General features: G+C 63.1%; 54 protein-coding genes and 1 tRNA gene (2 of these 55 running past the window's edge). 30 read left to right on the top strand and 25 right to left on the bottom strand.

The genetic code is table 11. The annotated features are described in order from the left end of the window. The 4 genes in view from lepA to KSAC_RS11225 are tightly spaced (at most 34 nt apart) and all read right to left on the bottom strand, a layout consistent with a single transcriptional unit that may run on beyond the window. Nucleotides 1–637, bottom strand: partial view of a translation elongation factor 4 gene (lepA, locus tag KSAC_RS11215; RefSeq protein WP_102325214.1) — the beginning only. The gene continues 1,169 nt to the left of window position 1, outside the view; the window shows 637 of its 1,806 coding nt (coding positions 1–637); the start codon lies at nucleotides 635–637; its stop codon lies off the left edge, out of view. Between the two features lie 31 nt (nucleotides 638–668). Then, nucleotides 669–836 (bottom strand): hypothetical protein, encoded by a 168-nt coding sequence (locus tag KSAC_RS17320; protein WP_165927319.1) that lies wholly within the window; start codon nucleotides 834–836, stop codon nucleotides 669–671. A 34-nt stretch (nucleotides 837–870) separates the two neighbouring features. Next, a complete protein-coding gene (locus KSAC_RS11220) occupies nucleotides 871–1,542 on the bottom strand; it encodes a helix-turn-helix transcriptional regulator (RefSeq protein WP_110548055.1) in 672 nt (223 codons plus the stop codon). Next, the gene (locus tag KSAC_RS11225; RefSeq protein ID WP_102325317.1) at nucleotides 1,539–1,757 is read right to left on the bottom strand and encodes a hypothetical protein; all 219 of its coding nucleotides are present in this window, start codon (nucleotides 1,755–1,757) and stop codon (nucleotides 1,539–1,541) included. Before KSAC_RS11225 ends, KSAC_RS11220 begins: the two co-directional genes overlap by 4 nt. 316 nt (nucleotides 1,758–2,073) lie before the next feature. On the opposite strand from KSAC_RS11225, the gene KSAC_RS11230 reads away from it, so the two are divergent. Next, entirely contained in the window at nucleotides 2,074–2,592 is a 519-nt protein-coding gene (locus KSAC_RS11230; RefSeq protein ID WP_102325216.1) for a hypothetical protein, read from the top strand. A 63-nt stretch (nucleotides 2,593–2,655) separates the two neighbouring features. On the opposite strand, the gene KSAC_RS11235 is transcribed toward KSAC_RS11230, so the two are convergent. The 6 genes from KSAC_RS11235 to KSAC_RS11260 all read right to left on the bottom strand — a co-directional run bounded on the left by KSAC_RS11235 (nucleotide 2,656) and on the right by KSAC_RS11260 (nucleotide 9,856). Then, nucleotides 2,656–3,414 (bottom strand): hypothetical protein, encoded by a 759-nt coding sequence (locus KSAC_RS11235; RefSeq protein ID WP_132306253.1) that lies wholly within the window; start codon nucleotides 3,412–3,414, stop codon nucleotides 2,656–2,658. A gap of 97 nt (nucleotides 3,415–3,511) precedes the next feature. Then, entirely contained in the window at nucleotides 3,512–5,263 is a 1,752-nt protein-coding gene (locus tag KSAC_RS11240) for a DEAD/DEAH box helicase (RefSeq protein ID WP_132305437.1), read from the bottom strand. Nucleotides 5,264–5,427: 164 nt separating this feature from the next. Then, nucleotides 5,428–6,414, bottom strand: coding sequence for a zinc-dependent alcohol dehydrogenase family protein (locus tag KSAC_RS11245; RefSeq protein ID WP_102325218.1), 987 nt, complete (start codon nucleotides 6,412–6,414; stop codon nucleotides 5,428–5,430). 103 nt (nucleotides 6,415–6,517) lie between these two features. Continuing rightward, a complete protein-coding gene (locus tag KSAC_RS11250; protein ID WP_162900396.1) occupies nucleotides 6,518–7,672 on the bottom strand; it encodes a GNAT family N-acetyltransferase in 1,155 nt (384 codons plus the stop codon). An 81-nt stretch (nucleotides 7,673–7,753) separates the two neighbouring features. Beyond that, nucleotides 7,754–8,221: a RidA family protein gene (locus KSAC_RS11255; RefSeq protein WP_102325219.1), complete on the bottom strand. Its 468-nt coding sequence runs from the start codon at nucleotides 8,219–8,221 to the stop codon at nucleotides 7,754–7,756. A gap of 39 nt (nucleotides 8,222–8,260) precedes the next feature. Beyond that, the gene (locus KSAC_RS11260; RefSeq protein WP_102325220.1) at nucleotides 8,261–9,856 is read right to left on the bottom strand and encodes a TSCPD domain-containing protein; all 1,596 of its coding nucleotides are present in this window, start codon (nucleotides 9,854–9,856) and stop codon (nucleotides 8,261–8,263) included. Nucleotides 9,857–10,177: 321 nt separating this feature from the next. Between KSAC_RS11260 and KSAC_RS11265 the strand changes: the two genes are divergently transcribed. From KSAC_RS11265 to KSAC_RS11295, 7 genes are all read left to right on the top strand, one after another. Then, nucleotides 10,178–10,546 (top strand): NADH-ubiquinone oxidoreductase subunit NDUFA12 family protein, encoded by a 369-nt coding sequence (locus KSAC_RS11265; protein ID WP_102325221.1) that lies wholly within the window; start codon nucleotides 10,178–10,180, stop codon nucleotides 10,544–10,546. Nucleotides 10,547–10,605: 59 nt separating this feature from the next. Further along, on the top strand, nucleotides 10,606–11,142 hold the full coding sequence (gene mlaD, locus KSAC_RS11270) for an outer membrane lipid asymmetry maintenance protein MlaD (protein WP_102325222.1): 537 nt from the start codon (nucleotides 10,606–10,608) through the stop codon (nucleotides 11,140–11,142). Then, nucleotides 11,139–11,369, top strand: coding sequence for a hypothetical protein (locus KSAC_RS11275; protein ID WP_110548059.1), 231 nt, complete (start codon nucleotides 11,139–11,141; stop codon nucleotides 11,367–11,369). Before mlaD ends, KSAC_RS11275 begins: the two co-directional genes overlap by 4 nt. Beyond that, nucleotides 11,366–12,025, top strand: a complete 660-nt coding sequence (locus KSAC_RS11280; RefSeq protein ID WP_132305439.1) for a DUF2155 domain-containing protein — start codon at nucleotides 11,366–11,368, stop codon at nucleotides 12,023–12,025. Before KSAC_RS11275 ends, KSAC_RS11280 begins: the two co-directional genes overlap by 4 nt. 94 nt (nucleotides 12,026–12,119) lie before the next feature. Further along, nucleotides 12,120–12,875, top strand: a complete 756-nt coding sequence (otsB, locus tag KSAC_RS11285) for a trehalose-phosphatase (protein WP_132305441.1) — start codon at nucleotides 12,120–12,122, stop codon at nucleotides 12,873–12,875. After that, nucleotides 12,863–14,215: an alpha,alpha-trehalose-phosphate synthase (UDP-forming) gene (locus KSAC_RS11290; protein WP_132305443.1), complete on the top strand. Its 1,353-nt coding sequence runs from the start codon at nucleotides 12,863–12,865 to the stop codon at nucleotides 14,213–14,215. Before otsB ends, KSAC_RS11290 begins: the two co-directional genes overlap by 13 nt. Before the next feature lie 6 nt (nucleotides 14,216–14,221). Next, entirely contained in the window at nucleotides 14,222–14,737 is a 516-nt protein-coding gene (locus tag KSAC_RS11295) for a disulfide bond formation protein B (protein WP_102325227.1), read from the top strand. Here KSAC_RS11295 and KSAC_RS11300 read toward each other — a convergent pair. Continuing rightward, the gene (locus tag KSAC_RS11300) at nucleotides 14,694–14,870 is read right to left on the bottom strand and encodes a DUF1328 domain-containing protein (protein WP_102325228.1); all 177 of its coding nucleotides are present in this window, start codon (nucleotides 14,868–14,870) and stop codon (nucleotides 14,694–14,696) included. The genes KSAC_RS11295 and KSAC_RS11300 overlap by 44 nt on opposite strands. 125 nt (nucleotides 14,871–14,995) lie before the next feature. Between KSAC_RS11300 and KSAC_RS11305 the strand changes: the two genes are divergently transcribed. From KSAC_RS11305 to KSAC_RS11315, 3 genes are all read left to right on the top strand, one after another. Then, complete coding sequence (locus KSAC_RS11305) at nucleotides 14,996–17,056, top strand: NAD(+) synthase (RefSeq protein ID WP_132305445.1); 2,061 nt, start codon at nucleotides 14,996–14,998, stop codon at nucleotides 17,054–17,056. A 160-nt stretch (nucleotides 17,057–17,216) separates the two neighbouring features. Continuing rightward, nucleotides 17,217–18,656, top strand: a complete 1,440-nt coding sequence (locus KSAC_RS11310; protein WP_132305447.1) for a calcium-binding protein — start codon at nucleotides 17,217–17,219, stop codon at nucleotides 18,654–18,656. A 353-nt stretch (nucleotides 18,657–19,009) separates the two neighbouring features. Then, entirely contained in the window at nucleotides 19,010–19,279 is a 270-nt protein-coding gene (locus tag KSAC_RS11315; protein WP_102325230.1) for an HU family DNA-binding protein, read from the top strand. A gap of 57 nt (nucleotides 19,280–19,336) precedes the next feature. On the opposite strand, the gene KSAC_RS11320 is transcribed toward KSAC_RS11315, so the two are convergent. Genes KSAC_RS11320 through KSAC_RS11330 form a run of 3 tightly spaced genes read right to left on the bottom strand, consistent with a single transcriptional unit; the run spans nucleotide 19,337 to nucleotide 22,067 of the window. Then, entirely contained in the window at nucleotides 19,337–19,921 is a 585-nt protein-coding gene (locus KSAC_RS11320; RefSeq protein ID WP_102325231.1) for a LutC/YkgG family protein, read from the bottom strand. Further along, the gene (locus KSAC_RS11325; protein ID WP_132305449.1) at nucleotides 19,918–21,327 is read right to left on the bottom strand and encodes a lactate utilization protein B; all 1,410 of its coding nucleotides are present in this window, start codon (nucleotides 21,325–21,327) and stop codon (nucleotides 19,918–19,920) included. The genes KSAC_RS11320 and KSAC_RS11325 overlap by 4 nt, the downstream gene beginning before the upstream one ends. After that, nucleotides 21,324–22,067 carry a (Fe-S)-binding protein gene (locus KSAC_RS11330; protein WP_102325233.1) on the bottom strand — a complete coding sequence of 248 codons (744 nt, stop codon included), beginning with the start codon at nucleotides 22,065–22,067 and terminating at the stop codon, nucleotides 21,324–21,326. The genes KSAC_RS11325 and KSAC_RS11330 overlap by 4 nt, the downstream gene beginning before the upstream one ends. Before the next feature lie 106 nt (nucleotides 22,068–22,173). Here KSAC_RS11330 and KSAC_RS11335 point away from each other — a divergent pair, with 106 nt between their 5' ends. Further along, nucleotides 22,174–23,118 (top strand): LysR family transcriptional regulator, encoded by a 945-nt coding sequence (locus KSAC_RS11335; RefSeq protein WP_102325234.1) that lies wholly within the window; start codon nucleotides 22,174–22,176, stop codon nucleotides 23,116–23,118. A 9-nt stretch (nucleotides 23,119–23,127) separates the two neighbouring features. Here KSAC_RS11335 and KSAC_RS11340 read toward each other — a convergent pair whose 3' ends face one another. Both KSAC_RS11340 and KSAC_RS11345 read right to left on the bottom strand, forming a co-directional pair. Further along, nucleotides 23,128–24,189 carry a zinc-binding metallopeptidase family protein gene (locus KSAC_RS11340; RefSeq protein ID WP_132305451.1) on the bottom strand — a complete coding sequence of 354 codons (1,062 nt, stop codon included), beginning with the start codon at nucleotides 24,187–24,189 and terminating at the stop codon, nucleotides 23,128–23,130. Then, nucleotides 24,186–25,103, bottom strand: a complete 918-nt coding sequence (locus KSAC_RS11345; RefSeq protein ID WP_132305453.1) for a transglutaminase family protein — start codon at nucleotides 25,101–25,103, stop codon at nucleotides 24,186–24,188. Before KSAC_RS11345 ends, KSAC_RS11340 begins: the two co-directional genes overlap by 4 nt. A gap of 289 nt (nucleotides 25,104–25,392) precedes the next feature. Between KSAC_RS11345 and KSAC_RS11350 the strand changes: the two genes are divergently transcribed. Continuing rightward, nucleotides 25,393–26,859, top strand: coding sequence for a circularly permuted type 2 ATP-grasp protein (locus tag KSAC_RS11350; protein WP_102325237.1), 1,467 nt, complete (start codon nucleotides 25,393–25,395; stop codon nucleotides 26,857–26,859). Continuing rightward, nucleotides 26,856–27,890 carry an alpha-E domain-containing protein gene (locus KSAC_RS11355; protein WP_243705211.1) on the top strand — a complete coding sequence of 345 codons (1,035 nt, stop codon included), beginning with the start codon at nucleotides 26,856–26,858 and terminating at the stop codon, nucleotides 27,888–27,890. Before KSAC_RS11350 ends, KSAC_RS11355 begins: the two co-directional genes overlap by 4 nt. 101 nt (nucleotides 27,891–27,991) lie before the next feature. On the opposite strand, the gene KSAC_RS11360 is transcribed toward KSAC_RS11355, so the two are convergent. The 5 genes from KSAC_RS11360 to KSAC_RS11380 form a co-directional block, all read right to left on the bottom strand. Next, nucleotides 27,992–28,066, bottom strand: a tRNA-Gln gene (locus KSAC_RS11360). A gap of 91 nt (nucleotides 28,067–28,157) precedes the next feature. Further along, a complete protein-coding gene (locus tag KSAC_RS11365) occupies nucleotides 28,158–28,799 on the bottom strand; it encodes a TetR family transcriptional regulator (RefSeq protein WP_132305455.1) in 642 nt (213 codons plus the stop codon). Between the two features lie 57 nt (nucleotides 28,800–28,856). After that, nucleotides 28,857–29,693, bottom strand: coding sequence for a pyrroline-5-carboxylate reductase (gene proC / locus KSAC_RS11370; RefSeq protein ID WP_132306255.1), 837 nt, complete (start codon nucleotides 29,691–29,693; stop codon nucleotides 28,857–28,859). Continuing rightward, nucleotides 29,693–30,196, bottom strand: coding sequence for a type III secretion system chaperone family protein (locus KSAC_RS11375; protein WP_102325241.1), 504 nt, complete (start codon nucleotides 30,194–30,196; stop codon nucleotides 29,693–29,695). Before KSAC_RS11375 ends, proC begins: the two co-directional genes overlap by 1 nt. A gap of 151 nt (nucleotides 30,197–30,347) precedes the next feature. Then, nucleotides 30,348–30,644 (bottom strand): accessory factor UbiK family protein, encoded by a 297-nt coding sequence (locus KSAC_RS11380; RefSeq protein ID WP_102325242.1) that lies wholly within the window; start codon nucleotides 30,642–30,644, stop codon nucleotides 30,348–30,350. 163 nt (nucleotides 30,645–30,807) lie between these two features. Between KSAC_RS11380 and rfaD the strand changes: the two genes are divergently transcribed. From rfaD to KSAC_RS11450, 14 genes are all read left to right on the top strand, one after another. Then, nucleotides 30,808–31,788: an ADP-glyceromanno-heptose 6-epimerase gene (rfaD, locus tag KSAC_RS11385; RefSeq protein WP_132305457.1), complete on the top strand. Its 981-nt coding sequence runs from the start codon at nucleotides 30,808–30,810 to the stop codon at nucleotides 31,786–31,788. Between the two features lie 53 nt (nucleotides 31,789–31,841). Continuing rightward, the gene (gene lgt / locus KSAC_RS11390) at nucleotides 31,842–32,702 is read left to right on the top strand and encodes a prolipoprotein diacylglyceryl transferase (RefSeq protein WP_102325244.1); all 861 of its coding nucleotides are present in this window, start codon (nucleotides 31,842–31,844) and stop codon (nucleotides 32,700–32,702) included. Next, nucleotides 32,699–33,742 (top strand): class I SAM-dependent methyltransferase, encoded by a 1,044-nt coding sequence (locus KSAC_RS11395; protein ID WP_132305459.1) that lies wholly within the window; start codon nucleotides 32,699–32,701, stop codon nucleotides 33,740–33,742. Before lgt ends, KSAC_RS11395 begins: the two co-directional genes overlap by 4 nt. Next, complete coding sequence (pgeF, locus tag KSAC_RS11400) at nucleotides 33,739–34,536, top strand: peptidoglycan editing factor PgeF (RefSeq protein WP_408884729.1); 798 nt, start codon at nucleotides 33,739–33,741, stop codon at nucleotides 34,534–34,536. Before KSAC_RS11395 ends, pgeF begins: the two co-directional genes overlap by 4 nt. Before the next feature lie 40 nt (nucleotides 34,537–34,576). After that, the gene (locus tag KSAC_RS17325; protein WP_243705212.1) at nucleotides 34,577–36,025 is read left to right on the top strand and encodes a hypothetical protein; all 1,449 of its coding nucleotides are present in this window, start codon (nucleotides 34,577–34,579) and stop codon (nucleotides 36,023–36,025) included. Nucleotides 36,026–36,124: 99 nt separating this feature from the next. Beyond that, complete coding sequence (locus KSAC_RS11410) at nucleotides 36,125–37,114, top strand: ribose-phosphate pyrophosphokinase (RefSeq protein ID WP_110548071.1); 990 nt, start codon at nucleotides 36,125–36,127, stop codon at nucleotides 37,112–37,114. 68 nt (nucleotides 37,115–37,182) lie between these two features. Then, nucleotides 37,183–37,773 carry a histidine phosphatase family protein gene (locus tag KSAC_RS11415; protein ID WP_102325249.1) on the top strand — a complete coding sequence of 197 codons (591 nt, stop codon included), beginning with the start codon at nucleotides 37,183–37,185 and terminating at the stop codon, nucleotides 37,771–37,773. A 114-nt stretch (nucleotides 37,774–37,887) separates the two neighbouring features. Then, the gene (locus KSAC_RS11420) at nucleotides 37,888–38,499 is read left to right on the top strand and encodes a 50S ribosomal protein L25/general stress protein Ctc (RefSeq protein ID WP_102325250.1); all 612 of its coding nucleotides are present in this window, start codon (nucleotides 37,888–37,890) and stop codon (nucleotides 38,497–38,499) included. 33 nt (nucleotides 38,500–38,532) lie between these two features. After that, entirely contained in the window at nucleotides 38,533–39,105 is a 573-nt protein-coding gene (pth, locus tag KSAC_RS11425; RefSeq protein ID WP_102325251.1) for an aminoacyl-tRNA hydrolase, read from the top strand. 6 nt (nucleotides 39,106–39,111) lie between these two features. Then, nucleotides 39,112–40,206 (top strand): redox-regulated ATPase YchF, encoded by a 1,095-nt coding sequence (ychF, locus tag KSAC_RS11430; protein WP_132305463.1) that lies wholly within the window; start codon nucleotides 39,112–39,114, stop codon nucleotides 40,204–40,206. A 48-nt stretch (nucleotides 40,207–40,254) separates the two neighbouring features. Beyond that, nucleotides 40,255–41,538: a glutamate-5-semialdehyde dehydrogenase gene (locus KSAC_RS11435; RefSeq protein ID WP_132305465.1), complete on the top strand. Its 1,284-nt coding sequence runs from the start codon at nucleotides 40,255–40,257 to the stop codon at nucleotides 41,536–41,538. Between the two features lie 56 nt (nucleotides 41,539–41,594). Further along, nucleotides 41,595–42,188, top strand: a complete 594-nt coding sequence (locus tag KSAC_RS11440) for a nicotinate-nucleotide adenylyltransferase (RefSeq protein ID WP_118963561.1) — start codon at nucleotides 41,595–41,597, stop codon at nucleotides 42,186–42,188. Nucleotides 42,189–42,301: 113 nt separating this feature from the next. Further along, nucleotides 42,302–42,733, top strand: coding sequence for a ribosome silencing factor (rsfS, locus tag KSAC_RS11445; RefSeq protein WP_102325254.1), 432 nt, complete (start codon nucleotides 42,302–42,304; stop codon nucleotides 42,731–42,733). Between the two features lie 3 nt (nucleotides 42,734–42,736). Beyond that, nucleotides 42,737–43,198, top strand: a complete 462-nt coding sequence (locus KSAC_RS11450; RefSeq protein WP_102325255.1) for a 23S rRNA (pseudouridine(1915)-N(3))-methyltransferase RlmH — start codon at nucleotides 42,737–42,739, stop codon at nucleotides 43,196–43,198. A gap of 25 nt (nucleotides 43,199–43,223) precedes the next feature. Here the strand turns inward: KSAC_RS11450 and KSAC_RS11455 are convergent, their stop codons facing one another. From KSAC_RS11455 to KSAC_RS11470, 4 genes are all read right to left on the bottom strand, one after another. Continuing rightward, entirely contained in the window at nucleotides 43,224–43,961 is a 738-nt protein-coding gene (locus tag KSAC_RS11455; protein ID WP_174234082.1) for a CHAP domain-containing protein, read from the bottom strand. Between the two features lie 320 nt (nucleotides 43,962–44,281). Then, the gene (locus tag KSAC_RS11460) at nucleotides 44,282–44,632 is read right to left on the bottom strand and encodes a RidA family protein (RefSeq protein WP_102325256.1); all 351 of its coding nucleotides are present in this window, start codon (nucleotides 44,630–44,632) and stop codon (nucleotides 44,282–44,284) included. Nucleotides 44,633–44,711: 79 nt separating this feature from the next. After that, nucleotides 44,712–45,347 carry a nucleotidyltransferase family protein gene (locus tag KSAC_RS11465; protein ID WP_132305467.1) on the bottom strand — a complete coding sequence of 212 codons (636 nt, stop codon included), beginning with the start codon at nucleotides 45,345–45,347 and terminating at the stop codon, nucleotides 44,712–44,714. Next, nucleotides 45,344–46,429, bottom strand: a complete 1,086-nt coding sequence (locus KSAC_RS11470) for an XdhC family protein (protein ID WP_132305469.1) — start codon at nucleotides 46,427–46,429, stop codon at nucleotides 45,344–45,346. The genes KSAC_RS11465 and KSAC_RS11470 overlap by 4 nt, the downstream gene beginning before the upstream one ends. Nucleotides 46,430–46,561: 132 nt before the next feature. Here KSAC_RS11470 and KSAC_RS11475 point away from each other — a divergent pair, with 132 nt between their 5' ends. Beyond that, on the top strand, nucleotides 46,562–46,942 hold the full coding sequence (locus KSAC_RS11475) for a host attachment protein (protein ID WP_102325259.1): 381 nt from the start codon (nucleotides 46,562–46,564) through the stop codon (nucleotides 46,940–46,942). A gap of 55 nt (nucleotides 46,943–46,997) precedes the next feature. Beyond that, a protein-coding gene (locus KSAC_RS11480) for an MBL fold metallo-hydrolase (RefSeq protein ID WP_102325260.1) crosses the window boundary here: on the top strand, nucleotides 46,998–47,039 show its 5' end (the start). It continues 618 nt past the right edge of the window; only the first 42 of its 660 coding nucleotides appear in the window; the start codon lies at nucleotides 46,998–47,000; its stop codon lies off the right edge, out of view.

Raw genomic sequence — 47,039 nt, forward strand, 5'->3', positions numbered from 1 at the left:
TGATGACGCCCAGATACGGGTCGTACCAGCTATCGACCAGCAGGGCCTGCAGCGGCGCGCTGGCATCGCCCTTGGGCGGTGGCAGGCGCTTGACCAGCGCTTCCAGCACGGCTTCGATATTCAGGCCGGTCTTGGCCGAGACCTCGACAGCGTCATCGGCGGGAATGCCGATCACTTCCTCGATCTGCTCCTTGACCCGGTCGCAGTCGGCGGCAGGCAGGTCAACCTTGTTGAGGACCGGCACGATTTCATGATTGGCGTCGATGGCCTGATACACATTGGCCAGTGTCTGCGCCTCCACCCCCTGCGAGGCATCGACCACCAGCAGCGACCCCTCGCACGCGGCCAGCGAGCGGCTGACCTCATACGCGAAGTCAACATGGCCCGGCGTGTCCATAAGGTTCAGCACATAGGTCTTGCCGTCCTGCGCCGGATAGGACAGGCGTACGGTCTGCGCCTTGATGGTGATGCCACGTTCACGTTCCAGATCCATGTTGTCCAGAACCTGATTGGTCATTTCCCGCTGTGTCAGCGCACCGCATGCCTGGATCAGGCGGTCGGCCAGGGTGGATTTCCCATGGTCGATATGCGCGATGATCGAGAAATTGCGGATAAGGGAGAGGGGCGTGTCGGTCATGGGCGAGACATAGTGTAAAATTGCGGGAAAGTCAGCCGCTACCTGTTCCGGTAATGCGGAAAATATCACAGGCACCGGCAGACGCGCCGCCCCGGTTCCACGGGGTGGCCGGATCGGGCGCCGCAGTGCTTCGGGCCTGCTGGCTGCGGGCCTTGTGCCATGAGTTCCCGCATCCCGATTCCCCGTTTCCCTGCGGCATCCGCAGTTGCCGGTCGCTCTTTTCTGAAACCGCCCTACATGCACGCCATGGTGATGCGGTGGACACGGGTTGTCCCGTCCAGAACGATTTCCTCGCCCATCATTGCGGCCAGTCCCTGAATGCGCACCAGTTCGTGAAGGGGGGCCGTGGCAGGCATGTCATGCCACCGTTCGGTAACCATGCCGCAGCATGGTGCCCCCTGCGGCGTATGCAGAAGCACACGGTCGGAAACGCGGATCGCGGCGGTGGGGGAAATGATGAGTGTGCCACCTTTGCGGAAGATCGGCTCCATGGAATCGCAGTCCAGATGCACGGCATAGGAATGATGGTCCGCCGTGCCATGAAAATCCCATTTTTCCCATATATCACCTTCCGGCAGGCCGGTTTCGTCAAACAGTTCAGGATGGGCCAGTTGGGAAAACGAGACGATTTTCAGGTGTGAATGATGGGCCTTGCCCCCCGCTTCCAGATCATTCTGCCCCAGAAGCAGGCGGCTGAATCCCTCAAACGAAATGCCCGTGGCCGACAGGATGCGCGCCAGGCTTTCCGTACCGGGCCAGCGCGGGCGACCTGCCGGCGTGATGCGTTTGGAAGGGTTGAACGTGGTGCTGTCCAGACCCGCCGCGCGGGCCAGGCCGGAGGGGGTCAGCCCGCGTTCGGCGGCCAGCCGGTCTATGGCGCGCCAGATATCGGCATGGCTGATCATGTTGGCAGTTTCAGTATTTCGGTCCGGTGCCGGGCCTGCCCCTGTTCCGTCAGGGTGAAGCGCTGCCCATCGTTCAACCGGGCCAGTCCCATACGTTCCAGCCGACGCAGGCAGGGTTCATCGCGCTGGTCCTGCGGACGGCCGTCAGGTCCGCTCAGTTTCAGCCGGTGCAGGGCGGAACGGCAGCAGGTCTCAAGATAGGGTTCATTCCACATGGGCAGGGACCGACAACGGGGCGGATGGTCACGCCGCCATGTCATGGGGCGGGTAACCTGGGATTTACACATGGTCAGGTAGGGTTCCGGGCGTGTCAATTACCGGGAAAGCTCAGGGCTGTCCATTATGGGAGACGGTATATAGACCGGTATCGTCTGCGCCTGTGTGGAGGGTGGCATGTGCTGTGTGCTCTACGTTTTCAGGAATGGATTATCATATTCTTTCAGAAAGAAAGTGCATTGTCATATTTCTGACCACGATATGGTGCATCTTTTGGCGATGTTCATGTAGTAATCAATTTTCAAGGCTGTGTTTATGAGAATTCGGGAATATATTCTTGCCCTGTCCATCGCGGGCGTCACATTTGGCGGCTCTGTCGGTGCGATGGCGGCGGATTGTGGCAGCGGACAGAACACTTCCAAATGGGATGTGCTGGGCCGCGCGGCGCAGGCTGAGAACTGCGCCAACAATCGCGTTCAGTCCTACAACAACTCCGTCAACCAGAGCGTGCAGGATCGTGAGCAGGCGCTGAAGAACGGCCAGCAGAACCTGCGTCAGGGCTATGACGACAAGGTCAACAGCCTGCGCGACAATACGGTGGGCAAATGGCAGAAGGCCCGCGATAGCGAGGCACAGAACCTGACGGATGAACGCAGTCGCGTTGATCAGAAGATCCAGAACGGTCGCGACCGTCTGGATGCGATTCGCAATGCGCCGAAAAACCGGCTGGATTCCCTGCGCAATGCAGGCAGCGAGGAAAAACAGCGCTGGAATACGCTGAAGAACCAGACAGGTTCGGATGTGAACAACTTCCTGGGCGGTAACGGCCAGTAACCACGAAGGCCCATGCCATGGCGGCATGGGCCTTCTGTTTTCGGGGGGCTGAAATCCCTCGCGTTACCGGGCGGTGATGGTCAGCCGGTAGGGCTGGGCCTTCTGCACCGTAGCGCCGGGGCGCAGCGTCACCTGCACCAGATACAGATCGTCCTGCGGCACCGTCCATGACAGTTTGTTGGCCACCGGTTCGATATGGGGGTCCATCACGCGCAGGCTCAGATCGTCATGATGCGATTTCAGCCGGGCCGTCACCTGTTCCCCCCGATGCAGCCCAAGACGGTATACGCAGGTTGCGCCGTGTTCCAGTGTGGCACGCCATTCCAGCTTTGCACCCTGCGCCAGATCCTGTGGTTGGTTGCACAGCGGTGGGGCCATGTTCTGGTTTTCCAGCAATGTGCGCACATCAGCCGGTTTGGTAACGGGGGTCGTGCCCGTCGTGTAAAGCGAAAGCTGGCCGGGGTTGAGAATGCCCGCGGTCATGTCGCGGCCCGAGCGGTCCAGCACCAGCCATGCGATACTGCTGCCCCCTTCATGGGGCTTGTTTCCCGTCATGAACAGGACATCACCCGCGGCGGTCAGGGGGCCTGCGACCTGCATGTTCTGGATGAAGCTGCCATACTGCGCGCCCAGTTCCTGCTTCAGGATATCAGCCAGCGGACCAGTGCCCAGCAGGTTGCTGTCGGCGGCGTAATGTCCGGTCGCAGCAGCAAGTTCCTGCTCCAGCGCCGTATCGGGGGCCGCATGTGCCGGTCTGTTGGTGACGGCGCACAGGGCGAGGAGGGAAGTCAGGGAAAGAAGGGAACGACGGATATCCAGCACGGGCAAACCTGTTTCCTGAGTCTGTAAAAAACATGCCCGACATGAAATGCCGGGCATGAATGAAACGCTCAGTTGTGGATGTGGTTGCCCGCAACCTTCAGGTGCGCGGACGCTTGCGTGAGGAAGCGCCACTGCGCGGCGGGCCACCAAAGCCACCGGGACGGCCGCCGCCACCGGGCTTGCGGGCGAACGGACGGCCACCACGCGGCGGACCGCTCCGGCGCGCCGGGCCACCTGCGGGGGCCGTGGCGTCGGTGATCTGCACTTCGTCATTTTCGATCGAGGCAATGCAGGAACGGAACTTGTCCGTCGATTCCGGCGTGATCTCGAACAGGGTCTGGGTATCGTTGATGCGGATGGCGCCAATATCCGCCTTGCGCACACCACCAAGGCGGCAGATCAGGGGGATCAGCCACTTCGGGTCGGCCTTGTCCTGACGGCCGACACTCATGGCGAACCATGCGCCGGGTTCACGGCTCTCATAATTTTCACGCGGCGGACGGGCGGCACCTTCACGGACGGGGCGCGGTGCTTCGGGCGTGATGTGGCGCACGTTTTCCGCTGCCGGAAGCCGGGCGCGATACATCTGCAGCAGGGCGGCGGCAAGCCGCTCCTTGCTGCGGCCTTCGACAAGCTGGCCCACCAGTTCCGCATCCGCTTCGCTCACATCCTGCTCCAGGGCGGGATCGGCCAGCAGGCGCCTGGCGTCATTGGCGCGGATTTCTGCAGCCGTGGGCACGCCGGACCATGTGGCGGTGATCTTTGCACCCTGCATCAGCCGCTCGGCACGGCGGCGCTGTGACATGGGAACCATCAGCACGCATACGCCCTTGCGGCCCGCACGGCCCGTACGGCCCGAACGGTGCAGCAGCGTGGCCGGATCGGTCGGCAGGGTCGCATGGACCACCAGCGCCAGCGCCGGGATGTCGATGCCACGGGCCGCGACGTCGGTTGCAACGCAGACATTGGCCTGACCCTTGCGCAGGCTGTCGATGGCGCGGGTACGCTCGTTCTGCCCCAGCTCACCCGACAGGGCGACGGAGGAGAAGCCGCGTTCCACCAGTGCTGCCTGCATATGGCGGACCATTTCACGCGTGGCGCAGAAGACCATGGTGGTCTGGCTGTCGGTATAACGCAGCACGTTGACCACGGCGGGGATCAGTTCCCGCGCGTCGGCCACGATGGCGCGATATTCGATATCGGCATGCTGCTTGGCGCCCGACAGGGTGTCGATACGCACCGCGTCGTTCTGGTAACGGCGCGCCAGCGATGCGATTTCCTTGGCGATGGTGGCCGAGAACAGCAGCGTGCGCCGCGTCTTGGGCATGGCGTCAAGCAGTTGCTCAAGCTCGTCGCGGAAGCCGAGGTCAAGCATCTCGTCCGCTTCGTCCAGCACGACCACGCGCAGGGCCGACATGTCCAGACGCCCACGCGACTGGTGATCGCACAGCCGTCCCGGCGTGCCCACCACGATATGCGCGCCAAGCTGCAGGGCGCGGGCTTCACGCCGTGCGTCCATGCCGCCGATGCACGATACGATGCGGCCGCCAGCAGGGGCGTAAAGCCACGTCAGTTCGCGTGTGACCTGCATGGCCAGTTCGCGCGTCGGCGCGATGATGACAGCCAGCGGTGGTCCCGCCTGGCCGAAATGATCCGCCCCGCCAAGCAGGGTATCGGCCATGGCGATACCGAAGGCGACGGTCTTGCCCGAACCCGTCTGGGCGGAAACAAGCAGGTCGCGCCCTTCGGCGGAAACATCGAGAACAGCTTTCTGGACGGGAGTCGGGGTATCGTACCCACGCTCGTCCAGCGCGCGTTGCAGGGCGGGGTGGGTTTCAGGAAACGGCATGTATCGGGCAATCCGGACAAAACATGAAGAACACGGGCGACGCAGGAAGGAAACTGGCCGCCGGCCGTTCATGCGTCAGGGAGAAGGCCGGTGCATAAAGAATGATTGTCCCAAAAGCCAGAAATAATAATGGCGGGACATTCCGCCCCGCCGGTATGGGACGCTCAGGGCACCAGTACGGCGGCCCCTTCAAAGCGGCCATGACGCAGGTCATCCAGCGCCCTGTTGGCCTCACGCAGGGGGTAGGGCGTGGTTGTGGTACGGATGCCCACGCGCGGGACAATATCCAGAAAGTCGATGCCGTCCTGCCGCGTCAGGTTGGCGACCGACACGATCTGGCGCTCTTCCCACAGCAGGTCGTAGGAAAAGGCCGGGATCTCGCTCATATGGATACCGGCGCAGACCACGCGCCCGGCCTTGTGCACGGCCTTGAGCGCCGCAGGCACCAGCGCGCCCACGGGGGCGAAAATGATGGTGGCGTCCAACTGTTCAGGCGGGGCCTCGTCCGATCCACCTGCCCATACGCAGCCCAGCGAGCGGGCGAATTCCTGCGTTCTGGTATCGCCGGGGCGGGTGAAGGCGTAAACCGAACGCCCCTGCCATATCGCCACCTGCGCGATGATATGGGCGGCGGCCCCGAACCCGTACAGCCCGATGCTGCGCGCGTCTTTCCCCGCCATGACCAGTGACCGCCAGCCGATCAGCCCCGCGCACAGCAGGGGCGCTGTCGCCACGTCGTCATCGCCGTCTGGCAGGGGAAAGGTGAAATGCGCGTCCGCCACCGCCATCGTGGCATAGCCGCCATCGCGCGTGTACCCGGTAAACAGGGGATGGTCACACAGGTTTTCATGGTCGGTTTCGCAGTAATGGCAGCATCCACAGGTATGGCCCAGCCACGGGATACCGACCCGCTGGCCCATATGCAGCCCTTCCACATTCGGGCCGATGGCGTCGATCCGCCCTACGATCTCGTGCCCCGGTGTCAGCGCGTGGCCGGGGAAGGGCAGGTCCGCATCCACGACATGCAGGTCGGTGCGGCACACGCCACACGCTCCGACCCGGACACGGATCTGGCCCGGTCCCGGCTGTGGATCGGGCAGTTCGGTCCATTGCAGGGGAGTGTGCGGGGCAAGCAGTCGCATTGCGTACATGGTCCGGTCCTTGCGCTGTCGGTGCGGCCCCTGGGGGCGCAGGTAAGGAACGTGTTATATCATGCCCGTCAGCCCGTGCGGCATGACCTGCATCATCGGGCGATCACAGATCGGCGCGGTAGGGGGTCAGTGCATCAAGGGCCGGCAGTTCCGCTTCTATTGCCGCGCGTTCATGCCGCAGGTAATCGGCCACGGCTTCGCGCAGGCCGGGATGGTCGATCCAGTGCGCGGAATGGGTCAGGCAGGGGCGGTAGCCGCGTTGCAGCTTGTGCTCGCCCTGCGCGCCCGCTTCCACCCGTTTCAGTCCGGTGGCGATGGCGAAGTCGATGGCGCGGTAATAGCACAGTTCAAAATGCAGGAACGGCCAGTCCCCTTCCAGCCGCCCCCAGTTGCGCCCGTACAGCGTATCGCGGCCCATGAGGTTGAGCGCGCCGGCCACAGGCACCCCGTTCTGTCGTGCCACCATCAGCACCACCCGGTCGCCCAGACGCTGTGACAGCAGGGGAAAGAAACCGGGCTGGAGATAGGCGCGGCCCCATTTGCGGTCCACGGTGGACAGGTAGAACTGATAGAAATCATGCCACAGGGATTCGGTAATTTCGTGGCCGCGATAGGTATGGAACGTCAGCCCGCACGCATTGGCGTCACGCCGTTCGCGGCGGATGGCCTTGCGCTTGCGTGAGGCCAGCGTGTCCAGAAAATCGTCAAATGTGGTGTAGTCGCAGTTATCCCAGTGGTACTGCACCCCAAGGCGCTGCAACCAGCCCGTCTGGCCCATCAGGTCATATTCATGCTGCGTGCAGAACGTGACATGGACGGAGGACAGGCCCAGTTCCCCGCATGCCTGTCGCAGCGCGCGGGCGGCAAGCTGGCGCAGCGCGTCGGCATCGGGCGCATCGGGATGCACCAGCAGGCGCGGGCCCGGCACAGGGGAGAAGGGAACCGCAGCCTGCAGTTTGGGATAGTACTGCCCGCCCGCCTGCGCAAAGGCCTGCGCCCATTGCTGGTCAAAGACGTATTCGCCAAAGGAATGGCTTTTGGCATAGAGCGGGGCCACTGCCAGCAGTCGCCCCGCACCGTTGCGCAAGACAAGATGCTGGGGCAGCCAGCCGGTCTGGGGGGAGGTGGAACCACTTTCTTCCAGCGCCGACAGGAAGGCATGGCTGACAAAGGGATTGTCGTCGCCCGCGCAGTCGTCCCATTCCCGTGCCGGGATTTCGGCTATCCTGCGGTGCAGGATCATTGTGGTGCCGGTCATGACAGACGCACCATCAGGTCGGGTGCGTGGGGCATCTGGGACATGACAGGCTCCCTAAGTTTATGTCTGATGTGTTTTACATCAGGCGATTTCGAACAGTCCTTCCACTTCCACTGCCGAATCAAGCGGCAGTGACGGCACCCCCACGGTGGAACGGGCATGACGGCCCGCATCACCAAATACCGCAACCGCAAGGTCGGATGCACCATTCATGACGGCGGCATGCTGCGTGAAGTCGGGCGTGCAGGCGATGAACCCGCCCAGACGGACAACCCTGCGCACGCGCGACAGGTCGCCAATGGCGGCCTTCACCTGCGCGATCACGTTGATCATGCTGTAGCGCGCGGCCTCGACCGCCAGTTCCACCGCAACACTGTCGCCCAGCTTGCCCGTGGTCAGCAGCTTGCCATCCACCAGCGGAAGCTGCCCGGACACCACCAGCGATGAACCGCTGAGTACGGCGGCGACGTAATTCGCCACCGGGGCGGCGGGTGTGGGCAGGACAATGCCAAGGTTCTTCAGGCGCTGTTCGGGAGTTGTGTCAGGCATCGGGGTATCCTTCTGTCAGGGTGGCGGGATGGACCGGCCTTATCCGACCAGTCGCAGCCCACGCCGCCGGGGAGGCGTGTCATCACCATCGTCATGCCCGGATTCGGGCAGGTCAAGCGGCAGCATGGGGGCAGGGCTGTCCGCCATCATATCCTCATGCGGGGCATCGGGCAGCCTGCGACCCAGATAGGCATCGGACAGGGCCCGGAATGCGTAGTCCAGCATGGATGTCGCATAGGATGCAACCGGATCGCCCTCCACCGTGCCGGCAGGGCCGAAATGGGTGTAGGCAAAGGCCTCCACATAGCTTTCCAGCGGCGCGCCATATTGCAGGCCGATGCTGACCGCCTGACCCAGCGTGTCCATAAGCCCGCGCACCATCGGGCTTTCGCGCGTGGGCGTCAGGCTGATTTCACCCAGCGACCCGTCGGCATATTCCCCTGTGCGCAGGAACAGGCGATGACCGCCCACGCTTGCTTTCTGGGTGAAGCCTCCATGGCGCGGCGGCAGGTTGCGGCGCACGCCGCGTTCCAGGCCGGACCGGGTGGCCAGCGTATCGCGCGTGGCGTCGGGGCGGGCGGGGACATGATCGACAAAACCGCTCAGCGCGCGATGCATGGCCTGATGCGAAACGGCGCCGGGCAGCGGCAGTACGGTTTCACCCGCCAGGGTCGCCGCGAAGGCGGCTTCCAGTGTCAGTCCCCGGCAGGCCAGACGGGCCAGCGTGCTCATGGCCAGCCGCCCGTCAGCACGCAGCGGGGAAAACACCGGTGCAAGGCCACAGGCTTCCACACCCAGCAGCGCATCAATCGGGCCGGGGGTGGAAAAGCCGGTTTCCACCCGGGCCGCGGGCTGGTCGGCCTCGACTGCGGCTTCCTGCCACACAGCGCGGGCAATCTGGCTGACACCGGGCAGCACGCTGCGCACGGGCGGCAGGGGCATGGCGTCAGCACCCTCGCCCGCATGGGCGACAAGGGTTGCCAGCGCCACGATGCTGCAGGCCGCATCCCGTCCGGTCTCGCTGTCGTAATCCAGTCCCAGCCCGGCGAGGCAGGCATCGAGATTGGTCAACTGGATGGTGCCGGCGGTGGGCGGGCGCTCATGGCTTTCCACCGGCTGCGGCATCACCACGGGCCGCAGGTGCGGCGTGGCCCGGCCCGCAGGTTCGGGCAGGGGCAGTTCGCCGTTGCGCATATGGATTTTCTGTTGCGACACCGCGCGCAGGACGCGGGCCAGCAGCCGCAGGGCGGCGACGAAATCCTGCGCCATGAAGCCGTTATCGGCTTCCACGAACGCGGCAAGGTTGACCACGAAGGCGGGTCTGCGGTCGTGATGGCCATGCCACAGGCTTTCCGCCGGCGCCGCCTGCCGCATGAGCAGGAGGCACGACAGCGTGCGCGCGACGGGCCGGATGACCGGACCGGACACTTCGCCCAGACACAGGTCATCTATCCATCGCGCGGCCTCGACCGGCAGGCTGGCGGGACCGTGACCGGGGGCCAGCCGGGCAAGGGCCGCGGCTGCCGTGTCATCCCAGTCGGCGGGCAGGGTAACGGAACGTGGGGCGTCGTCGGGGTCGGCTGCGGCCTCGACGGTGCGCATGCGCACGCCGTTCCAGTGGCTTCGTGCTGTCATGCCTACTGTTTTACCGGCACGTACAGGGCGGGCGGAACCCGTTTGGAGCGGAGTCGCAACTATACATTCCACTGGATACCGTGGATATGGGGGATAACTGCAAACGGTGTGCCGCAGCGGTGAAAAATCGGGGCTGGCCGGGGTGCCGGGGTCGGGAATCCGGGCCATCCGCCGGGCCAGCAGACCGGGAGCCGCCCCTACGCGCGCGGGTTCATAATGGTGTTTCGCGCAGGGTGGACGGATGACCGATCCCGCAGATGTGACGGGCGCGTGCGCATATCCGCGTGGACCATGCGGGCACGCGCGGATTAGGCTGCGTGCATGGCAAATCTAGGCACCCGTATCTATACCCGTTTCAGGGGGCGGCTGGTCGGCAGGGACGCCGATGGCCGGTGTTATTATGAGGCCCGGACCCTCAACCGCACTGGCGGCGGGGAAAAGCGGCATGAACGCTGGGTCATCTACCATAAGGGGGAGGACGCATCCGCCGTTCCGCCCGAATGGTGGGGCTGGCTGCACCATATGGAGGCAGCACCCCTGCCCGAAAGCGCGCGCCAGCCATGGCAGCAGCCGTGGCAGCCCAACCGCACTGGCACGCCGGAAGCCTATCATCCCCCCGGCAGCGATGTGCAGGGCGGCCAGCGGGCTTCAACCACCAGCGATTATGAGGCATGGTACCCCGAGGGATGAAGTCGGTGGCGTAACCTGCTAGAGTGCGTCCCATCGGATATTGGGGAAGCTTAGCCACCATGGTTGCTGCTGTTTCAGGGCGCGCAGGCCGTCAGCCAACGGAACTTCTTGCCGGGTTCGCCGTACTGGCGGCGCTGGCCGGGCTGCTGGTTTACGCCGTTGTTGACAAGGGACGCCCGCATGAAACGGGCTACCGGCTGAATGCGGGTTTTGCCCATATCGATGGCCTGTCCATCGGGTCGGATGTGCGGCTGGCCGGTATTACGGTGGGGCAGGTGGTTGATGAACATGTCGACCCGAAGACCTATGCGGCGCAGGTTACCTTTACGGTGCGGCCGGACATAAAGCTGCCCGATGATACGGCGGCGATCATCACCAGCGACAGCCTGCTGGGCGGCAAGTATATCGCGCTGTCTCCGGGCGGGGATGAGAAGATGCTGGCCCCCGGCGGCATGATTGGCCAGACGCAGGGCGCGATCAGCCTTGAGCAGCTTTTAAGCAAGTTCATCTTTTCCGTCACCGATACACTGACGAAGAACCGGCAGGACAAGGCCGCGCAGCAACTGCCGCCGCCCGGTGGTGGAGACGCGCCATGAGCCACGACGCATCGGATAATGCGACGACGCCCCGCATCTGGCCACAATCTGATGGCACACCCGTCTCATGTCGGGACAAATTGCTGATATTGCAGGAAAATCATGAAGAGATTCAGGGAATCCTGCGTGATGCGTTCGAGGATGCCATCCTGATGGGCGTGGATGAGGCCGCAATGCGCCAGATCCTGCTTGATGTGGTCAATAACCTGCGGAGCCCCAAGGTATGAGGTCGGCTGCGCGCTGCCTGCCTGCCCTGCTGCTCGCCTGCCTGCCCGTCAGTGCCCATGCTGTTGAATGGCTGCCCGCACCTGCCATCTATCCGGCCGATACATGGCAGGGCCAGTCAGTCGCGGTTGTGCGTGTGCTCGACAAACTCGACGCCCATACCCAGACGCTGACCGTTCCGGTCGGGCAGGATGCGACCTATAAAAGCCTGACGGTGCATGTGACATCGTGCCTCCAGCGCCCGCCTACCCTGCCTGCCGACAGTGCAGCATGGCTGGAAGTGCGTGATGCGCATGAGGGCATGACCCCGTTCCAGGGCTGGATGGCGGTTGCGGAACCCGCGACGGGCGTATTCCAGAACCCGCTTTATGATGTGCAGCTTGTGGCCTGTAGCGGGGATGTCGTGGCCCCCATCCCGCCGCCGCTTGCCGTAGCGGCGGCCCAGAGTGCCGCGCAGCCGGCCGTGCCGCCCGCTGCGGATGGCGGTACCGCTGCACCTGTATCCCCCGCTCCATCCGCGGGGAGCGAGAGCACACCCGCGCAGGGCATGTCCCCCGTGCAGGCACCCGTGATGGCACCGCCCGTGCCGTCCCCATCCGTATCCCCCACACCATCCCAGCCGGAGGACGATGGGGGTGCGCCCCTGATGCTACATTAGAAAAAAGTTTAGTTTATATCGTATTAATGCACGCTTTGGTTCGGGCCGGTTCCGGGCTTGCGTATTCCCCAGCTATGCCGGAGGCTAGAAAACCATGAGCAAGATATCTTCCCTTCCTTCGCTCGAACGGCTACCTCCACCGGCCAAGGCGGCATTCCTGCTGGATTTTGACGGTACGCTGGTCGATATCGCTCCCACGCCTGAATCGGTCGTTGTCGCCCCGGGCCTGCTGGATACGCTCAGACGCCTGCGTGAGCGGTGCGGCAATGCGCTGGCCGTCATTTCCGGCCGCCCCATCGAACAGATCGACCATTTCCTTGGGGATGTGGCCTATGCCGTGGCGGGGGAGCATGGCATCGCCATCCGGCACGCGCCGGGCCAGCCGATCGAACGCTCGCCGTTGCCGCCTGTTCCCGCCGCATGGCTGGAACAGGCCGAAAGTCTGGCGCAGGCCCATCCCGGCGTGCGGATCGAACGCAAGAAGGCGGGTTTTGTCCTGCATTACCGCGGCGCGCCCGATGCTGGTGCGGAACTGGGCCGCATCGCGCATGAATGGATCGCAACCACCAATGGCGCGTTTCACGTGCAGGCAGCCAAGATGGCGTGGGAAATCCGGCCAGCGGGTATCGACAAGGGACATGCGGTGGCGGCCCTCATGCAAAGTGCGCCCTTTGCCGGGCGGTCCCCCATTTTCGTGGGCGACGATGTAACCGATGAGGACGGCGTGCGCATGGCCGAACAGCTGGGTGGTATCGGATTGCGTATTCCCGCCGATTTCCCGGATCCTGAAGCATTCCGCGCGTGGCTTGCGCGTCTGGCCGGGGGAGGCAGTGATACATGGGGCGACTGATTATTGTTTCAAACCGCGTTCCTTCCCCGCGTGAACGCAGCCAGCCTGCTGGTGGTCTGGCCGTCGGGCTGAAGGATGCCCTGCGCGAAGGGGAATCGCTCTGGTTCGGCTGGTCGGGCAAACAGGTCCAGCTTCACGGTGGCGATCCGGTGCCCCGGCTGGACCGGGTCGATAACGTGACCTACGCCACCATTGACCTGACACCCGCCCAGTATGAGGGATTTTACCAGAATTTCTCCAACGGCATCCTGTGGCCGCTGTTCCATTACCGCGTCGGGCTCATGAACTATTCCCGCACGGACTGGGAAACCTACCTTGCGGTCAACGCCATGTTCGCCCGCACGCTGCTGCCGCTGCTGCGTCCTGATGACGTGATCTGGGTGCATGATTACCACCTGTTCCCGCTGGGGCAGGCGCTGCGCGATCTTGGCGTGACATGCCGTATCGGCTTTTTCCTGCATATCCCGTTCCCGCCATGGAGCCTTGTACGCTCGCTGCCCGGCGCGGACCTGCTGCTTGAGGATATGCAGAGCTACGATCTGGTGGGCGTGCAGACTGCCGAGGATGCGGAAAACCTCAATCACGCGCTGCGCGTCAACAATCTGCCCGAACGGGGGCAGGCCTTCCCCATCGGTATCGACCCGGTTGAATTCCGCACGCAGGCTGAAAAAAGCATGCAGGGAGCGGAGGTCGAACGGCTCGAATCCAGCCTGCGCGGCGCGAAACTGGTGCTGGGCGTTGACCGGCTGGATTACTCCAAGGGCCTGCCCGAACGCTTCCGGGGGTATGAGGCGTTTTTGGCGCGCTACCCCGAACATCGGGGCAAGGTCACTTTCCTTCAGGTGGCGCCCATCTCACGCGGGGGGGTGGAGGAATATCGCCAGCTTCGCCGTCAGCTCGATGAACTGACGGGCCGGATCAACGGTGCGTATTCGGAATTCGACTGGACCCCCATCCGCTACATCACCCGCCCGATTGCGCGCGAAGTGCTGGCGGGATTCTACCGCCGGTCGGAAGCAGCCCTTATCACCCCGCTGCGCGATGGCATGAACCTTGTGGCCAAGGAATATGTCGCAGCCCAGGACCCGGCCAATCCGGGGGTGCTGATCCTGTCGCATTTCGCGGGCGCCGCCCCGGAAATGGAAGAAGGGATACTGGTCAACCCGTATGATCCCGATGAGATCGCTGATGCCTTGCACGCCGCCCTGACCATGGGGGTGGATGAACGGCGCACGCGCTGGCAGGCGCTGGAACAGGAAGTCAGCCGGACCACGGCGATAAGCTGGGCGGCGGATTTCATGCGTGCGCTTGAGGCAGCACCCGTCGCGGGTCAGCCGTAGCCGGTCATGCGTTCCTATGCCTTACTGCTCGTGCTGGCAGGCTGCATGGCGCTGGGTATCGCGTGGTGGAGCGAGCATGTTCTGGGCACGGTGCCGTGTGAACTGTGCCTGATGGAACGCTGGCCCTATCGTATCGTGATCGGGCTTGGCGTTCTGGCGGCCGTGCTGCCCCGTGGGGGGGCGCGTCTTGCCCTGTGGCTGTGCGTGCCGGTCCTGTTATCGGGCGGCGTTCTGTCGTTCGTGCATGTAGGGGTCGAGCAGGGATGGTGGATCAGTCCATTCCCGTCATGCCGCGCCCCGGTTTTTCACGGCGGCACCTTTGCCGAACGTCTGGCCTCCATGCCGCGCCACCCGGCTAAACCGTGCGACGCGGCGACTTATCTGGTGCCGGGCCTGCCCCTTTCAATGGCGGCCATGGACGGGATCTATGCCCTGCTTCTGATCCTGCCCGTGCGCCTTGCGCTCCGCCACGGCAAGGTCAGGGCAATGTTCCGCGACCGCGGCCAAAAAACAATCCAATGATGAACAGCACGATGAAGATGAAGAACAGCACCTTGCCGAAATAGGCAAAGGTGTCTGAAATGCCACCGAAGCCAAAAACCGCGGCGATCAGGGCCAGGACAAGGAATGTGATGGTCCAGCGTAGCAGGTCCATGATTCGGTTCCTTCCGTTCGTTGTTTGACAGACGCGGCAATGGAATCCGCCCTATAACAATGCGCCAGAGGGCGGGCGGTTCATCGGAACACATGATTTTGGCCAGGCCGGGTGGGAAGCAGGATATGACAGCAGGCAGTACGACAAGCGGATTTTACAATCTGTACCAGCATGGTTTCGCCCGCGTGGCGGCCTGTACGCTGCCTGTTGTGCTGGCCGATCCGATGGAAAATGCCCGCCGCACGTATGATGGTATCCGTGCCTGTCATGATGCGGGCGCTGTGGTGGCGGTGTTTCCCGAGCTAGGCCTGTCGGGCTACGCGATCGAGGATCTGCGGCAGCAGGATGTCCTGCTTGACCGGGTGAATGACGCCCTTGTCTGGCTTGCGCGGCAGACGGCGGGGTTACGGCCACTGGTGCTGGTGGGCGCGCCGGTGGTGTGGCGCGATGCGCTGTATAACTGCGCCGTCGCTCTGCATGATGGCCGTATTGTCGGCATCATCCCGAAATCCTACCTGCCCAATTACCGTGAGTTTTATGAAGCCCGGCAGTTCACCGCCGGGGCCGGGCTGCGCGACGGTCATATTCTTCTCGACGGTTCTGACGTGCCTTTTGGCACAGACCTGCTGTTCGATGTGCAGGGCGTGCCGGGACTGGTGGTCGCCGCTGAAATCTGTGAGGACATGTGGGTGCCGCAGCCGCCGGGCATCCATGCGGCCCTGGCCGGTGCGTCGGTCATTGCGAACCTGTCCGCCAGCAACATCACGGTTGGCAAGGCGCGTACGCGCACCCTGCTGTGCCAGTCCCATTCGGCGCGATGTGTCTGTGCCTATGTCTATGCTGCCGCGGGCGAGGGGGAATCGACCACCGATGTCGCATGGGACGGTCAGGCATCGATTTTTGAAAATGGCACGATACTGGCCGAAAGCGCGCGCTTTCCTTCCGGTCTGGTGACATTGCTGGCGGATATCGATCTGGACCTGCTGCGGCAGGAACGCCTGCGCATGGGCACGTTCGCCAATAACCGTGCCCAGACCATCACGCAGGAATGGCGTCATATCGCCCTGTCCGTCACGCCACCTACCGGGGATATCGGCCTGCGTCGCGCCATTCCCCGTTTTCCCTTCGTGCCAAGCGATCCGGCGCTGCTGGATCAGGACTGTTACGAAGCCTTCACCATACAGGTGACGGCGCTGAAGCGACGGTTGCAGGCTTCGGGTGCGAAAACGCTGGTGATCGGGGTATCGGGCGGACTGGATTCGACGCATGCCCTGCTGGTGGCCGTGCGGGCGGCGGATGAAAGCGGACTGGGGCGGCAGGCGGTGCGGGGCTACACCATGCCGGGTTTCGGTACTACCGACGGCACGCGCGGCAATGCCCATGAACTTATGGCGGCACTGGGTGTGCAGGCGCAGGAGATAGATATCCGCCCCGCCGCACGCCTCATGCTGGAACAGATGGGTCATCCGTTTGCACAGGACCTGCCGATCTATGATGTCACGTTTGAAAACGTGCAGGCCGGGCTGCGCACGGATTACCTGTTCCGTCTGGCCAACCAGACGGGTGGAATCGTGATTGGCACGGGGGACCTGTCCGAACTGGCGCTGGGATGGTGTACTTATGGCGTGGGCGACCAGATGGCGCATTACAACGTCAATTCCGGCCTGCCCAAAACCCTGATCCAGCACCTGATCCGTTGGGTCATGGCGAACGGGCAGGAAGATGCCCGCACCCGCACGGTGCTGGAGGCGATCCTGTCGACCGAAATTTCGCCCGAACTGGTGCCCGCATCGCCCGGACAGGCCGTGCAGAGCACCGAAGCGCTGATCGGCCCTTACGCATTGCAGGATTTCACCCTGTTCCATGTGCTGCGTTATGGTTTCCGTCCGTCCCGTATCGCATTCATGGCCCTGCATGCATGGGGAAATGCACAGGCGGGCGAGTGGCCCCCCGGTTTCCCGCCGGACAGCAGGCAGGCATATACACTGGCTGAAATCCGGCACTGGCTGGGTGTTTTCCTGCGCCGCTTCTTCGGGTTCAGCCAGTTCAAGCGTTCGGCCATGCCCAACGGGCCAAAGGTGGTGGCAGGGGGCGCGCTGTCGCCCCGTGGTGACTGGCGCGCGCCGTCGGACGGCAATGCCCGCATCTGGCTGGAGGAACTCGAACACCGCGTGCCATTAAACTGAACCAATCCGCTCCGGATTCTGAATTTCTTAACTGATCAAGACTATATCGGTCCTGAATGAAGCCTGTTCCGCTCCCGTCATGGCAGCGGAACAACGGATCATCTGCGGCAGGGGATGCAGGCACGCCCTTTCCCGCAGGGCGTGAAAAGGACCGGAATTCATGGGTGATGTGACCGTAACCGGCGCAACCGGACTGTTGCTGGGAATCAATCAGGACAGCGGTGCGCTCATACAGGGGCTGCAGCAGGTCGGCGAGCAGCAGGCACTGCGTGCGCTCAGCCAGCTTACGCTTGGCACCAATGCTTTTGGCGCGGATATCGCAACCGTGGCGGGGGGCGCCACGACAACCCAGCAGACCGGACGCGTTACAGGCGTGGAGGACATCGATCAGGCCCTGCGCAGCAACGCCGGGACTGCGGGCGTGCAGGATGTCACCAGTGGCGGAACATATGCCATCGACAGCACTGCCTCCCTTGTCGATATCGGCAGCACCACCACGACCCCACTGGATCAGGATATCGGTCTGCAGGGCAGCGGCACGTCATCGTCCGTCAATGTCATGGACGGCGATCTTGGCACCGTGGAGTACAATGCCGGACCGGGGCAGGTAAATTATGACGCCGCCGGGGGCAATAGCGCCGTGGTCAGTGGCGCGGGGCAGGATACCGTCCATACGATGGGCGGATCGGATACGGTCTATGGCTATGCGGGCACGCCTACGGTTACGGGAAACTGGTCCATGCCGGGGTCATCGACAACGCTGTTCAGCGGCGGGGTATCGACCGTTGAGGTCATTGATGGCGTGGTCGTACAGAATACCGGTAACGACACCATCAATGCCTATGATGACGGCGGCTTTTTTGAAGACGAATATACGGACCAGACCATCAATACCGTGCAGGGCGGACAGGATGACGTCATCAACGGCCATGGCAGCCTTGTGCTTGATACGGTCAGTGGCAGTTCGATTGTGGCGGATGGCAGCCTGTCCATCACGGGGGGCAGCAGCGATACGATTTCCGCCAGTCAGACGACGCAGATTGATGGTCTCGACAACAGCACCATTCAGGTCAGCGTACCGGGAACCCTGACCTTCATTGATGGCAGCAGCGGCATTTCAGATACCGTGACCGGAAGCAACGCCACCATTTTTGGTGCGGCTGGCCTGGATCTTACCGCTGGCACCACCCGCAGCATGACCTACCACGCCGCCGGCGGGAACGAGACACTGGATGGCGGCCTGTCGGGGGGGACGCTGTACGCAATGGGTGGCACGGGTAATGACACGCTGATCGGCGGCAATGGCCAGAATATCCTTCAGGCCGGATCGGGCAATGACCTGCTCAAGGCAGGGAGCGGGACGACGGAATTCGATTTTATCCACGGTCAGGACGGGGGCCACGACATTATCCAGGATTTTGGAAAGTCGGCTGCGAATATCGTCAAACTGTCCGGTTTTGACGCGACTCCGGCGTCGATACAGTCGATGCTGGATAACGCCACCATTGCGGGCGGCAGCACGACTGTCAGCCTTGGCGACAAGACCCAGATTACCTTTGTCGGTGTAACCGATCTCAAGGTCCAGAATTTCAAAAGCTGACCGGCCGACATATCCCTGCGCCGCAAACGGTGCCGCCCCGTAATGACAGGGTGGTGCCTATTCCCAGGTGCAGGCCCGGTTTTACGCCGGTTAAATGATTCGGTTACGTTATAAAACTTTCGTTATCCGATAGATTCCCTTATATGACTGCGAAATATGGGACGGATGCGGTTCTTGCTGATCTGATCAAGATAAATTTTCATGTGATAACAAAAAATTGCTGGCCTAACCCCTGTCATCAGGTTACAAGCCGCGACCGTCCAGCCCCGGTGGGTGGTTATGTCCAATCAATTCCATGCGGGCGCAAATATTGACGCAATCAATTTTTAGCCAGGAAGGAGCGCGCTGTTCCGATGAGTAAGGCCTTTATTGCCGCTGTTATACAGGATTCAATCGATTGCACCGGCGTTGCGGCCAACCAGGCGGCCTCTGACCTGATTGCAGCGATTGTCAAGGAACTCAAGCGGGAAGGGGGCTTTACCCTACCGTCTTTCGGAACATTTACCGTCAAGAAGACCAAGGCGCGCAAGGCGCTCAACCCCCGCACGGGGGAAGCGGTCAAGGTCAAGGCGGGCAAGACCGTACGCTTCAAGGCCAGCCCGAACCTTAAAAAGGCGGTCTGATACCAGCCCGTCCCGGCCACACGCCATGATGGGGCCGGGACGGATTGCTGGTTGCAGTCAGGTAAACCAGACGGAAAGCGTGCGCACGCCCTGCGCGCCACGGATCAGCACGCCCTGAATATCCGCCGTGGCGGACGGGCCGCTCATCAGCACGCCATAATTGGCAGACCGGAATTCCGGCTGCTTCTGATACGCAGTATGCATGTTGGCCGTAATCGCATCGGCTGACAGCAGCACCACGATATGCTGCCCCAGATGGGCAAAGGAATTGATCGGAAGCTGGGCTTCGCTCAGGAAGATCGATCCCATTTCCGCAATGCCGAAGGCTGCGCGCACCACGGTCACGTCTATCGTCGCGGCATCCTGCGGGGTCTTGATCCGCTCGACCGGCAGCGTCCCCCTGGCCTCCGGCACGTTGGAACAGATCACCTTCGCATCCGGGTGGCGGCGCAGGATGGCTTCGTCCAGCGTTTCACCCTCCACCGGTTCCAGTACGTCACCGCCCAGTATCTTTAGGCTGGTGATGAAACGCTCGCGGCTGGCATCCAGGTCGCCCAATGTCGCAACGGGCGGCAGGGGATGGTTTTCCGGCGTGGGGCGATTGTTCCGCAGGGCCTGCAGGATTTCATCGCGTGCGCTCATTTTGCGGTCTCCGCTGCGTCAGTCTGGCCGGGTGCGCGGTTTTTCTTGTACCAGTCATGGAAGGTCTGCTTGACCGGATGGGGGTTTTCGCGGTGCTTGCCCCACGGGTTCAGCCAGTTATACAGCACGAAGCGCGGCATGCTGGCCAGCGAGACCTCGGTCATCTTGATGGCGGCGCGATACATCTTGGGCTGCCCCATGAGCTTGCCCGCCATGTGCATGATCTCGCGCTTGACGAAGGGCATTTCATGGTGCTGCACCAGCACGCGACGCCATTTGTAAAGCTGTTCGTGGATGTTGATCTTGACCGGACAGACATTGGTGCAGCTTCCGTTCAGCGTCGAGGCATAGGGAAGCGTGCTGTATTTGCGCTCGTTGAAGGTGGGATCGATGATCGCGCCGATCGGGCCGGAATAGACCGCGCCATAGGACAGCCCGCCAGACCGGCGGTAAACCGGACAGGTATTCATGCACGCGCCACAGCGGATGCATTTGAGCGATGTCCAGAAATCTTCCATGCCAAGGCGGGCGGAACGGCCATTATCCACCAGCACCACATGCATCTCGCCGCCCTTCTGCGGGCCACGGAAATGGGTGGTGTACTGTGTGATGGGCGATCCCAGCGCACTGCGTGACAGCAGGCGGATGAAAACGCCCAGATCAGCCATGCGCGGCACAAGGCGTTCGATGCCGATGGTGGCGATATGCAGGTTGGGCACTGTCGCACTCAGGTCGGCATTGCCTTCATTGGTGCAGACAACGAACGTGCCGGTTTCCGCCACCACGAAATTGCCGCCCGTCATGCCTGCATCGGCGTGCAGGATCACCGGCCGCGCGGCCTGACGCTGCGCTTCGGCCAGCAGGTGCGGGTCACGGATATCGGGATCGGTGTGGTAGTCCTTGGCGAATATCTTCGCCACGTCCGATGTCAGCTTGTGGACGGCCGGGACCACGATATGGCTGGGCAACTGGTCATCAAGTTGCTGGATGCGTTCGCCCAGATCCGTTTCGGTCACGGTAACGCCCTGTTTTGCAAGATAGGGCCGCATGTCACACTCTTCGGTGACCATGGACTTGCTCTTGATCAGGTTGCGCGCGTTATGGGCCTTGAGGATTTCACCCACGATGCGGTTATGTTCAGCCCCGTCGCGCGCCCAGTGGACGTGAATGCCGTTCTTCTTCGCGTTTTCTTCGAACTGTTCAAGATATTCGGGCAGGCGCGAGAGCGTGTGTTCCTTGATGCGCGATGCTTCCTCGCGCAGTTCCTGCCATTCCGGCAGGATGTGCATCTGCGCGTCACGCTTCTGGCGCATGTCCCACAGGCGTTCGTCATGGAACTGGAGATGGGGCGCATCTTCCAGAAAATGCGCGGCGGCCTTTGCGTGATTGACCGGTCTGTTGCTCATTCTGCTGCTCCGTTAAGGATCTGCGCGATATGAATGAAGCGGATCGGAACGCCCGCGCGTTCGGCACAGCCCTGCTGGTGCATCGTGCACGACGAATCGGCGGAGACGATGTATTCCGCCCCGGCCTGATGATGGTCGCGCACCTTGTCCACGCCCATGCGGGCGGACACGGCTTCTTCCGTAACCGAGAAGGTGCCGCCGAAGCCGCAGCATTCATCAGGCCGTTTCGGGGTGACGAAGCGGATGCCCCGGACTTTTTTCAGCAGGTCCATCGGCTTTGAGAACGGCTTTTCCCCCAGTTCGGACATGCTGGCGGTGCGCAGGGCGCGCAGCGTGCCGCAACTGTTATGCAGTCCGACGGTGTGATTGAACTCCGCCCATGGAAATGCGTCCACCTTCAGCACGTCATGCAGGAATTCCACCAGTTCGAAGGTGTTTTCACGCACATGGCGGACTTCGTCGGTCTGGGGAATCGCATCGAAATTGTCGCGCACATGATGTGTGCAGCTTCCCGAAGGCATGACGATCTTGTCGAAGCGCGCGAAGTTGCGCACGAACAGCGCTTCCGCCGCCGCAGCGTCCGAATTGCAGCCTGAATTGCCCATCGGCTGGCCACAGCAGGTCTGGTCCAGCGGATATTCAACATCCAGCCCCAGTTTCTCCAGCAGTTCCAGCGTGGCGATTCCCGCCTCGGGGTAGAACGCGTCGATATAACATGGAATGAACAGGCCAATCTTCATTACGGGATACTCATCCTCAGCACGATTGGCGCGAAACGTGGCGCATGGCATGTTATTTCGTCAAATATATATTGAAGGCCCTTTCCATATATAATTTATATGGAATATGGATTTAAGGCATTTACGATATTTCGTGGCAGTTGCCGAGAACGGCAGTTTCACCCGTGCGGCGGAACAGCTTGGCATAGAACAGCCGCCATTGAGCCAGCAGATCAAGCAGCTTGAAAATGAACTGGGCGTGCTTCTGTTCCAGCGCCTGACGCGCGGGGTCCGGCTGACGGATATCGGGCTTGTCCTTCTGGATCAGGCCCGTGCGCTGCTGGGGATGCAGCGGCAGTTCCTGTCCACCGCGCGCGGGCTGGCCCGGGGCGAGAAGGGGCATATCCGCGTGGGGCTGGCGGGCGCGGTCTCCCTGCTGCCGCTGATCCCGCTGACCGTGCGCCGCTTTTGCGAAGTGTGGCCCGATGTCACCATCTACCTTGAGGAAAGCAATACCCCGGCCCTGCGCAAGGCGCTGCATGACCGGGCCATTGATATCGCAATCGTCCGCCCGCCAGTGCCAGACGGGGCGGGGCTGCTGGTTTCCCCCCTGCTGGAGGAGGAAACGGTGGTCGCCCTGCCCAAGGGCCATCCGCTTGCCATCCATCCGAATCTGGAACTGGAGATGCTGGCCGATGAACCCTTCATCATCTTCCCGCGTGAACTGGGGCCGGGCTTTCATGATGCGATCCTGTCAGCCTGTCACAATGCAGGTTTTACGCCGCGCATGGGCCAGCAGGCCCCGCAGATCGCATCGACCGTGCCGCTTGTGGCCGCAGGACTGGGGGTATCGGTCGTGCCGCGTTCGCTGCACCAGATCCATTCGGGCGGCGTGACCTATCATTCACTGGGGGCGAAAGCGCCGCGTGCGGAACTGGCCATAGCCATGCGGGCGGGCCAGCATGTGCCGCTTATGACGAACTTCATCGCCACCCTGCGCGCCTGCTGTCAGGACATGAACGACAGCGCCATTTCCATAGCCCCCGCCAGCCCGGACATGGAAGGGGCGTAGCGTCCCCGCTCAGCCCACGCGGCTGTGATGGATCAGGTCGTGGATGAAGGACAGCTTGCGCAGGATTTCGGGTGTCAGCACGAACGGATAGAAATCCGGCAGGCCCATGGAGCGGTTGAGGCTGTTGGCGGCATAGGTAAGGGGCAGCCAGCCTTCCGTAATCTCCGTAAACGACATTTCGGTATACGGGTCCTTGCGCACGGTGGCGCGCAGCGGCGGGGCAGTGGCCCCCGGCGCGTCAATGGACATGCCATAGGCCCAGGCGGTTTCCAGCGTCGAGATGATATGCAGGTAATGCGCCCATGTTTCCGCAAAATCCTCCCATGGGTGGGATGTTGCGTACTGGCTGACATACCGCCCCTGCCAGGTATTGCCGGAAGGGGTTTCGTAGTGTTTTTTCAGCGCCTGTGCGTAATCGGCACGGTCGTCGCCAAATACGTCCCGGCAGGCGGCAAGGCGTTCGGGCCCGCCGTCGCGTACCAGCATATTCCAGTAATAATGCCCTACCTCGTGACGGAAATGGCCCAGAAGGGTGCGGTAATATTCCCCCATTTCCAGTCGCATCCGTTCACGCTGGGCATCGTCCGCCTCATTCAGCGCGATTGTGATGACGCCATTCATGTGCCCGGTCATGGCGGGCGAGCCATCGGGCAGGCTGTCCAGAAAATCGAAGGCAAGGCCGCCTTCGGGGTCCTCGCGCCGGTTGCGCAGCGGCAGGCCAAGGCGCAGCAGGGTATAGAACAGCCGGTGCTTGGCCACTTCCAGCTTCTGCCACCGGGCGGTATTGCCCACCACTGACAGGTTGGGAATGGTGCGGTTGAAACTGCATGCGACGCAGAATGGCTTTCCCGGTTCGGCCAGCCAGTTGCATACCCCGTAATCATTGTTGGCACATAGGGCGCGGGGCGTATCGGGGGCGACGATGGGACGCCATAGCCCGTCGCCCGTGGCTTCCAGCGCACTGAGGGTGGTCCGTTCAGGCAGGTAGCCCAGTGTCAGGCCACAGCGTTCACATGCCGTATTTTCAAAAAACAGGACCTGCTGGCATGACTGACAGAAAAAAAGCTTCATGAGGGGCGCGTCAGTCTTCGCGGGCTGGCATGGATTTCGCTCATGGCGGGCAGGGGCATGGTTTCCATCACGGCTTCGAATGTGGCGACGCACTGGTCCAGCAGCCCGCTTACGGGGGCGGCGTCCTGCGGGGTGACGGCGACGGCCAGCGGGACATGCCCCTGTGCGGCCAGCAGGCCCGATGTCGTATCCAGACCGATCCATCCCGCACCCGGTATGTAAACCTGCGTCCATGCGTGAAGTTCGCAGCCCAGACGCTCCGGGGCGTCGCGTTCGGGCTGGAACAGGTAGCCTGATACGAAGCGCGCGGCAAAACCCAGGCGGCGCAGCACGGCAATCAGCAGCCAGGCGCTGTCGCGGCATGAACCGGCGGCGTTACGCAGGGTTTCCTCCGGCGACCAGACACCGGCTTCAAGCCGGATACAGTAGGTGATGCGCGCCGCGATCGCCCGTGTCAGGCCGGTCAGCAGGTCCAGCGTGGGACAGGGCAGGGTCGCGCGCCATTCCCGTGTCAGGGCATCCAGCAGGGGTGTGGGCGTGGTCTCCGTCGCTTTGTGCGGCGCCAGCAGGTACGCGCCCAGCGCGGGATCGGCATTCATGCCGTTGGCCGACCACAGCCGGGCATGCGGCGCGATGGTGAAGGTAAACGGGTCGGTGGGTGTCTGGTCCGTGGTCAGGCGGACGGTTACGTCAAAATGCGTGACCCGTTCGCCAAAAACGACGCGGGCGATGCGGTTGCCGCAGGCGTCATTGCTCCATGTGCGCGTGTGGGCCGCGGGGGCGATGTCCAGCGCGTGCGACAGCACGTTGCGGGTGCCGGGCAGCGGGTGCAGGCGGATCGTTTGCGGACCAAGGTGGACAGGCCGGTCGTATCGGTATCGCGTGTGGTGGACCAGCATGGCATGCGCGTTCATGTACTCACTCTCAGCCCCGGAAAACTCTCCCGCATGCCGGCCATCGTGATCCGGCGATGGTAACGGTCTGGACGCGGTTATGGATGCCCCGCCCACGCTATCAGGATTGGCGTTTGCAGCAATATCGTATTTTTCAGGCATTTGGGCGCGAATGGAAGAAGAATGCAGATTCGTTCTTGGCAAGAGACGATTTTCTTGCTCCGCTAGGTTGGGATCGAAACTGAAACGACAGGTGGGTGGACATGATTCCTTCGCGCCTGATCCACCTCCATCCCAGCGGAGGTAGGGCATGCATGATATGAAAATGGCGGCGCAGGCAGCGGGTCTGTTCGCGACATACGACATTCCGGATTTTTTTTGTGAACTGCTCAACCGTGGGGATACGCCCCCTCCCGGCCTGCAGATGGTGCGCGACAGGCTGGCCCGCTTTGACCTGACGGAACTCCGCCGTCGCGCGGCCGCGGTAGAGGCGCAGTTCTACCGTCTGGGCATCACCTTTACCGTCTATTCCGACCGCGAGGCCATCGACCGCGTCCTGCCGTTCGATGTCATTCCCCGCGTGCTGACGGCGGCGGAATGGGATCATGTCGAACGCGGCGTGCAGCAGCGCGTCCGGGCGATCAACCTGTTCCTGCATGACATCTATCACGACCGGCATATCCTGCGCGATGGCGTGGTTCCCGCCGATCTGGTGCTGGGCAATCCCAATTACTGTCAGGCCATGGTCGGGCTGGATGTGCCCGGCGGGGTTTACGTGCATATCAATGGCACCGATCTCGTGCGGGACCGTGATGGCCGTTTTCTGGTGCTTGAAGATAACGCCCGCACGCCATCGGGCGTATCGTACGTGCTGGAAGACCGGCAGATGATGCTGCGTCTCATGCCCGATCTGGCAACCGGGCTCAATATCCGCCCGGTCGATGAATATGGCCCCCGGCTGCATCGCGCACTGGTGGAAGTCGCCCCCGCCGGTGTCACGGAACCGCAGGTCGTCCTGCTTTCCCCCGGCATCTATAACGCCGCGTATTTCGAACACGTATTCCTTGCCCGCGAAATGGGTATTCCGCTGGTCGAAGGCCGCGACCTGATGGTGGAGGACGGATACGTATACATGCGCACCGTCGCCGGGCCGCGCCCGGTCCATTCCATCTATCGCAGGCTCAACGATGATTTTCTGGACCCGCTGGTCTTCAACCCCGACAGCCTTCTGGGCGTGCCCGGTCTGGTTGACGCCTACCGGCGCGGGAACGTGACGCTGGCCAACGCGATTGGCACCGGCGTTGCCGATGACAAGGCGGTATATGCCTACATGCCGCGCATCATCCGCTACTATCTGGATGAGGAACCGATCCTGACCAATGTGGAAACCCATATCTGCGCCGAACGCGCGGGGCTGGAATACACGCTGGCCAATCTGGAACAGCTTGTGGTCAAGCCGGTGGGGGAATCAGGCGGTTACGGCCTGCTGATCGGCCCGCATGCGTCACAGGCCGAACTGGCCGAGTTCCGTGACCGGCTGCGTGCCAATCCGGCCAATTACATAAGCCAGCCGGTTATCAGCCTGTCGGTATCCCCCACCCTGTGCCCCGCAGGCGTGGAAGCGCGGCATGTCGATCTGCGGCCATTCGCCGTGACGGGGGAAAGCACATGGGTCCTGCCCGGTGGCCTGTCCCGCGTGGCGCTGCGCAAGGGATCGCTGGTGGTCAATTCCTCGCAGGGTGGTGGATCAAAGGATACGTGGGTGCTGGCATCATGACACAGGTTTCTGCCTTTACCGCCCCGGCCCTGCCGGGGCTGCGCAACCTGCTTTCGCGTTACGGCGAAAACATGATGTGGCTGGCGCGCTATATGGAGCGCATCGAGAACATGGCCCGCCTGATCGATGTGACGGGTTCGTCCGTGCAGGGCAGCAACAGGGACGCGGGATGGGACAGTGTCATCCGCATCAACGCGGATGAGGCGTTTTTCTTCCATCACCACAAGGCCGCGACCGAGCAGGCCGTGGTCGCCTTTTATATTACCGAGAGCGAGAACCCCGATTCAATCAAGTCCATGGCCCGCTGCGCGCGTGAAAACGCCCGTGTGCTGCGGCCCCTGATCTCGACCGAGATGTGGATGCACCTGAATGTCTTTACCCGTTGGGTCGTCGATCTGGGGCCGGAGGATGTGGGAGCCAGTTACCTGTCCGCCCTGTGCACGCGGCTGAAACAGGACTGCCAGACGCATTTCGGCATTACGGAGGGGACGCTGTACCGCGATCAGGCGTGGCAGTTCTACAGTCTTGGCAAGAATCTTGAACGTGCGGACCAGATCACGCGGCTGATCGACATCAAATACCATACCCTGCTGCCCAGTGGGGCCGGGGTGGGGTCGGATATCGATATGAGCCAGTGGACATCCGTGCTGCGGTCGGCTGCCGCCTACCACGCATTCCGCCGCGTGCTGCCCGATGGCATGACACCGGCCAATATCGTGGGCTTCCTGCTCAAGAACGATGGCTTCCCGCGTTCTCTGTCCACCAGCCTGCGCAATGTATACAGCGCGCTGGGCATACTGGCGGGCGAATACCGGCTGCGCCAGTGTGGTCCGATCCTTGAACGGGTGGAAGAACTGCGGGTGACGCTGGTGGAGCAGACGGTGGAAGACATCATCCTGCGTGGCCTGCATGAATACATGGACTGGATACAGCGCGAGCTGCGGCAGTTGCAGAACGAGATCGCGCAGGCCTTCTGGCCCCCGGTCGTATCGGTGGCCCCCATGGGCGGCATGGAGCAGATGCAGGACTGAAAACGCGGCCCATCGTCATGCCGATGTATGGCGATGGGCATGCGGTTCCGCACCCGGATGCGCGGGTGCAGGGAACAGATAGCGATTTCAGGAAAAGTGGCTGGCTGGGGCGGGAGGGTTCGAACCTCCGCATGGCGGAATCAAAATCCGCTGCCTTACCACTTGGCTACGCCCCAACATGCAGCAAACCGCGCGATTCGCGTGATTGGTGTTCTTCTAATGTCTAAAGGGCTGTCCCGTAAAGGGGGGACAGCCCGGTTCGCGCCTTCAGGCGGAAGGTTCAAGCGGCAGATCGACCATCGGGTCGGTTTCCATATCGTAATCAGCCGGTGAAGCGGGGGCCTGCGTCGCGGCTGGGGCAAGACCGGTAAAGCGGGCGGCGCGGTCAAGGGCCTGATCCAGCGCGGCCATGGTGATGCCCATGTCCTGACTGTCATCACGGTCCCATGTCCGCAGGGTCAGGGTCCACACCCCCACCAGCGCCTGCAGGCGGACAGCGCCAGCCAGCCCCCCGGTTTCCATCCCGGCGGCGTCGGCCATCCATTTCATGCTTTCCAGCGTGGCGCCGCCCAGTACCACCGCCAGCAGCGGGTCGGTCGGCAGGGCGCGCAGGACGCTGCGCACGCCTTCACGATACTGCTGGAACACGTCCAGACGCCGCATGAGCATGTCAAACAGCTTTTCGCGCACGCTGCCTTCGGATTCGTCCTCGATCAGGGCCGCCTCATCGGCCTGCCGCCCCAGCGTGAGCAGGATCGTGGTCTTGCACGGAAAACGCTTGCGCGCGGTTTCAAGGCTGAGTCCGGCATCCCGTGCGGCATCAACGACCGTCGTGCGCCGCCATCCGTGCAGACCGGCACGTTCCAACGCGGAGCGGAGAAGGGTGGCGTCAAACTGGTCGTTATCCATAGAGGGCTTGATCTTCCGGGTTAGGGGTATCGGGGGGAGCCATGCGCTGCCACATGGTTATGCAACGGGCTGGGCGCCTGACAGTTCACGCGAACGTCGTGCCGCGGCCCGCAGGGCGCGTGACATGGTGGCGGGCCAGGCGTCAGCGGCCATCAGGACTTCAAGCGCCTGCTGCGTGGTGCCGCCGGGGCTGGTCACGTTATGGCGCAGGATGGCGGAATCGGTGCCGCTCCGGATCATCAGCGCGCCCGCGCCCGCCACGGTCTGGCGTGCGATCTGGCGGGCCAGGGCGGGGGACAGCCCTTCCGCCACGCCAACCTGTTCCATGAGTTCGGCCAGAAGATAGACATAGGCCGGACCACTGCCCGATATCGCGGTCACGATGTCCATCTGGTCTTCACGGTCCGCCCACGCCACGTCGCCTATGGCGCGCAGCAGGCGTGTGCACAGGTCGCGCTGGGCCTGTGTCGCGGCGGGCGGGGCGTAACACACGGTCATGCCCTGTCCGATGCTGCTGGGTGTATTGGGCATCGCCCGGATCACCACGGGCATCGGGCTGCCTGCGGGCAGGTGATCCGTCAGCATGTCGGTCAGGCCGCCCACCGTACGGCCCGCAAGAACGGACAGGACCGGCGCACGCAGCGCGAAGGGGGCGATCGCCGCCATCACGGCATCGACCTTCTGCGGTTTGGTGGCCAGCACGATCATGCCGGGGTGGAAATCGTCGGGCACGTCATCGGCGCTGCGCACGAGGTGGTGCGGCGCGGGAACTGAGTCGCGATGCCGGTCGATGATGAAGGAAGGGGCAAGCCCTTCCTTCAGCCATCCATCAAACATGGCGCCACCCATCTGGCCGCAGCCGACAAGGAGGAGGGGGGGAAGCTGCTGCGTCATCATGCCATCCCGGCACAGTCGAGCATTGCAGCTTCGAGTGCCTCTGCTGGGTTTTTGCCGCCCCACAGCACGAACTGGAACGCAGGATAGAAACGTTCGCATTCGGTCAGGGCGATATCAATCATGTCCTCAAGGCTTTCCATGGATGCGCCACGCGATCCGCGCAGCAGCACCGCATGGCGGAATACCGGCGTGCCATGTTCCATATCCATGCCGAAATGGCCGATCCACAGCCGCTCGTTCGCCAGCGCCACCAGTTCGAACAGGTTGCGCCGCTGGCCCGCGGGCACCTTGAGGTCGAACGTGCAGGTGAAATGCATGGCGTTCACTTCTTCCGACCAGCAGAAGAACAGGCCGTAATCGCACCATTTGCCCGGTGCTTCGGCCGCCATTTCCGAATCGCTGCGGCGTTCGAAGTTCCAGTCGTATCCGCCGACGATCTGTTCCATCAGATCAAGGGGATTCGTATTGCGTGAGATTGCTGTCTGAGTCAGAGCAGGCATGTGGCACTCCCCGAAGCCGTCGTGGAGGAAATCCGGGCATGACGCCGGATTCCGTGTCTCTGCAACCCGATCCGCGTCCTGTTACGGGGAATCAGGGCGCGGGCCGTCCGGTTACACTATGGCCCGCGCGCACCGGCTGCAAGCGTTGTCCTCAAAGCCCGGAACGGGGCGGGGACGATGGCGCGGTCAGGCTGGCTTCAAGATCGGACACGCGCTCTTCCAGCCGGGCGATCTGGCTTTCCATCGTGGCCTGCGCCTGACGGGCGCGGCTGGCGACCTCGCGCACGACTTCGAATTCGTCGCGGCGGACAAGGTTCAGGCTGCCAAGTGTTTCATCCACGCGGGCACGGACGATGGCTCCGATTTCCTCACGCACACCGGCCAGCGCCGAGAACGCGCCACCGGCCACGCCTGCGAGGTCATCAAGAATGCGGGGCCTGTCGGACATAGGGGATACTCCATGACGTTCCGCGCCGTGTCTGTGCCAGACCGCGCGAAGGGGGAAAGGGCACTACTATAGACACATTGCCGCCTCAGGGCTATCCGCACGATTGTAGCGACCGTACATACGCTGCAACATCAACTTCCATGCGACAGGCGGGGTGCGGACAGTGATCGTGATTACGGGGGGAGCCGGGTTCATCGGGTCGTGCATGCAGCAGGCCCTGCATGCGCGCGGCATCGAAACGGTGGTGGTGGACTGGCTGGGCAATGCGGGCAAGTGGCGCAACCTGCGCCATCATGCCCCCGCGCGTATTGTCGCGCCCGAGGCGCTGGACGCATGGCTTGCGACCCGGCCGGACATTTCCGCCGTCATCCACATGGGCGCGATCAGCGAGACCATGGCCACCGATGGCGATCTGGTATGGCGCACCAATGTGGACCTGTCATGCCGCCTGCTGGAATGGTGCGCGCGCGAAGGGGTGCGTTTCATCTATGCCTCCTCCGCCGCGACCTATGGCGCGGCGGATACCGAAGACCGGTTCAGTGATGATCCGGCGCAGCTGGATACGCTCCGTCCGCTGAACCTGTATGGCTGGTCCAAACATGCGTTCGACCAGATTGTGCTGCGGCGTCTGGGGCAGGGGGATCTGCCGGGCCTGTCATGGGCGGGACTGAAGTTCTTCAACGTCTATGGCCCCAACGAGTACCACAAGGGGGCGATGATCTCCGTGGTGAAGGTCAAGTATGACGAAGCCCGTGCCGGTCAGCCGCTACGGCTGTTCCGTTCCGACGTGCCGGGCCTTGCCGACGGGGCGCAGGCGCGTGACTTCATCTGGATTGGCGATGTGGTCGATGTCATGCTGTGGCTGCTGGACCATGCGGGCGTGTGTGGCCTGTTCAACTGTGGCACGGGGGTTGCGCGCACCTATACCGATCTGGCCCATGCGGTGTGTGATGCGGCAAACGTGCCGCGCCGCATCGAATTCATCGATATGCCCGCAGCCCTGCGCGGGCAGTACCAGTCCTTTACCTGCGCTGACATGCGCAGGCTGCGCGCGGCAGGCTACACCCGTCCCTTTACCGCGCTGGAAGACGGGGTGCGGCGTTACGTGCAGGACCACCTTGCCGCAGCCGACCCGTACATCTAGCCATTGCGTCCTGACCGTGACCCCGCGACAACCGTGATAATGAAAGTGGGCCGATGCTGCCTGTCCTGATCTTTCCGCAGTTCGATCCGGTGATGGTCCATTTCGGGCCGCTCGCCATCCGCTGGTACGCCATGGCCTATATCGTGGCGCTGATCGCGGGCTGGCGGATCGCCCGCAGGCTGGCAGCCCTGCCGCCGCGCGCCGCCACCGCGCTGCAGGTGGATGATTTCCTGACATGGGCGACCCTTGGCGTGGTGCTGGGCGGGCGGCTGGGCTACATCCTGTTTTACCAGCCCGGCTATTACCTTACGCATCCGCTGGCCGTGCTGCAGGTCTGGCACGGCGGCATGTCGTTCCATGGCGGCGCGGCCGGGGTGATTATCGCGCTGATCATGTTTACGCGGCTTAATGGACTGAGCTTCCTTGCCTTTTCCGACCGGATCACGACCGTCGTGCCCATTGGTCTGGGGCTGGGGCGTATCGCCAATTTCATCAACGGGGAATTGTGGGGACGTCCGGCATCGCCATCGCTGCCATGGGCCATGATCTTTCCCGATGCGGGACCGGAACCGCGCCATCCGTCGGAACTGTACGAAGCCTTTGCGGAGGGGCTGCTGCTGTTCACCCTGCTGTGGTTTGTCTCCCGCAGCCTGCGGGTGCGCCAGCATCCGGGTTTCGTGGCGGGGCTGTTCCTGTTCGGTTATGCGGTAGCGCGCACGGTATGCGAATGTTTCCGTGAGCCGGATGCGTTCATCGGCTTTCTGCCCTTTGGCGTGACAATGGGGCAGGTGCTGTGCGTTCCCATGGCCATTGGCGGCGCAGGTCTCATGATCCATGCCTGCATGAGTCCGGCGCGTATATCGGTCATGGCGGAACCGGAAAACGCGGACGGGGATAGCGGAGCGGCCGGGTGAGCGGGCCGGGCGAACGTCTGGACCAGTTCATGGGCCGGGCGAATGCCGCCTATTACGCGGGGCGCGACCCGTTTGCCGATTTCATCACGGCCCCGGAAATATCGCAGATATTCGGGGAACTGCTGGGGGCATGGACGGCGGTGGTCTGGCAGCTTCTGGGCAGCCCCGATCCCTTTGTGCTGGTGGAGGCCGGTCCCGGTCGTGGTACGCTCATGGCGGACGCGCTGCGCCTGCTGCGCCGTGTCGCCCCCGCCTGCCACGCAGCCGCGCGCATACACCTGATCGAAACATCGCCCCGCCTGCGCGCCCGGCAGCAGCGTGCCCTGCATGGGGCGACGGCTGTTCCGCCATGCTGGCATGACACGATTGCCAGTCTGCCCGATGGCCCGATGATCCTGCTGGCCAACGAGTTCCTGGACGCCCTGCCCATTCGCCAGTTCGTGAAACGGGCGGAGGGCTGGAATGAGCGTTTCGTGCATGATGGCCGGTTTCATGAATATCCGGCCTGTCTTCCGCCCGCACATCCGGCAGTCAGCCGGGTGGCGGACGCTGGCGACGTGCTGGAAATATGCCAGCCTGCAGTTGCGTTCATGCAGGCCGTGGTGGCGCGGTTGCAGCACCAGCGGGGTGCCGCGCTGCTGATCGATTACGGGTATGATGCCCCCCTGTGCGGTGACAGCCTTCAGGCCCTGCGCGATGGGCGACCGGCTGACCCGCTGCGCGATCCCGGCACGGCGGACCTGACGGCGCATGTTGATTTCCGCACCCTTGCACAGGTCGCCAGCGCCGTGGACGTGTGGGGCAGCGTGACGCAGGGGTATTTCCTGTCCGCGCTGGGGCTGGAGGCACGGGCCGAACAGCTTGCGCGTGCGGCCCCCGCACAGGCTGATGAGATCAGGACCGCCGCCGCCCGTCTGGCCGCACCGGGCCACATGGGACGGCTGTTCCGCGTGCTGGGCCTGTCGGTCGGGCTGGGGGGCGACATGCCGGGATTCGCGGGGCGGCGCGATGGCAACGCAACCGGGAATGAAAGGATATGACCATGATCCACCGCGCGATTACGGACGGGGAGGTGGTGCGTGCCCCCACTCTTGCGGGGGTCAGGCATGGGTTCTTTACCCGTCAGGGCGGCGTGTCCACGGGGCCGTATGCGACACTGAACTGTTCGACCCGTTCGGCTGATGACCCGGCGGCCCTGCGCGAAAACCGCTGTCGCGTGGCGGATTATGTGGGCGTGCGGCCTGACTGCCTGCTGGGGCTGACGCAGGTGCATGGCGACCGGACCATTACGGTGGAAACCCCGTGGCCCGTCGGGCAGGGACCGGAAGCCGACGCCATGGTTACGAACCGTCCCGGTCTGGCGCTGGGTGTGATTACGGCAGACTGCGCGCCGGTCCTGTTCAGCAATGCACGGGGCACGGTGGTCGGCGCGGCCCATGCGGGCTGGCGCGGCGCGTGTGGCGGGGTGCTGGAATCGGTGGTGGCGGCGATGACGGCGCTGGGCTGCCCCGCATCGGATATCCGCGCCGTGGTCGGCCCGTGCATTGCGCCGGAAAGTTACGAGGTCGGGCCGGATATGCGTGATGCGGTCATGGCGCAGGACGGCACGGCAGCGCCCTTCTTTACGCCTGCCGCACGTGCCGGGCATTTCATGTTCGACCTGCCGGGCTACTGCGTCATGCGTCTTGAGCGGTGCGGCGTGGGACAGGCGGCTGCGCTGGGACTCGATACCCTGCGGGATGAGGCGCGCTTTTTCAGCCATCGCCGCCGCACGCTGGCTGGTGGCGGCCCGATCGGGCACCAGATTTCCGTTATCGCCTGTCAGGCGATATAGGGGGATCATGATATCAGTAGCTTCCGCCCGGCGCCTAGTCATGATGTCAGCCGTCGGCATGCTTTCCGTGCTGGGCGGTTGTGTCCAGATGCCGCATCCCTTCCGGCATGATGGTACGGGCGCCACGGCGCAGGCGCCCACGGCCCGGCTGGCCGTACCGTTATCCACCGCGTCGGGCACGGATATGGCAGGCGCGCAGCAGTGGCAGCATGCCATGGTCGACGCCATGCTGGCGCAGTCGGTGCCCGCCATGGGGCAGGCCGTTCATACGGGGGACTGGTGGCTGAAAATGACAGCCACGTTCCATGATAATGCGGTGACACCCGTTTATGCCGTCATCACCCCGAAGGGGGAGGAGCGTGGCCACCTGAACGGTGCCCCCGTTCCCGCAGTCAGGTGGCAGGCGAAGGACGGGCAGGCCGTAACCCATGCGGCGCAGGAAGCGGCCCCCGGCGTGGCCGACCTGCTGACCGGCATCCGTGCGGCCCAGATGCAGAAAGATCCCAACAGCCTGAAAAACCGTCCCGCGCATGTTTATTTCGCCGGGGTGCATGATGCGCCGGGTGATGGCGATCGTGCTCTGGCGCGTGCCTTCATCGCGGCCTTTCCCGACGCGCAGGAAGATATCCGGCATAGCGCCAGCGGGGCGGACTACACCGTGCGCTGCATGGTGGTGCTGAACAATGCGGTCATGAGCACATCCACCACGCCCCAGCAGCACATCACCCTGACATGGCAGGTGCTGGACGCGCAGGGCAAGGAAGCGGGGTCCGCGACCCAGATCCATGACATCGCGGCCCATTCACTGGACCGGCAGTGGGGCGATGTCGCCATCGCGGCGGCGGATGAGGCCGCAGGCGCGGTGCGGCAGATCATCACCCGCTATTCCGGTCGTGCCAATGTACCCCTGCCCGCCGATGGCGCGCTGTCCGCACATGCTTCCACCACCACTCCCCAGCCTGTAGCCGGTCCGGCGGCAGGCACGACGAAGGTGCGTGGCGTAGCGGCAAAAGCAGTGCCCGCGGTTGCCGCGGGCACAATGCCAGTGGTTCCTCCCGCTCCGGTTGCCGCTCAGCCCGCTCCACCTGTCGCGCCGCCATCCAGCACGGCCATGACACCGGAAGCAGGGAATAATGGGACACATCCGGTGGTCGAACGGCCCGTATCGCCCGTAGTCAGCAGTCCGGCTGCACCATTACCGGTTGCAGCTCCGCCCGTTCCGGTTCAGCCCACGCCCACGCCCACGCCCACGCCCACGCCCACGCCCACGCCCACGCCCACGCCCACGCCTGTCGCCAGTCAGCCAGCCCCCATGCCAGCCGCACCGCCTGTTGCAACATCGCCTGCCGTTCCCGCGTCGCCAGCGCCGGTTGCGCAACCCGCACGGCCTGCGCCCTTTCCCGGCGTTACGCTGCCACCGGCGCGCACGGGTGTGACGGATCGGCAACGAGGGGCAGGCGTGCAGGCTTCGCCCGTCTTAGGCAGGTGACAGGGTATGTGGCGGTTGTTAGAACGCCGCACATGAATAACAGGGACGGCGGATGACAGCCGTCCCACCGCCAGTACCGCCGCCCGGGAGCGTCACACGATGAAGATTGTCGCCTGTAACAGCAACCTGCCTCTTGCAGAGAAAGTCGCGGCGGAACTGGGGATGCCGCTCTGTAACGCAACGGTCCGGCGTTTTGCCGATATGGAAATCTTCGTCGAAATCCATGAAAACGTGCGCGGCGAGGACGTTTTTGTCATCCAGAGCACCTGCTCCCCCACCAATGACAACCTGATGGAACTGCTGATCATGCTCGACGCGCTGCGTCGTGGCTCGGCACGCCGCATCACGGCGGTCATGCCGTATTTCGGTTACGCGCGGCAGGATCGTAAATCCGGTCCCCGCACCCCCATCAGCGCCAAGCTGGTCGCCAACATCCTGGTCGAAGCCGGCGCCAACCGCGTGCTGACGATGGACCTGCATGCCATGCAGATCCAGGGCTTCTTCGATATCCCGGTCGACAATCTCTATGCCGCCCCCCTGTTCACGCGCGATATTCGCGGCCGCATGAAGATCGACGGTGAACCGCCGCTTCCCTATGACGCACCACCAATGGATATTCCCGGTGGGCCGCATAACCTCATGATCGTCTCGCCCGATGTGGGTGGCGTGGTCCGTGCCCGGCAGCTTGCGCAGCGCCTGAACGTCGATCTGGCGATCATTGACAAGCGGCGCGAACGCGCTGGCGTGTCGGAAGTCATGAACGTGATCGGTGACGTGCGTGGCCGGTACTGCGTGCTGGTTGACGATATCGTGGATAGTGGCGGTTCGCTGTGCAATGCGGCGGAAGCACTGATGAAGCATGGCGCAGCGGCGGTGGAAGCCTATGTGACCCATGGCGTGCTGACCGGCAGCGCGGTCAGCCGCATCGGCCAGTCGCCGCTGGGCATGCTGACGCTGACGGACAGCATCGTGGCGACGGAAGCCGTGCGGGAATCGTCGAATATCCGCCAGATCAGCACGGCAGAACTGATTTCGCGCGCCATGCAGGCAATATCGGATGAAAGCTCGGTCTCCTCGCTGTTTGACTAGCTCCGGGGATTGACCCTGCCGCCAGCACGGCGCTACCCCGACAAGGGTGCAGCAAGAAGGAACGCCCCATGACTGACCTGATAACCCGGCCATACTGGTATCTGCGCCACGGGGAAACGGACTGGAACGCACAGGGCCGGTCACAGGGGCGTACGGATATTCCGCTCAATGCAACCGGTATCGCGCAGGCGGAGGCGGCGGGCCTGCTGCTGGCGCGTCACTGGAACGACCATGCGCCGATCGTGCGGATCGTGGCGTCACCGCTGGTGCGCGCCCGGCGCACGGCGGAAATCGTGGCCGACCAGCTTGCCGCCAACGGCGCGCCCCGCCTTGAGATCACCCTGGATGACGGACTGCAGGAAGTCTGCTTCGGGGATGAGGAAGGCAAGGCGATGGGGTCATGGTACGATAGCTGGATCGCCGGCGACTACACGCCTCCCAACGGGGAAAGCTTCAGCGCGCTGCGCACGCGCGCCATCGCCGCCATGAACCGCGCGCTTGAGCCCGATGGCGTGCCGCTGGTCGTATGTCATGGCGCGATGTTCCGCGCCCTGCGTTCGGCCATGCATCTCAAGCCCAATGTGCGCCTGCCCAACGCCACCCCCATCTGGGCCGAACCGCATGCGGCGACGGGGTGGAGCCTGACGGCGCTGACCTGAAAACCATGGGCTGCGGGCCTGTGGTGATTGCATCGGGCGCGGTTTTCCGTTAAAGGCCGCGCACGCGCTGGCACCCCTGGAGGCCTGCGCGCTTGTGTTTCAGGAGCAGAACAAGTGACCAAATTCACGAAAATCGAAGTCTCTTCGCGCGCGAAGGCTGGTAAGGGGGCAGCGCGTGCGACGAGGCGTGCCGGCCATGTGCCCGGCGTTATCTATGGCGGCGGCCAGGAACCCACCCTGATCGCGCTTGACCCCCGTATCGTGCAGCGTGAACTGCACAAGTCCGGCTGGCGTTCGCGCATCTATGACATCTCCGTTGAAGGTGGCGCATCCGTGCACGCCCTGCTGCGCGAGATCCAGCTTCACCCCGTGTCTGACATGCCGATCCATGTTGACTACCAGCGCCTTGCCGCCGGTCACAAGGTGCATGTGGAAGTCGAAGTCCGCTTCACGGGGGAAGAAGTGGCCCCCGGCATCAAGCGCGGTGGCGTGCTGAACATCGTCCGTCATACCGTTGACGTGGTGGTTGATCCGGCCAACATCCCGGAATACTTCACCGCTGACCTGTCCCAGCTCGACTTCCACGACAACGTGCGCTGGGAAGACCTGAAGGGCACGGAAAACGTGGCCCCCGTGCTGCAGGACAACAACTTCGTCATCGCCAACGTCGCGCCGCCGAGCGTTGATGATGACGCGGCTGAAGAAACGGCAGAAGCCGAAGCCTGATCCCCGCGCCACGAACACGACAGGAGAAATACGATGCTGCTCTGGACCGGTCTTGGTAATCCCGAGACGGGGATGAGCCGGAATCGTCACAATGTCGGGTTCATGGCGGTGGACCGGATTGCCGACCGCCACGGGTTTTCCCCGTGGCGGAAGCGCTTCCGGGGCGAGGTGGCCGAAGGCATGGTGGGCCGGCACAAGGTGCTGCTGCTCAAGCCCATGACCTACATGAACCTCTCGGGGGAGAGCGTTCAGCAGGCTGCCGCCTTCTATAAACTACCCGCCGAATCCATCACGGCATTTCATGATGAACTTGACCTTGAACCCGGTCGCATCCGCGTAAAGCGTGGCGGCGGGGCGGCAGGGCATAACGGCCTGCGGTCAATGGACCGTATGCTGGGTACGAAAGAATACTGGCGCGTGCGGCTTGGCATCGGACATCCCGGCAGCCGCGAACGCGTGACGGGCCATGTGCTGGGTGATTTTTCCCGCACGGACCGCGAGTGGTTGGACCCGATGCTGGACACGCTGGCTGATGAAGCCGCGCTGCTGGCGGACGGGAAGCCGGAACTGTTCATGACAAGAATGGCCGCGCAGGCCGGGGAGTAAGGGCGTATGGGCTTTAACTGTGGCATCGTGGGCCTGCCGAATGTGGGTAAATCGACGCTGTTCAACGCCCTGACCGAGACCGCGTCGGCGCAGGCCGCGAACTACCCGTTCTGCACCATCGAACCCAATGTGGGGCGCGTGGCCGTGCCGGATGCGCGTCTGGCCAATCTGGCGCGCATCGGCAAATCACAGAAGATCCTGCCCACCAGCCTTGAATTCGTGGATATTGCCGGTCTTGTGCGCGGCGCTTCGCGTGGGGAAGGGCTGGGCAACCAGTTCCTTGCCAATATCCGTGAAGTGGATGCGATCATCCATGTCCTGCGCTGTTTCGAGGATGATGACATCACCCACGTGGAAGGGGGCGTCGATCCCATCCGCGATGCGGAAATCATCGAGACGGAACTTATGCTGGCCGATCTCGATTCGCTGGAAAAGCGGATTGTGGCGCTCCAGAAAAAGGCGCGCGGCAATGACCGCGAGGCCGCCGCACAGGTCGAACTGATGGAGCCGCTGATCGCCGCCCTGCGTGAAGGCGAGCCCGCGCGCAAGGCGATCCCGGCGGGGCAGGAGGAAGCGGTGCGCCGCCTCCAGCTCATGACATCCAAGCCCGTGCTGTATGTCTGCAACGTGGATGAAGGGTCGGCAGCGACAGGCAACGCGTTTTCCGAACGGGTGCGCGCCCGCGCCGAGGCCGAAGGGGCTGCCATGGTCGTGGTTTCCGCCGCGATCGAGGCGGAAGTCAGCCAGCTTGGTGCGGAAGACCGTGCCGAATTCCTCGACGGGCTGGGCCTGAAGGATAGCGGACTGGACCGTGTCATCGCTGCCGGCTACCGCCTGCTGGGCCTGAGCACCTACTTTACCGTAGGCCCCAAGGAAACGCGGGCATGGACCATTACCGCAGGCACGAAGGCCCCGCAGGCGGCTGCCGTCATTCACAATGATTTCGAGCGTGGCTTCATCGCCTGTGAAACCATTGCCTATGACGATTATATTGCCTGCAATGGCGAAGCCGGTGCCCGTGAAGCCGGGAAGCTGCGCATCGAAGGGCGGGATTACGTGGTGCAGGATGGTGATGTCCTGCTGTTCCGCTTTAACGTCTGACCGGGGCCATATTGCCCGGTTGGTGATGGATTAAAGGAGTAACGGATTATGGATCAGGCTGTTGCAACCCCCGCGCGGGCAGATGCACCGCAGCCGGACGTGATCCGTGCCATGGCCATCGCCGCCCGGCAGGCCGGTCGCGTGCTGGCGCGTAGCACGACGGAAACCCGCAACCGTGCGCTTGTGGCGGCGGCGGGTGCGTTGCGCGCCCGTCAGACTGACCTGCTGGCGGCCAATGCGCATGATCTTGCGGCCTTTACAGGAGCCCCCGCCTTTCGCGACCGTCTGACCCTGACGCCCGAGCGGATCGAAGCCATGGCGCAGGGGCTGGAGCAGGTGGCAACCCTGCCGGACCCCGTCGGTCATGTCATGGCGGAATGGGATCGCCCCAACGGGCTGCGTATCCGTCGCGTGGCGACGCCGGTGGGCGTGATCGGCATGATTTATGAAAGCCGCCCCAATGTAGGGGCGGATGCGGCGGCCCTGTGCATCAAGTCGGGCAACGCGGTCATCCTGCGCGGTGGATCGGACAGCCTGAACAGCGCGCGTATCATCCATGCCGCCATGCAGACCGGACTGAACGAAGCCGGGCTGCCGGTCGAATGCGTCCAGATCCCGCCCGATGCGGATCGCGCGCATGTGGCGTCGATGCTGGGGGCGGCGGGTCTGATTGACCTCATCATCCCGCGTGGTGGCAAGTCCCTGGTCGAACGTGTCTGCGCCGAAGCCCGTGTGCCGGTTCTGGCCCATGCGGAAGGGCTTTGCCACACCTATGTCCATGCCGCCGCCGATCTTGAAATGGCGCGGCGCATCGTGCTGAACGCCAAGCTGCGGCGTCCGGGCATCTGTGGTGCGACCGAGACGCTGCTGGTGGATCAGGCGATCGCGCCGAAGATACTGCCCGGCCTGATCGAGGATCTTGCCACCCGTGGCTGCACCTTCCGCGCGGATGAAGGCGCGCGCGCCATCGTGCCGGATCTGCCTGCCGCGACCGAGGATGATTTCGCCACCGAATGGCTTGATGCCGTCCTGTCCGTCGCTGTGGTGGATGGTGTGGAACAGGCGCTGGCGCATATCGCCCGTTATGGCAGCGCCCATACCGAAGCCATCGTGACGGAAGATGCGCAGGCTGCTGCAACCTTCCTGAATGGCACGGACAGTGCCGTTGTGATGTGGAATGCTTCCACCCAGTTCTGTGATGGCGGGGAATTCGGGTTCGGTGCGGAAATCGGGATTGCAACCGGGCGCTTCCATGCCCGTGGCCCCGTCGGGCTGGAACAGCTTACGACCTATCGCTACGAGGTGATCGGCACGGGACAGGTCCGGACCTGATCGGGGTGCGTGACGGCGGGGTGGATGCGCTTCCGGCCCATGGGGACGGGCGCAGGATGCGGGTGGGCCTGCTGGGTGGATCGTTCAATCCGGTGCATGAGGGCCATGTCCAGCTTGCCTGTCGCGCGCTGCGAGAACTGAAGCTGGATCAGGTGTGGTTCCTTGTCTCGCCGGGCAATCCACTCAAGCCGGTGGCGGGCATGGCGCCCATGGCGGATCGTCTGGCCGGGGTGCGTCACCGCATTCGGGACATACAGGGCAGGAAACTGCTGGCTACCGATATCGAAAGCCGGATCGGAACCCGTTACACCGTCGATACGTTACGGCGACTGAAGCGGCTGTTTCCGCATGTGCGCTTTGTCTGGCTCATGGGGGCGGACGGGCTGGCGCAGATGGGGCGATGGCGGCGGTGGCGGGATATTGTCGGTATGGTTCCCCTCGCGGTTCTGCCGCGTCCGGGTTATAATCCGGGTGCATTGCATGGGCGGATCGCGCGCAGGCTGGCGCAATGGCGCCGCCCCGCGCGTGAAGCCGGAATACTGGCCACATGCAGGCCCCCGGCATGGGTCTTTCTTCCCGCGCCGCAGAACGCTATATCTGCTACACAAATACGGGCATCGCAGGCCGCGCATGGCCACGGACGGGAGTAACAGCCATAACCAGAAAGCCGACAGCCGAGAGTGGCGCCAAGCGTCGTACCGGCAGCACTTTTTCCGCAGGCCAGCCGCATGTTACGGCTGGTTCACTGGGCAGCGCCGTGCAGATGCCGGGCACGCCGCGCAAGAAAGCCGCAGTAGCCGGTCCGGTTTCCGCCGAAACGCGTGAACCGGACCCCCGCGTGGAAAAGTTTCTGGAAATCATCACCACCAGCCTGGAAGATGACAAGGCGGAAGATATCGTTGTCATTGACCTGACGGGGCGTGCTTCCTTTGCCGACCGGATGGTGATTGCAACCGGTCTGGCTGACAGGCAGATCGCCGCGATGGCCGCCCATATTGACCGCAAGCTGGGTGAAGTCGGGTTGAAGCGCGTCCTGACCGAAGGGGCCAATGGCTCCGACTGGGTGCTGCTGGATGCGGGCGATATCGTCGTTCACCTGTTCAAGGCGGAAGCGCGTGCGCTGTACGGGCTGGAACGGATGTGGGGCGCGGATCTGGATGTCCCGCCGGAGGCCGCTGCAACACCGGTGGAGTGAACGGTGTTTCACCTGATTGCCGTCGGGCGCATGAAGGACCGGGTGGAGCGCGACCTGTTCGAACGCTATGCCACCCGGCTTTCGCCCCGGATAAAGCTGGTGGAACTGCCCGAAGGCCGGGGCGCGCCCAATGAAATCAAACGTAGGGAAGGGGCTGCCATTCTGGCGGCCCTGCCTGATCGTGCGATTGTCGTCGCCATGGACGAAGGCGGCCGGACTTACGACAGCGTATCGTTTTCACGCGCGGTGGAGCAGTGGATCGAAACGCCACGGCCGCTGTGTTTTGTTATAGGCGGGGCGGAAGGGCTGGATGGCCCGGTGGTGCAGCGCGCGGACCACACGCTTTCCCTTGGCAAGATGACATGGCCCCATATGCTGGTGCGTGGCATGCTGGCGGAACAGCTTTACCGTGCCCGCGCCATTTCAGCCGGTCATCCGTACCATCGGGCAGGTCGGCCCGAATAAAGGGCCGTCCAGCCAGAATAATCTGCTAGCGCAGGGAACGGTTGGGTGCATCGTCCGTATAGGCAAGAGAGGACGAAGCGCGACCCGTGATGCTATCGGGCGCTTCCGCAACTTCCGTGCCGGTATGGCGCGTCTGGTTCTGCGCCATGATGGTCGGGTTCTGCACGGCCTTGCGGTAAGTACTCAGCATCATGTTCGAATTCGTGTCCGGACGGGCGTAAATGAACCCGTAAGTCGGATAGATGCTGCCATATGCGCCGTTACGGCTGTTGAGCGCCACGCGCACGGCCGACCAGTCATTATTGGGGGAAACGTCAATGACCGGCACATCCCTGCTGATTCCGCGCTGTCCCCAGTGGGACTGGTCAATGACGATGGTGCGGTTATTGACGACCTGACGCACGACAGCCACATGGCCAAGCGGCATGCGGCGTGTGCCACGGAAATTCAGGACGCTGCCTTCTTCCGGCGCATTGCCACGGGCATAACGGCCTGCCGCATTATACCACCAGTCAATCGCATTGCCCCGGATATCGACATCCGATGCCGATTTGGCGAAAGCGACGCACTGGATGACATGCCCGCGTTCATGCGTGACATGGTGATAGGCGGCATGGCGGATGGGTGCGTGATGGACCGCCGTATGCGTTACCGGGGCGGTATGATGCACGGTGCGTGCATGGCCTGACGCGGAAAACATGAATCCGAACGAAGCACTGAGAACGGAAAGAAAAACGCCACGCTTCAGGTTTCTGATCCACATCTTACGCAATCTCTCCACCACTGCCGGGGTGATTCTGTAGTGACCCGCTCACATCGTGTTCATCGAGTAGCAAGCAGATTGCAACTCTGACAAGCCTGTGGCGGGAGGGAAGAACAGTAACTTTGCAGATTTCGATCAAAAACGTTATTTCAAAAGAAAAATAGGAATATAGTCTCTGACAGGACCATCGTAGCCCTGTTTTTCTGGCTCTGGCAGGGGACTTCCCTGTCAGGAGAACAGAAGTGGAATGATTCTCCGAAAGCGGGAAAGTTGCAAAAATGTGACATATCAAATGAGCGCTTTCCCGCCGCCGGATGGCCTTATTTGGTGCAGGTCAGCATGATCTCGACCAGCACGTCGGGGTGCGCCATCGTGGCCTGTACGCAGGCACGTGCCGGTGCGCCGTCCTTGGGCAGCCATGCGCTCCATACGGCGTTCATGGCATCACGGTCCTTGATGTCCTTCAGCCAGATCTGGGCCTGAAGCAGGCGGGTATTGTCAGTGCCGTGCAGTTCCAGCGCTTCGTCGATCTGGGCCAGCACGTCCTTGGTCTGGGCCGTGATGTCAGCGGACAGGTCGCGGGCCACGAAACCCTGCGTGAACAGGAAGCCATGATATTCCACAACCTTGGACAGGATGGGGTTGGGTTCGGTGCGGATGATTTTGCTCATGTCATTGGTCCTGACTGGTTGAAGGGCAGGCGATGACTGCCTGTCCCATCCTCTCTCTTTGCGCTGGTCAGGGCCGAGGTCAACCGCCTGCGAAAAGCCGCGCGAATTCCGCCAGCCGGGCAGGGGTGTCAAAGTCCTGCGCTATTTCCGGTCCAGCGGGAATGCGCAGCATTTCCGGTCCATGCAGGCGCAGCAGGTCACGCGCCCCCCGGTCGCCCGCAAGTTGCATAAGGGCAGGGAACAGGGCGCGCGACCATAATACCGGATTGCCGCGCCTGCCGTCATGCACAGGCATTGCGCCCGGATATGTCGGGTGTGAAGCGAAGCCTGCGATCATGTCGTCGATCAGGCCCGTGCCGGTCAGGGGCATATCCCCCAGACAGATCAGGGCACCCGCCACATCATGCTGACTGGCTGCCTCTATGCCGACAGATAAAGTACGGGACAGACCTGCCGCATAATCTGGCGCGGTGATGAACTGTACCGGATGTCCGGTGGTAGTACCCGCCAATGCCGCTTCCCGAATCTCGGCCGCCCTGTGCCCGAGAACGACAATGACCGGTGCCGCCCGGCTTGCCGTCACCGCGCGCAGAGTGCGTGCGATCATGGGCAGGCCCATGGCATCGGGGGCGAGCAGTTTATGGGCGGGAGCCGTGCGGCTGGAACTGCCCGCCGCCAGTACAATGGCGGCGACCGGCGCGCCCGCTCCGGTCATGTCCAGCCGGATAACCGGCCCAGTGGCCTGTTGTGCCGCACCGCCACGATTTCAGCCAGAATGGACAGGGCTATTTCCGCAGCCCCGACCGCGCCGATGGCAAGCCCCACGGGACCATGCAGCCGGGCAATCTGATGATCCACAAAACCCGTTTCGCGTAACCGTTCAACACGCGATGCCTGCGTTTTGCGTGATCCCAGCGCACCTATATAAAAGGCGTCGCTGTTCAGGGCGTATTGCAGCGTCGGATCGTCCAGCTTGGCATCATGCGTCAGCGTCACGATGGCGGTCTGGTTATCCACGCCCAGTCGTTCAAGGGTTTCATCGGGCCAGTCGGTTTCCAGTGTGATGCCGGGAAAGCGCTCCGCCGTCGCCAGTTGGGAACGGGGATCGATCACCGTTACGCTGAAGCCTGTGGTCTGCGCCATGGGGGCAAGGACCTGCGCGATATGGACAGCTCCGACAATAAGCAGGCGGGGCGGCATGGGAATCAGGTGCAGGAACCATTGCGCCTGTCCATTCTCATCTTCCAGCCGCAGGCTACGCCCGGTTTCAAATACTTCCTGTGCGCGGGCATGCAGCCTGCCTGCCAGAGTATCATCGCCATCTGGTGTCGTGTCTGTTGTGCGGTAGAGCAGTTCCGTCCGCCCGGTCGCCAGTTCCGTCGCCACGATAACCGGCACACGGGCACGACGTTTGCTTGCCACGGTTTCCAGCACGTCCAGCCCCAGCGTTCCCTGCGGGTGGCTGGGCGTACGTACGGCTGCCACATACACATCCAGCAGGCCGCCACAGGCCAGACCGACCGCCCAGGCATCGTCACTCGATACACCGTAGGACAGCGCGGCGGGATGGCCGGTTTCCATCACCGTGCGGGCTTCCTCGATTACCGCGCCTTCAACGCATCCCCCACTGACCGAGCCTTCGATGCGGCCATTGGCGGATACCGCCATCATGCTGCCCGCCGGACGCGGGGAACTGCCCCATGTGGAGGTCACGGTCGCCAGTGCGCAAGGCAGATCCGCCCGCGCCCATTCGATCAGGAGATCCAGAGGATCCCGCGTGGAAGAAAGCTTTGTCATAGCAGGGCTACTCTATCAGCACACATACAGTCATGCCAGCCGGTAGACATGCGCCATCGGGCAGCCCATCTAATGTTGCAACGCCCGTGCCGCCTGTGGGCGGCCAGTGCATGAAACAGGGAGTTTATTTAAATGAGCTATGTCGATCCCGTCTGGTATGTTGTTGCCGATAGCATTCATGCCCGCATTCTCAAGCATGGCGAACATGGCCTTGCCACCTTCACGCATCTCAAGAGCGAGGATGCGAAAGGCATCGACGCGCCGCGTGACGGCGCTTACGGCAAGGTTATCGCAGAATTCCTGAATGATGCGGTGCGCCGCAAAGAAGCCCCCGGTATCGCTATTGCCGCGCCGGGCGAAGTGATGCACCAGATACGCACCCATCTGGGCGTGCAGGCCCGTCCGCTGGTGGTCAAGGAAGTGGAACATGACCTGACCAACACGCCCGATCATGAACTGGCATCGCATTTTGATATTCCCGCCACCGGCTGGCCCGTGTCCAGCGCTGGCTGATCGCTGCGCCCCGCGTTAGCGTGGGGCGCAACATCTGAACATGGGGTCTTTATATATGTCGGCGTCCCTCTCCCTTGAAATCATCCCGGTTACGGCG

The organism is Komagataeibacter saccharivorans (genome assembly GCF_004348195.1).
Taxonomy (GTDB): Bacteria; Pseudomonadota; Alphaproteobacteria; order Acetobacterales; family Acetobacteraceae; genus Komagataeibacter; species Komagataeibacter saccharivorans.

Bases quoted from the DNA above. Each gene is read 5' to 3' on its own strand.
- KSAC_RS11380 (WP_102325242.1), bottom strand. From the start codon at position 30,644: ATGTCCGACAGGCCCCGCATTCTTGATGACCTCGCAGGCGTGGCCGGT.
- KSAC_RS11230 (WP_102325216.1), top strand. From the start codon at position 2,074: ATGAGAATTCGGGAATATATTCTTGCCCTGTCCATCGCGGGCGTCACA.
- KSAC_RS11305 (WP_132305445.1), top strand. From the start codon at position 14,996: ATGACAGCAGGCAGTACGACAAGCGGATTTTACAATCTGTACCAGCAT.
- KSAC_RS11470 (WP_132305469.1), bottom strand. From the start codon at position 46,429: ATGACAAAGCTTTCTTCCACGCGGGATCCTCTGGATCTCCTGATCGAA.
- KSAC_RS11310 (WP_132305447.1), top strand. From the start codon at position 17,217: ATGGGTGATGTGACCGTAACCGGCGCAACCGGACTGTTGCTGGGAATC.
- KSAC_RS11365 (WP_132305455.1), bottom strand. From the start codon at position 28,799: ATGGATAACGACCAGTTTGACGCCACCCTTCTCCGCTCCGCGTTGGAA.
- KSAC_RS11300 (WP_102325228.1), bottom strand. From the start codon at position 14,870: ATGGACCTGCTACGCTGGACCATCACATTCCTTGTCCTGGCCCTGATC.
- KSAC_RS11290 (WP_132305443.1), top strand. From the start codon at position 12,863: ATGGGGCGACTGATTATTGTTTCAAACCGCGTTCCTTCCCCGCGTGAA.
- lgt (WP_102325244.1), top strand. From the start codon at position 31,842: ATGCTGCCTGTCCTGATCTTTCCGCAGTTCGATCCGGTGATGGTCCAT.
- KSAC_RS11265 (WP_102325221.1), top strand. From the start codon at position 10,178: ATGGCAAATCTAGGCACCCGTATCTATACCCGTTTCAGGGGGCGGCTG.
- KSAC_RS11315 (WP_102325230.1), top strand. From the start codon at position 19,010: ATGAGTAAGGCCTTTATTGCCGCTGTTATACAGGATTCAATCGATTGC.
- pth (WP_102325251.1), top strand. From the start codon at position 38,533: ATGCTGCTCTGGACCGGTCTTGGTAATCCCGAGACGGGGATGAGCCGG.
- KSAC_RS11250 (WP_162900396.1), bottom strand. From the start codon at position 7,672: ATGACCGGCACCACAATGATCCTGCACCGCAGGATAGCCGAAATCCCG.
- KSAC_RS11260 (WP_102325220.1), bottom strand. From the start codon at position 9,856: ATGACAGCACGAAGCCACTGGAACGGCGTGCGCATGCGCACCGTCGAG.
- KSAC_RS11415 (WP_102325249.1), top strand. From the start codon at position 37,183: ATGACTGACCTGATAACCCGGCCATACTGGTATCTGCGCCACGGGGAA.
- KSAC_RS11355 (WP_243705211.1), top strand. From the start codon at position 26,856: ATGACACAGGTTTCTGCCTTTACCGCCCCGGCCCTGCCGGGGCTGCGC.
- otsB (WP_132305441.1), top strand. From the start codon at position 12,120: ATGAGCAAGATATCTTCCCTTCCTTCGCTCGAACGGCTACCTCCACCG.
- KSAC_RS11240 (WP_132305437.1), bottom strand. From the start codon at position 5,263: ATGCCGTTTCCTGAAACCCACCCCGCCCTGCAACGCGCGCTGGACGAG.
- KSAC_RS11475 (WP_102325259.1), top strand. From the start codon at position 46,562: ATGAGCTATGTCGATCCCGTCTGGTATGTTGTTGCCGATAGCATTCAT.
- KSAC_RS11325 (WP_132305449.1), bottom strand. From the start codon at position 21,327: ATGAGCAACAGACCGGTCAATCACGCAAAGGCCGCCGCGCATTTTCTG.
- KSAC_RS11295 (WP_102325227.1), top strand. From the start codon at position 14,222: ATGCGTTCCTATGCCTTACTGCTCGTGCTGGCAGGCTGCATGGCGCTG.
- mlaD (WP_102325222.1), top strand. From the start codon at position 10,606: ATGGTTGCTGCTGTTTCAGGGCGCGCAGGCCGTCAGCCAACGGAACTT.
- KSAC_RS11440 (WP_118963561.1), top strand. From the start codon at position 41,595: ATGCGGGTGGGCCTGCTGGGTGGATCGTTCAATCCGGTGCATGAGGGC.
- KSAC_RS11245 (WP_102325218.1), bottom strand. From the start codon at position 6,414: ATGTACGCAATGCGACTGCTTGCCCCGCACACTCCCCTGCAATGGACC.
- KSAC_RS11275 (WP_110548059.1), top strand. From the start codon at position 11,139: ATGAGCCACGACGCATCGGATAATGCGACGACGCCCCGCATCTGGCCA.
- KSAC_RS11345 (WP_132305453.1), bottom strand. From the start codon at position 25,103: ATGAACGCGCATGCCATGCTGGTCCACCACACGCGATACCGATACGAC.
- KSAC_RS11340 (WP_132305451.1), bottom strand. From the start codon at position 24,189: ATGAAGCTTTTTTTCTGTCAGTCATGCCAGCAGGTCCTGTTTTTTGAA.
- KSAC_RS11280 (WP_132305439.1), top strand. From the start codon at position 11,366: ATGAGGTCGGCTGCGCGCTGCCTGCCTGCCCTGCTGCTCGCCTGCCTG.
- KSAC_RS11225 (WP_102325317.1), bottom strand. From the start codon at position 1,757: ATGTGGAATGAACCCTATCTTGAGACCTGCTGCCGTTCCGCCCTGCAC.
- KSAC_RS11465 (WP_132305467.1), bottom strand. From the start codon at position 45,347: ATGACCGGAGCGGGCGCGCCGGTCGCCGCCATTGTACTGGCGGCGGGC.
- KSAC_RS11435 (WP_132305465.1), top strand. From the start codon at position 40,255: ATGGATCAGGCTGTTGCAACCCCCGCGCGGGCAGATGCACCGCAGCCG.
- rsfS (WP_102325254.1), top strand. From the start codon at position 42,302: ATGCCGGGCACGCCGCGCAAGAAAGCCGCAGTAGCCGGTCCGGTTTCC.
- ychF (WP_132305463.1), top strand. From the start codon at position 39,112: ATGGGCTTTAACTGTGGCATCGTGGGCCTGCCGAATGTGGGTAAATCG.
- proC (WP_132306255.1), bottom strand. From the start codon at position 29,693: ATGACGCAGCAGCTTCCCCCCCTCCTCCTTGTCGGCTGCGGCCAGATG.
- KSAC_RS11460 (WP_102325256.1), bottom strand. From the start codon at position 44,632: ATGAGCAAAATCATCCGCACCGAACCCAACCCCATCCTGTCCAAGGTT.
- KSAC_RS11410 (WP_110548071.1), top strand. From the start codon at position 36,125: ATGAAGATTGTCGCCTGTAACAGCAACCTGCCTCTTGCAGAGAAAGTC.
- pgeF (WP_408884729.1), top strand. From the start codon at position 33,739: ATGACCATGATCCACCGCGCGATTACGGACGGGGAGGTGGTGCGTGCC.
- KSAC_RS11255 (WP_102325219.1), bottom strand. From the start codon at position 8,221: ATGCCTGACACAACTCCCGAACAGCGCCTGAAGAACCTTGGCATTGTC.
- KSAC_RS11375 (WP_102325241.1), bottom strand. From the start codon at position 30,196: ATGCCTGCTCTGACTCAGACAGCAATCTCACGCAATACGAATCCCCTT.
- KSAC_RS17320 (WP_165927319.1), bottom strand. From the start codon at position 836: ATGCCGCAGGGAAACGGGGAATCGGGATGCGGGAACTCATGGCACAAG.
- KSAC_RS11330 (WP_102325233.1), bottom strand. From the start codon at position 22,067: ATGAAGATTGGCCTGTTCATTCCATGTTATATCGACGCGTTCTACCCC.
- KSAC_RS11350 (WP_102325237.1), top strand. From the start codon at position 25,393: ATGCATGATATGAAAATGGCGGCGCAGGCAGCGGGTCTGTTCGCGACA.
- KSAC_RS11320 (WP_102325231.1), bottom strand. From the start codon at position 19,921: ATGAGCGCACGCGATGAAATCCTGCAGGCCCTGCGGAACAATCGCCCC.
- KSAC_RS11335 (WP_102325234.1), top strand. From the start codon at position 22,174: ATGGATTTAAGGCATTTACGATATTTCGTGGCAGTTGCCGAGAACGGC.
- KSAC_RS11220 (WP_110548055.1), bottom strand. From the start codon at position 1,542: ATGATCAGCCATGCCGATATCTGGCGCGCCATAGACCGGCTGGCCGCC.
- KSAC_RS17325 (WP_243705212.1), top strand. From the start codon at position 34,577: ATGATGTCAGCCGTCGGCATGCTTTCCGTGCTGGGCGGTTGTGTCCAG.
- KSAC_RS11455 (WP_174234082.1), bottom strand. From the start codon at position 43,961: ATGTGGATCAGAAACCTGAAGCGTGGCGTTTTTCTTTCCGTTCTCAGT.